Origin of the sequence: Phyllobacterium brassicacearum, from assembly GCF_003010955.1 — a bacterium.
Taxonomy (GTDB): domain Bacteria; phylum Pseudomonadota; class Alphaproteobacteria; order Rhizobiales; family Rhizobiaceae; genus Phyllobacterium; species Phyllobacterium brassicacearum.
The window spans coordinates 112,981-168,800 of record NZ_PGGO01000012.1; the positions used below are offsets into that span (position 1 = coordinate 112,981).

The 55,820-nt window shown below is 57.6% G+C and carries 56 protein-coding genes and 1 tRNA gene (1 of these 57 running past the window's edge); 25 read left to right on the top strand and 32 right to left on the bottom strand.

The features are described 5' to 3' along the window. From CU102_RS16750 to CU102_RS16765, 4 genes are all read right to left on the bottom strand, one after another. Window positions 1-586, bottom strand: partial view of an HlyD family secretion protein gene (locus tag CU102_RS16750; protein WP_106712235.1) — the 5' end (the start) only. The gene continues 641 nt to the left of window position 1, outside the view; 586 of the gene's 1,227 nt are visible here — the first part of the coding sequence; it begins with the start codon at window positions 584-586; its stop codon lies beyond the left edge, outside the window. A gap of 2 nt (window positions 587-588) precedes the next feature. After that, window positions 589-1,005: a hypothetical protein gene (locus tag CU102_RS16755; RefSeq protein WP_106712236.1), complete on the bottom strand. Its 417-nt coding sequence runs from the start codon at window positions 1,003-1,005 to the stop codon at window positions 589-591. A 111-nt stretch (window positions 1,006-1,116) separates the two neighbouring features. After that, window positions 1,117-2,526 carry an adenylate/guanylate cyclase domain-containing protein gene (locus tag CU102_RS16760; RefSeq protein WP_106712237.1) on the bottom strand — a complete coding sequence of 470 codons (1,410 nt, stop codon included), beginning with the start codon at window positions 2,524-2,526 and terminating at the stop codon, window positions 1,117-1,119. Between the two features lie 48 nt (window positions 2,527-2,574). Then, complete coding sequence (locus tag CU102_RS16765) at window positions 2,575-3,291, bottom strand: hypothetical protein (protein ID WP_106712238.1); 717 nt, start codon at window positions 3,289-3,291, stop codon at window positions 2,575-2,577. Between the two features lie 200 nt (window positions 3,292-3,491). On the opposite strand from CU102_RS16765, the gene ppk2 reads away from it, so the two are divergent. The 6 genes from ppk2 to CU102_RS16795 all read left to right on the top strand — a co-directional run bounded on the left by ppk2 (window position 3,492) and on the right by CU102_RS16795 (window position 9,551). After that, window positions 3,492-4,412: a polyphosphate kinase 2 gene (ppk2, locus tag CU102_RS16770; protein ID WP_106712239.1), complete on the top strand. Its 921-nt coding sequence runs from the start codon at window positions 3,492-3,494 to the stop codon at window positions 4,410-4,412. 152 nt (window positions 4,413-4,564) lie between these two features. Then, window positions 4,565-5,335 (top strand): exodeoxyribonuclease III, encoded by a 771-nt coding sequence (locus CU102_RS16775; protein WP_106712297.1) that lies wholly within the window; start codon window positions 4,565-4,567, stop codon window positions 5,333-5,335. Between the two features lie 27 nt (window positions 5,336-5,362). Continuing rightward, window positions 5,363-6,250, top strand: a complete 888-nt coding sequence (locus tag CU102_RS16780) for an arginase family protein (protein ID WP_106712240.1) — start codon at window positions 5,363-5,365, stop codon at window positions 6,248-6,250. 138 nt (window positions 6,251-6,388) lie between these two features. After that, entirely contained in the window at window positions 6,389-7,783 is a 1,395-nt protein-coding gene (locus tag CU102_RS16785; protein ID WP_106712241.1) for a selenium-binding family protein, read from the top strand. Between the two features lie 31 nt (window positions 7,784-7,814). Then, window positions 7,815-8,441 carry a hypothetical protein gene (locus tag CU102_RS16790; RefSeq protein ID WP_106712242.1) on the top strand — a complete coding sequence of 209 codons (627 nt, stop codon included), beginning with the start codon at window positions 7,815-7,817 and terminating at the stop codon, window positions 8,439-8,441. A 123-nt stretch (window positions 8,442-8,564) separates the two neighbouring features. After that, window positions 8,565-9,551, top strand: coding sequence for a FecR family protein (locus CU102_RS16795; RefSeq protein WP_106712243.1), 987 nt, complete (start codon window positions 8,565-8,567; stop codon window positions 9,549-9,551). 46 nt (window positions 9,552-9,597) lie between these two features. Here the strand turns inward: CU102_RS16795 and CU102_RS16800 are convergent, their stop codons facing one another. The 3 genes from CU102_RS16800 to CU102_RS16810 form a co-directional block, all read right to left on the bottom strand. Beyond that, complete coding sequence (locus tag CU102_RS16800) at window positions 9,598-11,769, bottom strand: CHASE2 domain-containing protein (protein WP_106712244.1); 2,172 nt, start codon at window positions 11,767-11,769, stop codon at window positions 9,598-9,600. Between the two features lie 223 nt (window positions 11,770-11,992). Further along, entirely contained in the window at window positions 11,993-12,649 is a 657-nt protein-coding gene (locus CU102_RS16805) for a pentapeptide repeat-containing protein (protein ID WP_106712298.1), read from the bottom strand. 272 nt (window positions 12,650-12,921) lie between these two features. After that, window positions 12,922-13,335: a cupin domain-containing protein gene (locus tag CU102_RS16810; protein ID WP_106712245.1), complete on the bottom strand. Its 414-nt coding sequence runs from the start codon at window positions 13,333-13,335 to the stop codon at window positions 12,922-12,924. Between the two features lie 215 nt (window positions 13,336-13,550). Between CU102_RS16810 and CU102_RS16815 the strand changes: the two genes are divergently transcribed. The 3 genes from CU102_RS16815 to CU102_RS16825 all read left to right on the top strand — a co-directional run bounded on the left by CU102_RS16815 (window position 13,551) and on the right by CU102_RS16825 (window position 15,404). Then, window positions 13,551-14,126, top strand: coding sequence for an HdeD family acid-resistance protein (locus tag CU102_RS16815; protein ID WP_106712246.1), 576 nt, complete (start codon window positions 13,551-13,553; stop codon window positions 14,124-14,126). A 154-nt stretch (window positions 14,127-14,280) separates the two neighbouring features. After that, entirely contained in the window at window positions 14,281-14,838 is a 558-nt protein-coding gene (locus CU102_RS16820; RefSeq protein WP_106712299.1) for an ankyrin repeat domain-containing protein, read from the top strand. A 44-nt stretch (window positions 14,839-14,882) separates the two neighbouring features. Next, entirely contained in the window at window positions 14,883-15,404 is a 522-nt protein-coding gene (locus CU102_RS16825) for a YHS domain-containing (seleno)protein (RefSeq protein WP_106712247.1), read from the top strand. A gap of 17 nt (window positions 15,405-15,421) precedes the next feature. Here CU102_RS16825 and CU102_RS16830 read toward each other — a convergent pair whose 3' ends face one another. From CU102_RS16830 to CU102_RS16840, 3 genes are all read right to left on the bottom strand, one after another. Then, entirely contained in the window at window positions 15,422-17,629 is a 2,208-nt protein-coding gene (locus CU102_RS16830) for an adenylate/guanylate cyclase domain-containing protein (RefSeq protein WP_106712248.1), read from the bottom strand. 70 nt (window positions 17,630-17,699) lie between these two features. Further along, entirely contained in the window at window positions 17,700-18,278 is a 579-nt protein-coding gene (locus CU102_RS16835; RefSeq protein WP_106712249.1) for a histidine phosphatase family protein, read from the bottom strand. A gap of 142 nt (window positions 18,279-18,420) precedes the next feature. Next, a complete protein-coding gene (locus tag CU102_RS16840) occupies window positions 18,421-18,876 on the bottom strand; it encodes a carboxymuconolactone decarboxylase family protein (protein WP_106712250.1) in 456 nt (151 codons plus the stop codon). 141 nt (window positions 18,877-19,017) lie between these two features. Here CU102_RS16840 and CU102_RS16845 point away from each other — a divergent pair, with 141 nt between their 5' ends. Then, window positions 19,018-19,887, top strand: a complete 870-nt coding sequence (locus CU102_RS16845; RefSeq protein ID WP_106712251.1) for a sigma-70 family RNA polymerase sigma factor — start codon at window positions 19,018-19,020, stop codon at window positions 19,885-19,887. A 77-nt stretch (window positions 19,888-19,964) separates the two neighbouring features. On the opposite strand, the gene CU102_RS16850 is transcribed toward CU102_RS16845, so the two are convergent. Then, complete coding sequence (locus CU102_RS16850; RefSeq protein WP_106712252.1) at window positions 19,965-20,618, bottom strand: hydrolase; 654 nt, start codon at window positions 20,616-20,618, stop codon at window positions 19,965-19,967. Window positions 20,619-20,773: 155 nt separating this feature from the next. On the opposite strand from CU102_RS16850, the gene CU102_RS16855 reads away from it, so the two are divergent. The 6 genes from CU102_RS16855 (at window position 20,774) to CU102_RS16880 (ending at window position 26,160) form a co-directional block, all read left to right on the top strand. Next, window positions 20,774-21,673 carry a LysR family transcriptional regulator gene (locus tag CU102_RS16855; RefSeq protein ID WP_166648475.1) on the top strand — a complete coding sequence of 300 codons (900 nt, stop codon included), beginning with the start codon at window positions 20,774-20,776 and terminating at the stop codon, window positions 21,671-21,673. 489 nt (window positions 21,674-22,162) lie between these two features. Then, window positions 22,163-22,627, top strand: a complete 465-nt coding sequence (rplM, locus tag CU102_RS16860) for a 50S ribosomal protein L13 (protein WP_106712254.1) — start codon at window positions 22,163-22,165, stop codon at window positions 22,625-22,627. A 2-nt stretch (window positions 22,628-22,629) separates the two neighbouring features. Beyond that, a complete protein-coding gene (rpsI, locus tag CU102_RS16865; protein WP_106712255.1) occupies window positions 22,630-23,106 on the top strand; it encodes a 30S ribosomal protein S9 in 477 nt (158 codons plus the stop codon). Window positions 23,107-23,222: 116 nt separating this feature from the next. Next, window positions 23,223-24,176, top strand: coding sequence for an agmatinase (gene speB / locus CU102_RS16870; protein WP_106712300.1), 954 nt, complete (start codon window positions 23,223-23,225; stop codon window positions 24,174-24,176). 60 nt (window positions 24,177-24,236) lie between these two features. Beyond that, complete coding sequence (argC, locus tag CU102_RS16875) at window positions 24,237-25,175, top strand: N-acetyl-gamma-glutamyl-phosphate reductase (RefSeq protein ID WP_106712256.1); 939 nt, start codon at window positions 24,237-24,239, stop codon at window positions 25,173-25,175. A gap of 130 nt (window positions 25,176-25,305) precedes the next feature. Beyond that, a complete protein-coding gene (locus CU102_RS16880; RefSeq protein ID WP_106712257.1) occupies window positions 25,306-26,160 on the top strand; it encodes an aminoglycoside phosphotransferase family protein in 855 nt (284 codons plus the stop codon). 7 nt (window positions 26,161-26,167) lie between these two features. Here the strand turns inward: CU102_RS16880 and CU102_RS16885 are convergent, their stop codons facing one another. Beyond that, complete coding sequence (locus CU102_RS16885) at window positions 26,168-27,265, bottom strand: COX15/CtaA family protein (RefSeq protein ID WP_106712258.1); 1,098 nt, start codon at window positions 27,263-27,265, stop codon at window positions 26,168-26,170. 168 nt (window positions 27,266-27,433) lie between these two features. Here CU102_RS16885 and CU102_RS16890 point away from each other — a divergent pair, with 168 nt between their 5' ends. Continuing rightward, complete coding sequence (locus CU102_RS16890) at window positions 27,434-27,652, top strand: DUF2842 domain-containing protein (RefSeq protein ID WP_106712259.1); 219 nt, start codon at window positions 27,434-27,436, stop codon at window positions 27,650-27,652. Between the two features lie 5 nt (window positions 27,653-27,657). On the opposite strand, the gene CU102_RS16895 is transcribed toward CU102_RS16890, so the two are convergent. Then, window positions 27,658-28,710 (bottom strand): polysaccharide deacetylase family protein, encoded by a 1,053-nt coding sequence (locus CU102_RS16895; RefSeq protein WP_166648476.1) that lies wholly within the window; start codon window positions 28,708-28,710, stop codon window positions 27,658-27,660. Between the two features lie 129 nt (window positions 28,711-28,839). Between CU102_RS16895 and CU102_RS16900 the strand changes: the two genes are divergently transcribed. Further along, entirely contained in the window at window positions 28,840-29,967 is a 1,128-nt protein-coding gene (locus CU102_RS16900; RefSeq protein WP_166648477.1) for a GNAT family N-acetyltransferase, read from the top strand. A 10-nt stretch (window positions 29,968-29,977) separates the two neighbouring features. Here CU102_RS16900 and CU102_RS16905 read toward each other — a convergent pair whose 3' ends face one another. Then, complete coding sequence (locus CU102_RS16905; RefSeq protein ID WP_106712261.1) at window positions 29,978-32,215, bottom strand: GumC family protein; 2,238 nt, start codon at window positions 32,213-32,215, stop codon at window positions 29,978-29,980. A gap of 215 nt (window positions 32,216-32,430) precedes the next feature. On the opposite strand from CU102_RS16905, the gene CU102_RS16910 reads away from it, so the two are divergent. The 5 genes from CU102_RS16910 to CU102_RS16930 all read left to right on the top strand — a co-directional run bounded on the left by CU102_RS16910 (window position 32,431) and on the right by CU102_RS16930 (window position 37,361). Continuing rightward, on the top strand, window positions 32,431-32,952 hold the full coding sequence (locus CU102_RS16910) for a polysaccharide biosynthesis/export family protein (protein WP_245425377.1): 522 nt from the start codon (window positions 32,431-32,433) through the stop codon (window positions 32,950-32,952). Between the two features lie 8 nt (window positions 32,953-32,960). Next, window positions 32,961-34,094: a glycosyltransferase family 4 protein gene (locus tag CU102_RS16915; protein ID WP_106712263.1), complete on the top strand. Its 1,134-nt coding sequence runs from the start codon at window positions 32,961-32,963 to the stop codon at window positions 34,092-34,094. 65 nt (window positions 34,095-34,159) lie between these two features. Then, a complete protein-coding gene (locus CU102_RS16920; RefSeq protein ID WP_106712264.1) occupies window positions 34,160-35,701 on the top strand; it encodes an undecaprenyl-phosphate glucose phosphotransferase in 1,542 nt (513 codons plus the stop codon). Next, window positions 35,698-36,942: an O-antigen ligase family protein gene (locus CU102_RS16925; protein WP_106712265.1), complete on the top strand. Its 1,245-nt coding sequence runs from the start codon at window positions 35,698-35,700 to the stop codon at window positions 36,940-36,942. Before CU102_RS16920 ends, CU102_RS16925 begins: the two co-directional genes overlap by 4 nt. Window positions 36,943-37,106: 164 nt before the next feature. Then, window positions 37,107-37,361 (top strand): hypothetical protein, encoded by a 255-nt coding sequence (locus CU102_RS16930; protein WP_106712266.1) that lies wholly within the window; start codon window positions 37,107-37,109, stop codon window positions 37,359-37,361. 23 nt (window positions 37,362-37,384) lie between these two features. Here CU102_RS16930 and CU102_RS16935 read toward each other — a convergent pair whose 3' ends face one another. The 10 genes from CU102_RS16935 to CU102_RS16980 all read right to left on the bottom strand — a co-directional run bounded on the left by CU102_RS16935 (window position 37,385) and on the right by CU102_RS16980 (window position 45,011). Then, on the bottom strand, window positions 37,385-37,822 hold the full coding sequence (locus CU102_RS16935) for a hypothetical protein (RefSeq protein ID WP_106712267.1): 438 nt from the start codon (window positions 37,820-37,822) through the stop codon (window positions 37,385-37,387). A gap of 635 nt (window positions 37,823-38,457) precedes the next feature. Continuing rightward, window positions 38,458-38,979 (bottom strand): hypothetical protein, encoded by a 522-nt coding sequence (locus tag CU102_RS16940; protein ID WP_133624596.1) that lies wholly within the window; start codon window positions 38,977-38,979, stop codon window positions 38,458-38,460. Window positions 38,980-39,196: 217 nt separating this feature from the next. Continuing rightward, window positions 39,197-39,273 (bottom strand) — tRNA-Pro (locus CU102_RS16945). Window positions 39,274-39,464: 191 nt separating this feature from the next. After that, window positions 39,465-40,265, bottom strand: coding sequence for a potassium channel family protein (locus CU102_RS16950; protein ID WP_106712302.1), 801 nt, complete (start codon window positions 40,263-40,265; stop codon window positions 39,465-39,467). 246 nt (window positions 40,266-40,511) lie between these two features. Continuing rightward, window positions 40,512-41,069, bottom strand: coding sequence for a MerR family transcriptional regulator (locus tag CU102_RS16955; RefSeq protein ID WP_106712269.1), 558 nt, complete (start codon window positions 41,067-41,069; stop codon window positions 40,512-40,514). 137 nt (window positions 41,070-41,206) lie between these two features. Then, window positions 41,207-41,527: an integration host factor subunit alpha gene (locus CU102_RS16960; RefSeq protein ID WP_008128366.1), complete on the bottom strand. Its 321-nt coding sequence runs from the start codon at window positions 41,525-41,527 to the stop codon at window positions 41,207-41,209. A gap of 122 nt (window positions 41,528-41,649) precedes the next feature. Then, window positions 41,650-42,621 (bottom strand): beta-ketoacyl-ACP synthase III, encoded by a 972-nt coding sequence (locus CU102_RS16965; protein WP_106712270.1) that lies wholly within the window; start codon window positions 42,619-42,621, stop codon window positions 41,650-41,652. An 8-nt stretch (window positions 42,622-42,629) separates the two neighbouring features. After that, complete coding sequence (gene plsX / locus CU102_RS16970) at window positions 42,630-43,715, bottom strand: phosphate acyltransferase PlsX (protein WP_106712271.1); 1,086 nt, start codon at window positions 43,713-43,715, stop codon at window positions 42,630-42,632. Window positions 43,716-43,893: 178 nt separating this feature from the next. Beyond that, complete coding sequence (locus tag CU102_RS16975) at window positions 43,894-44,457, bottom strand: YceD family protein (protein WP_106712272.1); 564 nt, start codon at window positions 44,455-44,457, stop codon at window positions 43,894-43,896. Next, complete coding sequence (locus CU102_RS16980) at window positions 44,457-45,011, bottom strand: ubiquinol-cytochrome C chaperone family protein (protein ID WP_106712273.1); 555 nt, start codon at window positions 45,009-45,011, stop codon at window positions 44,457-44,459. The genes CU102_RS16975 and CU102_RS16980 overlap by 1 nt, the downstream gene beginning before the upstream one ends. 126 nt (window positions 45,012-45,137) lie before the next feature. On the opposite strand from CU102_RS16980, the gene CU102_RS16985 reads away from it, so the two are divergent. Next, window positions 45,138-45,641 (top strand): outer membrane protein assembly factor BamE, encoded by a 504-nt coding sequence (locus CU102_RS16985; RefSeq protein ID WP_106712303.1) that lies wholly within the window; start codon window positions 45,138-45,140, stop codon window positions 45,639-45,641. Window positions 45,642-45,715: 74 nt separating this feature from the next. Here the strand turns inward: CU102_RS16985 and CU102_RS16990 are convergent, their stop codons facing one another. The 8 genes from CU102_RS16990 to CU102_RS17025 form a co-directional block, all read right to left on the bottom strand. After that, window positions 45,716-47,869: a sodium-translocating pyrophosphatase gene (locus CU102_RS16990; protein ID WP_106712274.1), complete on the bottom strand. Its 2,154-nt coding sequence runs from the start codon at window positions 47,867-47,869 to the stop codon at window positions 45,716-45,718. Window positions 47,870-48,411: 542 nt separating this feature from the next. Beyond that, window positions 48,412-48,918, bottom strand: a complete 507-nt coding sequence (gene nusB, locus CU102_RS16995) for a transcription antitermination factor NusB (protein WP_106712275.1) — start codon at window positions 48,916-48,918, stop codon at window positions 48,412-48,414. Between the two features lie 4 nt (window positions 48,919-48,922). Next, window positions 48,923-49,384 (bottom strand): 6,7-dimethyl-8-ribityllumazine synthase, encoded by a 462-nt coding sequence (gene ribH, locus CU102_RS17000; protein ID WP_106712276.1) that lies wholly within the window; start codon window positions 49,382-49,384, stop codon window positions 48,923-48,925. A gap of 46 nt (window positions 49,385-49,430) precedes the next feature. Beyond that, complete coding sequence (locus CU102_RS17005) at window positions 49,431-50,045, bottom strand: riboflavin synthase (RefSeq protein WP_106712277.1); 615 nt, start codon at window positions 50,043-50,045, stop codon at window positions 49,431-49,433. Between the two features lie 10 nt (window positions 50,046-50,055). After that, window positions 50,056-51,162 carry a bifunctional diaminohydroxyphosphoribosylaminopyrimidine deaminase/5-amino-6-(5-phosphoribosylamino)uracil reductase RibD gene (gene ribD / locus CU102_RS17010; RefSeq protein WP_106712278.1) on the bottom strand — a complete coding sequence of 369 codons (1,107 nt, stop codon included), beginning with the start codon at window positions 51,160-51,162 and terminating at the stop codon, window positions 50,056-50,058. Window positions 51,163-51,167: 5 nt separating this feature from the next. After that, a complete protein-coding gene (nrdR, locus tag CU102_RS17015; protein ID WP_106712279.1) occupies window positions 51,168-51,650 on the bottom strand; it encodes a transcriptional regulator NrdR in 483 nt (160 codons plus the stop codon). A 213-nt stretch (window positions 51,651-51,863) separates the two neighbouring features. Continuing rightward, window positions 51,864-53,171, bottom strand: a complete 1,308-nt coding sequence (gene glyA, locus CU102_RS17020) for a serine hydroxymethyltransferase (RefSeq protein ID WP_106712304.1) — start codon at window positions 53,169-53,171, stop codon at window positions 51,864-51,866. Between the two features lie 183 nt (window positions 53,172-53,354). Beyond that, window positions 53,355-54,635 carry a L,D-transpeptidase family protein gene (locus CU102_RS17025; RefSeq protein WP_106712305.1) on the bottom strand — a complete coding sequence of 427 codons (1,281 nt, stop codon included), beginning with the start codon at window positions 54,633-54,635 and terminating at the stop codon, window positions 53,355-53,357. Between the two features lie 340 nt (window positions 54,636-54,975). On the opposite strand from CU102_RS17025, the gene CU102_RS17030 reads away from it, so the two are divergent. Beyond that, window positions 54,976-55,266: a hypothetical protein gene (locus tag CU102_RS17030; protein WP_106712280.1), complete on the top strand. Its 291-nt coding sequence runs from the start codon at window positions 54,976-54,978 to the stop codon at window positions 55,264-55,266. Window positions 55,267-55,820: the final 554 nt, after the last annotated feature.

Consider the following 55,820-nt stretch of genomic DNA (forward strand, 5'->3'; position numbering starts at 1 on the left):
TCTGTTTGTTCGCGATGGCAGCATCGAGCGCACCTTTCCGGCCATCGGCCGAGATTTGCAAGCGCTCAACTTCTCGTACCGAAACTGTGTTTGTGCGGAGGAGCTCCTGTTTGGTCGCCAGTTCGTCGAGCGCCTGCTGGTATGCCCCTTGCGCTTGCTGGATGATCCCGTCCGCGGCAACCAGTTCCGTCTGCGCCACCGTGGACTCGGCGATGGTTTCGGCTATGGTCCGCTGCGCAATCTCCTTTGCGGCCTCCTGTTGGGAACTGTCGAGCCGGAAGAGCGGTTGGCCCGCCTTCACCTTGGAATTGATGTCGACGAATACCTCGGCAACGCGGCCAGTCGATTCAGGCAGGATGGTGACAGTCCGAAATATGGCCGTGACGTTGCTTGTCGAAGGGTGGAAATAAAAGATCAAGGTGATCAGTGAAACAGTCAGCAGCAGGCAGGCCGTGATGCCCCAGCGCAACTCGTACCACACTGTATAAAGGTTGATCTCGCGCCCGATGCGCTTGTCCTGAACATAACGGCGGAACAGATAGTCCGGAAGCACTGTAACCATTGAACACAGCATAAGCTCGAGCATATTCAGATACCCCCACCCGCATCAGCTTTTGTCTCTGGCTCCTCCGTCCCGGCCATCTCGGCAAGCTCCTTGGCCGGGTCGCGTCCGGACAGTTTTTCGAGCGAGCGCGCAATTGAAGCCATCGGCGAGGAGAAATCCGGCAGATCGATCAGTGCCAGCAACAGGCCGGCGATCCAGAACAGATGGTTGTGGGTAAAAAGAGAAATCAGGGCAAGTACCGCCACGATTTCCATTTGCACCTTTTTCCCGTGCGCCATTTGCTCCGGCAGGGCATGCAGACGGAAATAGAAAGTGCCGATGAGCAGGATTGCTACCAAAAGAAAGATGAGGACCGCGGAGAAAAGCCAATCCGTTTGCCCCGGGGCTATGACAAAGACCGGCAGATGCTCGATCGCCAGCGGATGCATCGTATCGTCCATTTCTTGCTGTATTCCCCTTTGTTATTGCCCCCAAACATGCATGTCGTTCGAATTGGAAGGAAGTACGTAACAGTAACTAGGCCGCGTGGACATGGCTGCGGCGGTCATTGTTCACGGAATGGTAAAGATGCTGATCTCGTCCGAAATGCCTCGGAGCGTGACGTTGTGCGACATCGGCGTCAGCCCGCGCTGCGACAGAAGGTCGGAGGCACGCGGATCTCCGAGAACGGAACCTGTGGCAAAGATCTCGCGCGCAGTTGCGAGGTGCTGCACACGCGAAGCAATGTTCACAGTCTGTCCGAAATAATCCTGCCGTTCGTTCAGATTTACGGCGATGCAAGGGCCTTCGTGAATACCGATCTTCAGCAGAAGGTCTTCGCTGCCGCGTTCGTGGTTGAGCTCGCGCATGGCTTCGCGCATCCGCATCGCCGCGACAACAGCCCGATCGGGCGTCGGGAAGGTGGCCATCACCGCATCGCCGATCGTTTTCACGACAGCACCTGCCTCGGTTCCCACGATCTCGTGGAGGATACGGAAATGGGTTCTCACGAGGTCGAACGCTGCAAGGTCCCCTACCCGTTCATAAAGTGCCGTCGAGCCCCGAAGGTCGGTGAACAGGAAGGTGAGGCTTGTGATCTTCAACCGCTGGTCCACGTCGATCGTGTCGGTGTGGTAAAGATCCCGGAACGTCTGGTTGGATAGCAGGCGCTTGGCCGTCAGGAATGGCCGGCGGCGGCCGAGCAGCTCGTGCAGCGCGTCATTAGCCAGGCACACAGACGGCAATGTACGCACCTCGGCATGGTTTTCCACCTGAATGCGCAGCGGACCCGGACGCAAATTGACGGTCTCGCTATGCCGATGCGAACGATCAAACACGAGCGAAAGATTCTGACGCTCCTTGGTCGGTTCACCCTTCACGTCCAAAAATTGCGCTGCATGCGTTACCGGTTCAAAGACGATGACGAATGCCTCCGGCAGTTGCAGCGATATGACGGCCTTCTCCCCGGGTGGCAGTTCCAGGGCTTCCATGACGAACTCGTCGACCTTCGCCTCGAAATTCTCTTCCGGAAGCTCGATGCCCGATCCCCAGTACATCTGGCGGAAATATTCGAGCGGCGGCAGCTGATGCGGATTATGAGCCTCGATATGACGTATGCGCGGGTTCACCGTGAACGTCACCTCGACCATCTCATCGAGGGTCGGCTCATAGCCCGCGGCGCAGAGCGCACAGGTGTATTCGTCGCTCTGTACCGTCTTCAATGAGGTGTTGGCGTCCAGCACCCCGCCGCAACCGGGACAGAGGACGTTCCACGACAAATCGAACAGGCCAAGGCGCGATGCATGCAGGAAGGCGCTGATGGTCTGTTCTTCGTCGAGACCTTCACTGGCGGCAAAGGCCAGTGCATTGACACGACTGAGCTTACGGTCTGGCGCGTCCCGGACGAGCCGTTCAAGGGCATCGACGACGTTTGCCGGTGCCGACTGGAGGAGGATGGCGAATAAAGGCTGGGCTTCACTCATGCACGTATTTTACACTGAATCCCGCTCACGGACAGCGGATTCATCGGCCTAGAAGGTAACCCGTGTGACTATCTTCGCGCGACGCTGTGGTGCAACCGCGGGGGTCGTCTCCGGAGGGAGGCGGAAACTGCGTCTGGCAATCTGGCGCGAGGAGCCAGGGATCGCCGCTTCGGCGGCCGCAACATCATCAGGTTTGACAACCAGTGCCTTGCAGGCGCCGCGCTCATCCCAGAGCCGCTTGGCGATGGCGCTATCAACAGCGGTGGTGATGGCGCTGCCCGCAAGATCGTTGGGCTGCACACGTTCGTCCGCGATCAGCCCTTGAATCGCCTCCCCTAAAATCTCGGCAGAATCCTTGAATGTCACGTCACGCACCTGATCGAACCGAGTGTTGGTTTCGCCATCGACGATGCAGTGCCGCGCGGTGAATATCCAGTCATGAATCATGTAGGCCGGTGCATATCCCCACGGCGACAATCCCTTGAACACCTGCGCGATCTTGGGAATGGAACCGCCATCCGTGTACATCAGGCCCGGTCGGATGACAGCGCCTGGGTTACCAGGGTTGGAACGCCGGAATATCAGCGGATCTTCCGGGTCTGGTACAAACAGGAAATTGCCATCGCCGCTCGGTCCGCCTTCATCGACCCACATGACGAACAGGCTGCCGCTGAAGGTTCCGGGAGGAAGTTTGGAATAGTCGACGGATGCGCAAGCGCTCAGCGCCATGCACAGTCCCAGCCAGACAATGAGCCGAATGACCATAGGCTGCCCCTGTTCCCCGCAACTTCAGCCGTTCTCACGTAACCAGATGATCATCGGCTTTTCAACGGGAATGATTTACCGGGTTTTGCCGGCTAGATTTCAACTTCAAATTTCTTTCATGCGGTTATGGCATAAGCGGTCTGTGAGTAGCATGATGCGGCAGCCCAGGGGGCGTGACGCGCGGATGTCGGAGGGACGATATGCACAATTCAGAAGACAAGGTCGAAAGGCCTGACTGGCTTGAGGCCGAACTGGCCGATACGCTGGATGAAGACTACGAACTCGAACTCTCCGAGCCAGCGCTTTCCGAGGAGATCCGCAAGATCTATCGCAAGTCCCATCCGCCTTCAATTCCGCGGATAGACTACTTCCGCGCGCTGCTTGCGCTGCAGGCCGAACTGATCAAGCTGCAGGACTGGGTCGCCTACCAAAAGGAGAAGGTCGTCGTGATCTTCGAAGGACGCGACTCTGCGGGCAAGGGCGGCGTGATCAAGCGCATTACCCAGCGGCTGAACCCGCGTATCGCGCGCGTGGTGGCACTCCCTGCCCCTTCGGATCGCGAGAAGACGCAGTGGTACTTCCAGCGCTATGTGCCGCATCTGCCGGCGGGTGGTGAGATCGTGCTCTTCGACCGTTCCTGGTACAACCGCTCCGGTGTCGAGCGCGTCATGGGCTTCGCTACGGAAGACCAGGTGAAGCAATTCTTCCACGACGTCCCAGAATTCGAACGCATGCTCGTGCGCTCCGGTGTCCGGCTGGTCAAGTACTGGTTCTCGATCACCGACGAGGAACAGCAGATGCGGTTCCTCATGCGCATCCATGATCCGTTGAAGCAGTGGAAGCTGTCGCCGATGGACCTGCAATCGCGCGTACGCTGGGAGAACTACACCAAGGCCAAGGAAGAGACGTTTGCCCGCACGAACATTCCCGAAGCGCCGTGGTATATTGTCGAGGGCAATGACAAGAAGCGAGCCCGCCTCAATTGCATCGATCATCTGCTGACGCAGATACCGTATGAGGATGTGCCGCACGAGGAAATCACCCTGCCCGACCGGGTGTTCAATCCCGACTACGAGCGCAAGGTTCTGCCTCCGGAACTCTACGTGCCATCGAAATACTGACGGGCGCTTAAGGTTGCGCCTAGCTAGCTGCGACGGCGATGCAGGGCGATCACCTGCATCGCAAGCTCAAAAAATTGCCTGCCGGAACCGAGCCGGAATGCTATCGTTTTGTCTCGTCCAGAGCATCTCGACCGGCCGAAAAGGGGCTGCTGGTGAAAATAGCGACCTACAACATCAACAACATCAACAAGCGCCTTGAGAATTTGCTGCACTGGCTCGAAGCCACGGAACCCGATGTCGTCTGCCTGCAGGAGCTTAAATGTACCGACGCGATGTTTCCTTCGCGGGAATTGCGCTCGATCGGCTACGAAGCGGTCTGGAAGGGTCAGAAATCGTGGAATGGCGTGGCCATCCTCGCCAGGGAACGGGAGCCAGTGCTGACGCGCGACAGTCTGCCCGGCGATCCCGATGACAGCCAAAGCCGCTATATCGAGGCTGCGGTCAACGGCGTGCTCATTGCCTCGATTTATCTGCCCAACGGCAATCCGCAGCCGGGTCCGAAGTTCGATTACAAGCTCGACTGGTTCAAGCGGCTGGCGGTACACGCGGCCGATCTGTGGAGCATGGACGTCCCTGTCGTGCTCGCGGGCGATCTGAATGTCGTTCCGACCGATTTCGACATCTACAATACACGCTCATGGATGGATAATGCGTTGCTCCAACCGGAGAGCCGGGCGACATTTCGGCAGCTCTTGCAGCAGGGCTGGACCGATGCGGTGCGCGAGCTGCACCCGGAAGAGCCAATGTTCTCGTTCTGGCACTATATGAGAAACGCTTGGGAAAGGGATGCGGGATTGCGGCTCGATGTTCTTCTTCTCAGCAAGTCCGTCTCGAAACGATTGCGGGCCGCGGGTGTCGACCGGACCGAGCGCGCGCGCCCGAACGCAAGCGACCACGCGCCGACATGGGTGGAATTGAAGTAGGCCGCACCGGATACGGAGGCAATACGCATGGCCAAATCTCGTTTCACGATCATCGAAGCTCCGTCGGTGCTGGGTCTTTTCCCGAAAGGCGTCGAGACGCTCCCCGACGCGTTGCTCGGCGCTGGCCTTGCCGAACATCTGAATGCACTGCGTGCCGGACGTCTGGAACCGCCGCCCAATGATGGGCATCGCGATCCGGAGACGCTGGTGCTCAATCCACTGGGTATACGCGACCATTCCATCAGACTTGCAGATGAAGTCGGACGGGTGCTCGATGCCGGCGAATTTCCGATTGTGCTCGGCGGCGACTGTTCCATCATGCTTGGCTGCTTGCTCGCGCTCCGGCGCCGCGAACGCCACTGCTTGCTGTTCCTCGATGGTCATGCCGACTTCTATCAGCCCGAGGCCGAACCGAATGGCGAGGTGGCATCGATGGAGCTCGCGCTCGCCACGGGACGCGGACCCGCTGTGCTGACCGACCTCGAGGGAAAGCGGCCGCTGGTACGAGACGAGGATGTCGTGGCATTTGGGCGCCGCGACACCGAGGAGGCGGAAGAGCACGGCAGCCGGAGGATCGAGGATACAACAATCGAAATGATCGATCTCGCGGCCGTGCGCAGACATGGTGCGATCGACACGGCCAACCGGGCGATCGCCCACCTGACCCGGCCTGGCATCGCGGGTTTTTGGATTCATCTCGATGCCGATGTGCTTGATGACGCCATCATGCCGGCGGTGGATTACCGCATGCCGGATGGCCTGTCATGGGACGAATTGGCGATGGTGCTTCGAACAGCGATTGCGTCGGGCGAGGTCGCCGGCCTTGACGTCACGATCTTCAATCCGAAACTTGATGCCGACGGTTCGATCGCCCGGGCGTTCGCCGACACGCTGGTTGCGGGGTTGCGGGCATAAGATCAAGGCGTAAACACCTTGCCATTCTCCGTCAAATGACTTGATTGGACAGCGGCAAGCCGAGGTGCGAAGATCGCCTGCAACAGCATTTGGGGACCACTGCACATACACTCCGTTACCAATCAACAGGAGAGTTTCATGGCAACCTGGCAACCTGATCCATCATTCTATCCATCGCCGAGAATGGCCGCCAAGGCGCCGGAAGAAAAGCTGGCCTACGTGGCCGCCTTCGACCCGGACCGCAAAAAACCCGATGCCATCGCAGTGGTCGATGTCGACCCCAAATCCTCAACCTATTCCCGCATCGTTAGCCAGGTCGATATGCCAAATGTGGGCGACGAGCTGCACCATTTTGGCTGGAACGCATGTTCGTCATGCCTTTGCCCCAACGCACCCCATCCGCACATGGAGCGGCGCTATCTTGTCGTACCTGGGCTGCGGTCATCACGGCTGCACATCATCGATACGAAGCCGGACCCGAGAAATCCGCAAATCGTGAAGGTCATCGAGCCGGAGGAGATCGCCGAAAAGGCCGGTTATTCTCGTTTGCACACCATCCATTGCGGCCCTGAGGGCATATATGTGAACGCGCTCGGTAACACCGAAGGCAAGGCGCCGGGCGGCATATTCCTGCTTGATGCGCAAAGCTTCAATGTGCTCGGTCAATGGGAGATGGATCGCGGCCCGCAGAAGCTCGCCTATGATTTCTGGTGGCATCTAGGCCACGACACCATGGTGACGAGCGAGTGGGGCACCCCCGACACGTTCGAGAATGGGCTCGTTCCGGAGATTTTGCTGGGGAGCAAATACGGACGCAGGCTGCACTTCTGGGATCTCCACAAGCGCAAGCACCTGCAGGAGATCGACTTTGGTGAAGAGCATCAACTCGTGTTCGAGTTGCGGCCCGCACATAATCCGACCAAGGCCTATGGCTTCGTCGGCTGTGTCATCAGCCTCAAGGATCTGTCGTCATCGATCTGGACCTGGTATCGCGACGGCAATAAATGGGCAGTGAAAAAGGTCATCGAGATTCCGGCCGAACCAGCCGATCCAGGCCTCTTACCGCCGGTGCTCCAAGGCTTCAAGGCGGTTGCGCCGCTTGTCACCGACATCGACCTGTCGATGGATGACCGGTTCCTCTACGTTTCCTGCTGGGGCACCGGCGACATGATCCAATATGATGTGTCCGACCCCTTCAGTCCCAAGGAAACCGGCAGAGTGCGCATTGGCGGCATTGTATCCCGGGCAACGCATCCCAAGGCGGCCAATGGCGCGCTCAATGGCGGTCCGCAAATGGTCGAAATCAGCCGGGACGGCAAGCGGGTTTACTTCACCAACTCGCTCTACGGTCCGATCGACCCGCAATTCTATCCCGAGGGTATCGATGGCTGGATGGTGAAGCTGGATGTCGGTGCGAACGGCGGCATCACGTTCGACGAGAATTTCTTCGTCGACTGGCCAAAGGGTCACCGCCCGCATCAGGTGCGTCTGGAGGGAGGCGATTGTTCGTCCGATTCCTACTGCTATCCATGATGACCGTATCCACATTGAATAACCCGGCAGGATGAATCTCATGTCTCCCTGGCTGGTCCTTGCTGGCCTTGGCGCATTTCACGGCCTCAATCCCGCTATGGGCTGGCTATTTGCGGTTGCGCTGGGTCTGCATCGAAACAGTCAAAGGACCGTCGTGCTCTCCCTGATCCCCATCGCCCTCGGGCACGCGGTCTCGATTGCGGTCATTGCCCTCGCCGTCGTATTGCTCGGACTGGTTGTCGATCAACGCATCCTCGAAATCGCCGCCGGTATCATACTCCTGGGGTGGGCCGCCTACTACGCCGCCTATGGCCATCGTCACCGCGTCCGGATAGGCATGACGACAGGCATGTTGGGGCTCGGATTCTGGTCGTTCCTGATGGCGACGGCGCATGGCGCGGGGCTCATGCTGGTGCCGGTCGTGATACCCCTCTGCCTTGCGGCAAGTCCGGCGAATGAGTTGACGGCGGCGGGTTCGCTGCCGATAGCGCTGGCAGCGATCGGGACGCACATGGCCGCCATGCTTGCTGTGATCCTGGTGATTGCGGTCTCGGTCTATGGGTGGCTGGGGCTTGGGTACCTGCGGCGAGGATGGATCAATTTCGATCTCATCTGGATCATAGCGCTCATAATCACCGGCGTAGTGCTGATTGCCTGACACCAAACTGTTGGCTCGCAAGCACCTTAAAGCCCTCATGAAAACGGCTGGTTCTACTAACCAATTTGTATGAAGGGACCATTGCGCCACCACGTGATAAAGTGCACGGTTTAGGAGGGTGTCATGTGGGGTTTGCGTAGCGCCGTTGTGGCGGCGCTGAGTATCACAGTTTGCAATCCAATGCCAACGATGGCGGCCGAGCCGGTCGGCGAAGCCCTGCTGATCAAGACCGAAGTCAGGGGTGACAGAGGTCCGCTCGCGGTCAAGGACAAGGTTCATGCCGACGAGCGCATCAAAACATCCCAATCGGGATTAGGTCAGTTCATCTTTCGGGATGGCACCAAGCTTGCGGTGGGATGGGGTTCATCCGTGACCATCGACAAGTTCGTTTACGATGACAACTCGTCGATAAAGCGGCTCTCGATCAAGGCGGCAAAGGGAACGTTTCGCTGGATCAGCGGAAACTCGAAGTCCAGTGCCTATGAGATACTGACACCGGCGGGAACGATCGGCGTGCGCGGCACTGCATTTGATGTTTCAATCAGACCAGACGGGACTACTGCCGTGGTGCTGTTGAGCGGCAGAGTATCGTTCTGCGGCGCGGGTGGTTGCAAGCAACTGACGCGGAGATGCGACTGTGTGGTAGCAAAACCAGGCGGCGCCGTATCGGATCCGCGAAAGGTCAGTCGAGATATTCTCAGGACGCTCGGCAGCCAGCGGTCGCTGCCGTTTCTCTCCGGCACCCAACAACTTTCGGGAGGATTGGGGAATGTCGGCGTCGGAGGCTGCGGCCTCGCATCTGTCGAAATCCAGAAGGATCGACCTCCCCAGCGCGCCGCCCCGCCAGAACGTGCTGCTCCTCCAGCTCCACCGGACCGGCCAGCACCGACGGACCGGCCAGCACCGCCGGACCAGCCTGCACCACAGGCTGCGCCACAGGCCGCACGCACCCCGCAGGCGGCACCTACCCCGCAGGCGGCACCTCCGGAGAAGCCGCAAAAGCCGCATAAGGATAACAGCCGGCACCATAGGGGGCACTGGGACACGGACCATGGCCGTCACGACACGGACCGCCATGACCGGGGACGCCACACCGGGGGTGACAAATGATGAGAAGCTTTTCCTCGTCGCGATGACCGATAAAAAACCCGGTTGGTTATCCGGCAGAGCGATCGCGCCTTCCTGTTGGCTCATCGAGAAAATGATCGGATCGACGGGAAATCCGGCGATAGAATTCCGGAAGTCCGGCCGCCAGACCGGCAGCCTTGAGCTTGGCAGTATTCACAATCCTGCGGCTGGCCGGCGACCGCGAACGCAACGCGTCGATAAGTTCACCGTGAACCATCTGCAGTTCGGCAAATTCAGCAGTGGCCGCGAGCCGCTGATCACCAACTACCGCGAACAGCCTGGTCCGCATGCTCTTCCCCTTCAAACCCAGTGCACCCGCCTCGAGCAAGGCCCAGTCCGGCAGCAGGTTTGCCGTACTCTCGGACACGAGGATATCGAAGCTGATCTCCTTGCACGAGGACTCAATCCGAGCCGCGATGTTGACGGCATCGCCAACCGCCGAATAATTGAAGCGGGTTTCTGCCCCCATATTACCGACGCAGGCAAGGCCTGTGTGGATGCCAATGCCGATACCGACTTTCTGCTCCGGTCCAAAGCCAAATGCGTCATTGGCATTGAGGCGGACAAGCGTTTCGCGCATGGCCAGCGCGGCGTGAACAGCTTTCTCGGCGTGACTGGCAACGTCAACCGGAGCGTTCCAGAACGCCATGATCGAGTCACCGATGAACTTGTCGAGCGTGCCTTCGTTGGCGATGACATGATGGCTCAGAGCATCAAGGAGCGTGTTGAGAAATCCAACGACTTCGGCAGGTGTCAGCCGTTCACTGATCTGCGTGAAATTTCGCACGTCGACGAACATCACCGTCAGTTCGCGGTCATCGCCGCCGAGGCGTAACGCGTTTTTCGTGTGCTCGATACGATACAAGAGCGAAGGAGACAGATAATGGCCGAAGGCGCGCCTGACCTCGCGCCGCTCCCGGTCGATCACCAGGAAGCGGAATGCCGTCGCTCCGAAATGCGTGATCGATCCGGCAACGATTGGCGCCAATGGATCGAAAAGCAGCCCGCCATAGAAAAAGGCAAGCCACGACGCGACGAGCGCCAATGAGGTTATCAGGAGGCCGCATGCCAAGGCGACCGCCGGGCTGACGAAAGTCGTCACCAGCACAAGAAAGCTGCCCGCTACGGCGATAGACAGGATTTCAAACCCGTCAGCCCAGTCCGGCCGTGCGAGAAAACGGCCCGATAATACCTGTTCGACGGTCTGGGCGTGTATCGAGACGCCTGGCACGTTCTGCCCGAGCGCCGTCGTGCGAATATCCTGCAGCCCCGCAGCCGATGTCCCTATGAACACGATGCTGCCTTCGATGGCGGCTGCCGTTTCAGGCGAAGGGCCATCAGCCGCGAGCACGTGCCTGGCGGAAACGTATCTTTCGGCATTATCGAGGCTGACATAGAGCCACAGCTCGCCGGACGCTGTTACGGGAATGACGAACTCGCCGATTTTGACGTGCGTCATGGTGTCCGGCACGTTCGTTGCGCCGGCAATCACATAAGTGGACGCGCCCTGCGCAACACGCAGCGCCTCGAGCGCGAGGTTGGGATAGAGCTGCTTGCCATCGCTCAGAAAAAGCGGAACCGCGCGGACCACGGTTGAGGCAGCGCCCGGATTGAGGCTGATGTGGCCGATGCCGGCGGCATTGGCTTCAAGCTGCGGCCGCAGCGGCGTGGCAGCTTTCATGCGCGGCGGCGCATTGGCGGGATCCTCACCCGTGAAAGCGAACCCGGCTTTTACTGGCGGCCGGTAATTTCCTTCGTTGGACAGACCAAAACCCAGGACCACGGGCTTTCCCACAATCGACTCAGCGAAAATCTCGTCATTATCGGGCAACTGACCAAGCAGCTCGGGATCGATTCCAGGAACGTCGCGAATAACAGAGCGCGGCGACAAGCGATCAGGCTCAGCGAAAAGAATATCGAATGCAATTGCTGACGCTCCCATCTCGGAGAGTCTGTTTACCAGTGTCGCAATTCGATCGCGCGGCCACGGCCACTGGCCTAGCTCCAGCAGCGATGCTTCATCAATGTCAACCACGCGGACAGGCAGGTTCTCGAACGTCCGCGGAGCGACGCGCTGATATTCGTCGAACGTCACGTCGCGGGCTTGCCTCAGCAGTTGCGGGTCACTTGCTCGCAGGATTGTGAGCGCAGCCACAATCGCCAGGCCGATAAGTACGCCAACTTGCTGCGCGCGTGTCATGATCGCATATCAGACCCTCTGCATGTGAGCCCAACGATAAAAAAGCCAATCCGGGGAGAATTCGTCCGGCCCCTTGGCCCTACAGCGGCGATACCCTGTTTCGCAGCAGCAAGGATAAGACGCAGCGTACCTTACAAACCAGGATGTTGCGAGACGTCAGCGCGATTTCGCCACGCAGAGATTGAATGTGCGGCTGCTTTGCCTTGAATGTGTCCGGCGACGATCAATCGGACGCACAAGGCCAGCCGTCCGGGGCAGACAATCCCGCCGGTAATTTCGTCTGCGCATTTCCACAGGCGAGATCAACCTGCTCCTGTTCCAGCCCTTGTGCAGCCGACAGGTCCAACCCCTCAATTCTAGTCAAGAACATGAAGGCGCGGTCAAGCACGATCGGGCCTTCAAAGGTAGCGGTGCTGAGGTCGGCGCGCGAAAGATTGGCCAGCGAGAAAGTGGCCCCGGTCAATACAGCCTTGTCGAAATTGGCGCGCCCGAGTTCGGCTTTCTCGAAATTGCCACCCGTGAGCCTGGCTCCGGTGAAATCGGCGCGCTGCAGTTCGGCAGCGGTGAAGGATGCGCCTTCGGCAGACATGCCCGCAAAATTCGCCCGATAAGCCTCAATTCTGGCGAAGTTGGCTTTTTCAGCCTTTGCCCCGGCAAGCGATGCCCGCATCAAGGTTGCTTTCTCGAGATTTGCGGCTGTCAGATTGGAACCGCTAAGATCGGTCATGGTAAAATCAGTGCTGAAGAGGTCTGCGCCCTGGAGATCACTGCCGGGAATGACAATGCTCCGCTTGCTGCAGTCGCGCCAGTCAAGGCCGGCTGCAGGAGAACTGCCGCAATCCGCTGCCGCCGCGGGGCGAACCGAAGTAACCGCGAGCATTGCCAGAAGAGCGGCCAATACAGAAAATGCAAGGGGTTGACGACGCTGTGCTGCCGTTGCGAAAGGTGCCACCTCACCTGGCCCAGTCAGCTTCTCGACGATGGTGCCCATCTTGCCGCTCCTATCCCTGCTGTAAACCGAGCCCATCTCGCGTGAAACCGACTCTCCAGCAGCCATTATACAGCCTAGATTGTTATAATGTGGAGGGTCGCTGACGCCAATCAATCGGGCAGCCAAAAAATTTTGTCTGCCAGAGGGTTAGGGTCCTGATCCTAACCCGGTACCAAACCATCCAATTCAGGCAGCAGCACAACGCTCTCCTGTTCGTTCGGGTCGGTGCGGGCGATAATGGCGGTGCACGGGGTGTTGCTGAGATTGGCCGGCAGATGCGGAACGCCGGCCGGAATATAGAAAAGCTCGCCGGCATGCACCACGACATGCTCCTGAAGCCGTTCGCCGTACCAAGTATGTGCCTCGCCAGACAGCATGTAGATCGCCGTCTCGTGCGCCTCATGCAGATGCGCCTTGGCACGCATACCGGGTGGAATTGTCAGGATGTGCATGCAGATGCCCGTCGAACCAACCGTCTCTGCGGCGATGCCCTCGAAATAGTCGAGCCCCTGTTTGCCGGCATAAGTGTGATGCGGTTTTACGATGTGGCATGTGGGCTTTGATTTTCCGTCCATCGCTTACCTCCAACGACACAGGACAGCGTCGTCGCCCCGCACTTCTATCAAGGTTACCAAGAGAATAGCACGCAACGTAGCAGCCCTGTCTTGCAAAAACACGACGAGGTAGGGCTGGCATTGCTTCTCGTGAGTGGTTGTTACCGTTACGTACTTGCACGTTTTGGGTGCAAGTAATCATGGTTGCTTCAACGGTAAGCAAGTGGAGAAGTCTCATGGCTATGTCGTTGGATACTGCCGCGGAAGTCTTCCGCCAGGCGATGCGGGAAACGGTCAAGAAGTACTCGTTGTGGTACCTAATCCAAGGGATCATACTCGTGGTGGCGGGGATCCTGGCGATCATTTATCCTTTTCTGTCGTCGGTGGCAGTCATCATTCTCCTGGGCTGGCTGCTGATTATCAGCGGCCTTGCGCAGGGTATCAGCCTCCTGGGCGCCCGGCATGTGCCTCACTTCTGGCTCCAGCTCGTTTCCGTTATCCTCGCCCTGCTCATTGGCTTCCTCTTCCTGCGCGATCCGGCGCAAGGTCTGCTGACGGTCACCCTGCTCCTGATCGTCTTCTTCATGATCGAAGGCATTTCAAAAGTCGTCTTCTCCCTGACTATCCGGCCGTTTCCCAATTGGGGCTGGCTGCTGGCGAGCGGACTGGTCGGGATTCTGCTTTCTCTCATACTTTGGGCAAGCCTTCCGGTGACTGCACTCTGGCTCGTGGGGCTGTTGCTCGGGATCCAGTTGATCAGCGTCGGCGCGGCGCTGACGCAACTCGCATGGCAGGTGCGCAAGAACCCTTAGCCGCGTCGAAGTGCGAACCCGATCCGGGCCAAGGCGCACCTTTTCTTGTTCGCGCCTCGCGTCTGTGTTAGCTTTCCTGTGTTCCGCTCAAGAGAAACCGAGATAGAGCGGAGGATGTGCAGTGAAGTTTTTTTTCACATTCATTGTCGGCATCATGCTCGGGATTTCGGTCGTATCGGCCGGTCCTTTGCATGACGCGGCGAAGAACGGAGATGTCGAACGCGTTAAACAGTTGCTGGATCAAGGCGCTAACGTGGCTGAGCCCGATAGCTCCGGTGAACCCGCATTGCTTGTTGCGTCCCTGGCGGGGCATACCAGCGTTGTCGCTGTTCTCCTTGAGCGCGGCACCGATATCGAGATCCGCAACAAGGGCGGACTGACTGCTCTGCACGCAGCCGCCTATGGCGGAAGCCTCGAGATCGTCAAGCTGCTCGTCGAAAACGGCGCGGCGGTCAATGATACCAATAACTTCTACAAGATGGCACCGCTGCACGCGGCTGCCGAAGAAGGCCATGCAGACGTGGTCGCATATCTTTTGGTCAACAAAGCGGACATCGAAGCAAAGGAAAGGAACGGCTATTCGCCGCTGACTCAAGCCGGATGGCGCGAGCATTGGGATGCAGCAAGCTTGCTGATGAAAGCGGGCGCGGTTTGCCAGCCAGCCGATCTTGTCGGCCAATGGCTCTTCACCGAATGCACCAAGCGAAAATGAGCGCCGGTTGCAATCACAGCGTGCCTGGAAAACGGAGGAATAGAATGTCTGATCATAAAGTGAAACGCGGCCTGCGGATCGCAGCAGCCATAGGCGCCACTGCATTCCTTGTCTCGTTCGTTCAGCCTGCTATCGCCGAAGAAATGGTCAATACCGGCTATTTCGGCGACGTGGCAATCAAGGGCTATGACCCCGTGGCCTACTTCACCCAAAACCAGGCCGTGGAAGGAAGCGCGAAGTACTCGTATCATTGGCTGGGCGCGACATGGCACTTTGCCAGCGCGGAAAACCGAGAGCTGTTCAAGGCGGAACCGGCGAAATATGCGCCACAATACGGCGGCTACTGCGCCGATGGCGTGTCTCTCGGTACGGTCACCACCAATGTAGACCCCAAGGCATGGCGGATTATCGATGGCAAACTCTACATAAGCTACGATCCGGGGGCTGCGGACGGCTTTGAGAAGAACCCGACGAAACTTACCGATTCCAAGAAGCACTGGTCCGAAGTTCAACAGACTCTCGTATCCGAGAAAATCGGAAAGGATTGGCAGGCCCCGGCCAATTGACGTCTGAAGCGTTGGGATCATCCGGGTGAAAAGAACATGACCGCTAACGGCGTGACGTGGACAAATTGCCGGTCGCGCTGTTCTTCACCTGTATTGCGGTAGACTCGGCCACACACCATCCGATCAAGGAAATAACCGCCAAATCGCTCACAAAGCTCGTTGCCCCGAATCTCGGCATTGCCGGTGATACTGGTGTTGGCGCTGCGATAGGCGGTGTTTCCGGCCTTGTCGAAATATTGGATGAACACGGAGCCGTTCTTGTGCTGGCCTTTCCATGTCATGTTGTTGACCAGATTGCGCAGCTCCGCCTCACCGAGCAGGTCTGCGTCTTTTCCTTCAAAGCCGAAGGGCCATTGCGGGATGCCCGCCGCCTTTAGACCAGCCAGATGGTATTGGAGATCTTCGTCGCGCCAGTAATCGTAGAGATAGCTGTAGTAGGTCAGGTTGGCGTCAGGAAACAGCTCGATCAATTTTGCCTTTTCCTGCGTTGCGCGCGTCTGATCGCCCTGATTGACATACGCGGCCGTCAAATATTCCCGTGCGGGTTCGGCCTTGGGCAGGGCGTCACGCGCCGCCAGCATCAGTGGTATTGCCCGCTCGTTCTCGCGCGCGGTGTAGAAAACAATGCCGGCCTGAAGCTGAAAGCTTGGCGGCGGCGTCGGATCCAGCCGCAATGCCTTATCCATTTCAGTAACCGCCTGGCCACGGCTGCCGGTCTGGGCCAGGATCAGCGCCAGGTTGCCGACGGCTTCCGCATCGTTCGGCTGCTCGGCGACTGCCCGGCTGGCAGATTCCCTCGCCTCGACCTCGCGGCCGTCGACCAGCTGCAGCAGGGCGAGTACCGTGTGCGCCCGGGCATTGTTGGGGTCCAGCTTCAAGGCCTGACCCGCCGCGTCATAGGCGATTTTTCGTGCCACAGCGGCGGACCAGAGGAAATTGTAGTCGTTGCGCCAGACGTCGACGGCCACGCGCGCAATCCCCGCATGCGCATTGGCAAAATTCGGATCGATATCGATTGCCTTCTGGTAATAGGCCAGGGTCCGCCTGTAGGTATCGACATCGCTATAGAGGAAGCCTTCCTGCTCCGCACGCATATAGTAGTCGTAGGCTTCGAGGTTGTCGGTGGGTATTCGCGCCAGCTGGTCGCGTTCGCCTTCGCTCAACTTCACTTCCAGAGCGGAAATGATCTTGCCGATGACGTCATCCTGAACCGCAAAAAGGTCGGTATACTCGCGATCATAACGCTCTGCCCAAAGCGAGAGCCCCGTGACCGCATCGATCAACTTGACGTTAATCCGAAGCCGCGTATCCGCCCGCTGCAGCGTGCCCTCCAGGACGTAATGGACGCCGAGTTCGGCAGCCACGTCCTGAATTTTACCGGAGCTATCCCGAATTGCGAAAACGGAATGACGTGCGATCACAAACAGCCCGGACACCTTGGAAAGCTCGGTGATGAGATCGTCCGTCAGCCCTTCGGCAAGGTGGTCCTGCTCCGTGTTGCCGGTTACATTGATGAAGGGAAGCACGGCGACGGAAGGCTTGTCCGGCAGCGGATAGGCAAACCGCTCGACCGGCGTGGGCCACAGCAAGGTCCAAGGCTGCCACCAGAGAGCGGCACCCGCCAACAGGAGCGCAACCGCTGCGGCAACTGCCGGGATGCGCCAGCGGCGCAGATTACCTGGAACGCCCGTCGTTGTACCGGCTGCCGACGGATCGAGCAGGACACGATAGACCCGGATCGGTTCCGCAATGCTCTTGACCTTCTGCTCGCCGAGCGAGACATAACCAAGTTGAAGCTTCGATTTCACCTGATCGTAGGCCGAGCCGGAAATGGCGATACCTCCCGGCGCGGCCAACGCCTGTATCCGGTCCGCGATGTTGACGCCATCGCCGTGGATGTCCTCACCCTCGACAATGATATCGCCCAGATTGATGCCGATGCGGAAGTCGAACTTTTCTTGAGTTGGCGCAGCAGCAGTCTGTCTCGCCTTCTGGCGCTGCACGTGTACTGCGCAGCGCAGTGCATCGACCACACTATGGAACTCGACCAGCAGGCCGTCGCCCATGGTTTTGACCAGCCGGCCGTGATGGTCGACGATGCTCGGCTCAACGATGCCCGACAAGTCGGCCTGAAAACGGGCGCGCGTTCCCTCCTCGTCGATTTGGCTCAAGCGGCTGTAACCGACGACATCAGCGATCAGAACGGCTGCAAGCCGACGCTCCATACCCTCAATCCTGGGGTGCGATTCAGACCGACAGCTTACAGCAGGTCTTTCGCGGATACCATTGCGGCGGCTATTTCTGGTTCCATCTGCGGATAACCGGCTCAGTCAGATCATGCTCGTAGCCGAGGACGCTTATGCTCGCCGTATCGAGCACGAAATGCGCCCCATGCTCCGCCGGCGAACCAAGCCAGCGTGCCGCCAGAACCCTCAGGAAATGGGAGCTGGAGAAGATCAGAACTGTATTATTGGCACTGCGGAGCTGGCCGATGATGATGTCTGCTCTCAGGCCGACATCCAATGCCGCCTCGCCGTTCGGACAACCGTCCCTGAAAAGCTGCCATACCGGACGTTCGGCCAGGATCTGCTTGGTGGTGATCCCTTCATAGGCGCCGTAATCCCATTCCGCCAATTCGGCTTTCTTCTCGGTGGCCGGGCCAAAGCCTGCCAGGACGGCCGTATTCGCCGCCCGTTGGGAAGGACTGGACCAGACCGCCGAATAGGCGATCCCATCAAGGCGGCCAGCCAGTTTGCGGGCTGCCTCCTCCCCGGCGGCGGTGAGCGGTATGTCGGTTCGGCCGGTATGCTTGCCGGATGCGCTCCATTCAGTTTCGCCATGCCGAACCAGATAGATTTCAGGAAACGCGCTCATCTGCCCACCTTCCAACGCCGGAGATCGATCACCCATACCCGGCGTAGGAACAGTATGCACGGAGAGAATAATCTGACCAGCAGACCGGCTGATGCCGCACCAGATTATTCTGACGCCGCGGAGGAGCCGACGTTCCGCCGCCTCAGCTCCAGTCGGCGCCGGCCACCTGCTTGACGGTAACGTTGAGGCGGTTCCAGACATTGATCAACGCAATCGACAGGATCAGGGCAGCGAGCTCCTGCTCGTCGTAATGGCGGGTTGCTTCCTGCCAGACGTCATCCGGAACGGGATCTGCACGGTCGCTGAGACGGGTGACCGCCTCGGTGAGCGCCAGCGCAGCCCGTTCGGCTTCCGTGAAGAATGGCGCATCCCGCCAGGCGCCAATGGCGAAGAGACGCTGGTCTGTCTCGCCTGCCTTCCTGGCAAGCTTGGGATGCATGTCGACACAGACGCTGCAGCCATTGATCTGGCTGGCGCGCAGGTGGCAGAGTTCGCGGGTTCTTACTGGAATGCTCTTTTCGGTAACTGCGCCCAACGCGTGCAGGGCTCGCAATGCTTCTGGGAGGATGATCGCCGGGTTGCCCATTCTTGCTTGCATAATTAGTCTCCTTTTGGGGACTCAGCCTGCATGGCTGAATCGGGATGCTTTCGAATTTGACGCCGCGGACCAAGCCGATGTCACACCGGCTCGGTTTCGTTCGTCATTGCATTGACGGAACGCGGCGAAGGAATGTGAACGATGGACGAAAAAAAATTCTTGGCCGAAAAATTCTGGGCTAGCAGGAGCCACCTCCAGCGCGTTGCCTACCGCATGCTCGGCTCGTCCAACGAGGCGGAAGATGCGGTCCAGGAGGCGTGGCTCCGGCTCAGCCGCGCAGACACGAGCGAGGTGGAAAACCTGAGCGGCTGGCTGACAACGGTCGTTTCGCGCGTGTGCCTGGACATGTTGCGATCGCGCAAGTCGCGGCGCGAGGATCCGCTGGATGTTCAAGGACCCGAGCCAGTTGCCAGTCTGGACCAGAGCCCCGAGCACGAAAAGCTGTTGGCTGACGAGGTTGGCCTGGCACTACTCGTCGTCCTTGAGACCCTCGCGCCAGCCGAACGCATCGCCTTCGTCCTGCATGACATGTTCGATCTGCCGTTCGACGAGATAGCCCCGATTGTGGGACGATCGCCAATCGCGACGCGGCAGTTGGCAAGCCGCGCCCGCCGGCGCGTGCAGGGAGCAAATGCGGTCGCGGAAACGAACCGGACCCGCCAGCGCCACATTGTCGATGCCTTTCTCGCCGCCTCGCGTGGCGGCAACTTCGAAGCTTTGCTTGCGGTCCTCGATCCGGACGTCGTGTTCCGGGCCGATCCAACGGCTGTCACCATGGGTGCATCGGCGGAAATTCGCGGTGCCGCGGCTGTTGCCGGCGCTTTCTCAGGCCGCGCCCAAGCCGCCCAACCGGCGCTCATCGATGGAGCCATGGGGCTCGCTGTGGCAATCGATGGTCAGTTGCGCGTCGTATTGAACCTGACGATCGCTGGCGGGCAAATCACCGGAATCGAGGCGATCGCGGATCACCAACGGATTCGCACGCTCAACCTCGAATTGCTCGACAGCTGAGAGGGGGTGGCGAGCTTCGAGAAGCAATCCGCTTTTTCGCACCGCGTCGATCGAAAACCTCGGCACCCCCGCTCAGATCATCCTGCGTTGCTAGGCACCGGAGTGTTGAGCAGCTGCTGCTCCCACAGGAACGCGATGCCGCTACCAGCGGCATGCTGCTTGAGCACGTCCGTCAACTCTGCGGCGTGCTCGGTCCGGGCCCAGTCGCGCTGCCATTCCGACGCCAACGCCAGCCAGGTCATCATGTTCGCGCCAGCCGCGATCATGCGCTGGATGGCGACCTCGTGGGCCTCGACCGAAGTCCCTCCCGAGGCGTCGGTGATGACCGTCACATCCCAGCCTTCGCCGAGCGCCTGGATCACCGGCATCGCGACGCATATTTCGGTCCACAGGCCCGCGATGATCAGCTGCTTGCGGCCCGTCGCCTTGACCGCGTCCACCACCTTCTGATCCTCCCAGGTGTTGATGAACGTCCGGTCGATCACCTCCTGGCCGGGGAACACATCGGTGATTTGCGGAAAGAGGAGACCGCCCCGATCGGCGATTACGCTCGTCAGGATGGTGGGAACACCGAAGGCCTTGGCGGCCTTCGCCAGGGCGGTCGAATTGTTGACCACCGCCTGCGGATCGTGGCTGTTCAGGTTTGCGAGTTGGTAAGGCTGGTGGTCGATCAGAACGAGTACCGAGTCTTCGGGACGTAGAAGAGAATCAAGGCCGTTACGAAACGTCATTATTACATCCTATGTTGCCGTTGTAAGTGAGGTTGGTTTGCGGGAAGACATGCGCACCAGCGGCGACGCTGCCTAAAAGGGACATTGCCGTTCCCAAGCGCGATACGGTAGTGTCCATTTGTGGCAAGCTGTGTCGCGAAATGGGGAACGCTGAATTGGATATTGAAGAGTTGCAGACATTCGTAGAAGTTGCTGATGCAGGCGGCGTCTCTCCCGCTGCGCTCCGGCTCGGCGTCTCCAAGTCGATCGTCAGTCGTCGGCTCTTCCGGCTTGAAGCGGAACTTGGCGTCCAGCTTCTTGCACGAACGACCCGCGGGGCTGCTCTCACAGAAGCCGGGGCCACGTTCCGAGACTATGCAGCAAGAGTCTGCGCCGAGATCGACGTGGCCAAGGAAACGATCCTACCCGCTGGTGACCTTCGTGGCCGATTGCGAGTTGCTGTGCCGCTTTCTTTCGGACAGACCTACTTCGCTCCCATCCTCGCGGAAATGGCGCGACGCCATCCCCAGCTCCAAATCCACACCTGCTACAGTGATCGCTTCGTCGATCTCATCACAGAGGGTTACGATTGTGCGATACGGGTAGGCTATCTTCAGGACTCCAACCTGATCGCAAGACGCGTCGGTCCGATCTACGGGAAGCTCGTCGCGAGCCCGGACTATATCAAGGCGCATGGGTCGCCCGAAACGCCGGAGGAGCTCGTCGCTCATGAGGCCCTCATGCAGGGCACCGAAGCCTGGCAACTCACGGATGGCGACAAGATCATCACGGTTCGTCCCCAGGGGCGCTTTAAGGCTGACAACGGCACAGCTCTAGTTGCCGCCGCGGCAGCAGGACTCGGGATCGGTTACCTGCCCGATTGCCTTACCCATGAATATATAGCGTCCGGCGCGCTTGTGCCGGTCATGACGCGTTATCCACCACCCCCGGCAGGTGCATATGTCATCCGCCCGCCAGGTCAGCATCCCGCACGGAAAATACGGGTCCTCACCGAATTGCTGATTGAGTATTGCGAACCTGCTCCGCACCTCGCGGGAGCTGCCCCTGTCTCGTGAAACACCCGCTGAACCGGTTTTAGATTTTGATTAACCAAGAATTGACAAAGACGCGGATGGGATCCTCGAGGCGGCAATGGAGTGCTGAAGGGGAATCAAAAGACCGTCGTGTTCGTAAGGAATCATGTTCGTCGAAGGTAGGATTCGGCTTAGCTTGTGGAAAATGAGGCTTGAGTCAGCTTTCTCGCCACCCTGCAAACGAGTCAGACCTCTGCTAGTCCCTACATTTGCTCGTGCGATTCACGAAAACACGACCGAATTATTGTGGTAATATAATACCTTTTTCGCAATCCATTGTATTTGCTGGATTATTTGTAATATTGTCCGAAAATCATCACTTGACGTGACCGGGATGCGTCTTTATTGAAATCCTCGACTGCGGTGGGAATTCCCGCCGCTTTTCATTGTTATGCAATTTTCATTGATCTGCATAACCCAAGCAACAAGAAAAGCCTTCCTTTGTGAAGGATGATCTCAAGGACGAACACAATGGCTACCTTCTCTCAGAAGCCGGCAGACGTGACGAAAAAGTGGATCCTGATTGACGCCGAAGGTCTCGTCGTCGGTCGCCTCGCTTCGATCGTCGCCAACATCCTGCGCGGCAAGCACAAAGCAACCTTTACCCCGCACGTCGACGATGGCGACAATGTCATCATCATCAATGCCGACAAGGTTGCATTCACCGGTAAGAAACTTACCGACAAGGTTTACTACTGGCACACCGGCCATCCCGGCGGCATCAAGGAACGCACTGCCCGTCAGCTGCTCGAAGGCCGTTTCCCGGAACGCGTCGTTGAAAAGGCTGTTGAGCGCATGGTTCCCCGTGGTCCGCTCGGCCGTCGCCAGATGAAGAACCTGCGCGTATATGCCGGTTCCAACCATCCGCATGAAGCTCAGTCCCCCGAAGTCCTCGACGTCGGCGCGCTGAATGCCAAGAACAAAAGGAGCGCATAAGAATGGCTGAGCTCAACTCGCTCGCAGATCTCGGCACCGTTGCCGCAAGCACACAGGCTGCTGCACCTGTCCACGTCCAGAAGCTGGACGCCAAGGGCCGTGCCTACGCAACCGGCAAGCGCAAGGATGCAGTTGCCCGCGTCTGGATCAAGCCAGGTTCCGGCAAGATCGTCATCAACGAAAAGGAATACGGCAAGTATTTCGCTCGTCCGGTTCTGCAGATGATCCTGCAGCAGCCGATCGTTGCTGCCAACCGCGCCGGCCAGTACGACATCATCGCTACCGTTGCCGGTGGTGGTCTGTCCGGTCAGGCTGGTGCCGTTCGTCACGGTATCTCCAAGGCCCTCACCTACTTCGAACCAGCCCTGCGCGGCGTTCTGAAGAAGGGCGGCTTCCTGACACGCGACAGCCGCGTTGTCGAACGCAAGAAGTACGGCAAGGCTAAGGCCCGTCGTTCCTTCCAGTTCTCGAAGCGCTAGTATCAGCGTTTCAATTGAACAAGAACAGAAAGCGGGCCTTCGGGTCCGCTTTTTTGTTGCGCTGAGACACGCGAATGAGCAAAACGCATATCGGATTGCAGGAACGGGAGCAGCAGATGCCATCGAAGTCCATCGACCATGCCTTTACAGCGCGCAATTTGACCAGCGCCGCCACCGATCCGACCCATGCGGGCGCCCTCTCCTTCATGCGCAGGCGCTATACGAAGAACCTGAACGGTGCCGAAGCCGTGGTCTGGGGTATTCCGTTCGATGCTGCCGTGTCTAATCGGCCGGGCGCACGGTTCGGTCCGCAGGCGATACGGCGGGCATCGGCGATTTTCGACAATGACCCGCAATATCCGTTCCAGCGCGACCTGTTTGCCGACCTGGCGGTGGTGGATTATGGCGACTGCCTGCTTGATTATGGCAATCACCAGAAGACCCCGGCGACGATTGAACGGGAAGCTGCAAAGATCATCAAGGCCGGTGCGTTCCTCCTGTCGCTCGGCGGCGACCATTTCGTCACCTGGCCGATTTTGAAGGCGCATGCGGCAAAGCATGGTCCGGTGGCGCTGGTGCAGTTCGATGCACATCAGGATACCTGGTATGATGACGGTAAGCGCATCGATCATGGCTCCTTTGTCGGCCGGGCAGCGCACGATGGGGTCATCGATCCTGCTCATTCGATCCAGGTCGGCATTCGCACCCATGCTCCCGACGATTGCGGGTTGAAGATCGTCTATGGCTACGAGGTCGAGGAAATGTCCGCAGCGGACATTGCGAAACAGATCATTGCCCGGACTGCGGGCAAAAAGGTGTATCTCACCTTCGACATCGATTGTCTCGATCCAGCCTTCGCGCCGGGTACGGGGACGCCGGTCGCAGGCGGGCCGTCTTCGGCAAAGATCCTCTCCGTGCTGCGGCATCTGACGAAATTGAACATTGTCGGCGCGGACGTGGTTGAAGTTGCGCCCGCCTATGACCACGCCGATGTGACAGCGATCGCAGGTGCCACAATCGCGATGTATTACCTTGGTATTCTTGCAGAAAAGAAGGCTCGACGAAGCTGAGATATTGAATCGGGTTCTCGCGCTAACTATCTGAATTTCAAGCTTCCCAAGGACATTTTCATGAAACCTAAAATCTTCATCGACGGCGAACACGGCACCACCGGCCTGCAGATCCGCACGCGGCTGGCGGGCCGTGACGATCTCGAGGTTCTTTCGATCCCGGAAGCTGAGCGGCGCAACAGGGAAATGCGCGCCGATTTCCTGAAGGAGGCGGATGTCGCGATCCTCTGCCTGCCCGACGATGCTTCGAAGGAAGCCGTATCGATCCTCGAAGGCCACAACTCGACAAAGATCATCGATACGTCGACTGCGCACCGGGTGCATCCGGACTGGGCTTATGGCTTTGCCGAGCTCGATCGCGCCCAGCGGCAGAAGATCGAAGGTGCAAGGCTCGTCGCCAATCCCGGCTGCTATCCGACAGGCGCAATCTCGCTGGTACGGCCCTTGCGTGATGCCGGTATCCTGCCCGGAGACTATCCGGTCAGCGTCAATGCGGTTTCGGGCTATACCGGCGGCGGCAAGCAGATGATCGCGCAAATGGAAAATCCGGATGCGCCTGATCATATCGCGGCAAACCACTTCCTCTATGCGATGCCGCTCAAACACAAGCATGTGCCGGAGCTGCAGACGCATGGCCGTTTGGAGCGCAAGCCGATCTTTAGCCCGAGCGTCGGGCGCTTCCCGCAGGGCATGATCGTGCAGGTACCGCTATTCACCGACGATCTTAACGGCAACGCTTCGATGCAGGATATCCACGCGGCACTCTCCGCCCATTATGAGGGCCAGGATATCGTTCAGGTCGTGACTTTGGCCGAAAGCGCGATGCTGTCGCGGCTCGATCCGGAAGAACTGCACGATACGGATATCATGAAGCTCTACGTCTTCGGCACCGAGGGCCAAGGCCAGGTCAATCTGGTCGCCCTGCTAGACAATCTCGGCAAGGGTGCGTCGGGGGCGGCCGTGCAGAATCTGGACTTGATGCTGGGAAACCATCGATAACTTCACCCCGATGGACATCTGATGCAATTTTCTACGCTTCCGGTGCTCATGGACGAAAATGTCCACTGCGCTCCGGGTCTCGAAAATCACACCATCTGCCTCATCAGGCTGAGTTCTCCAAGGTTTCCCCATGGCTGATGTGCTTTTGGAGAGTTTCCCGCCCGAATGGAAAGTCTCCTCGCCCACGCTATTCACCGAAACGCCGACCAGCCGGATCATCATGGTGCGGCTCGAAAACGGCGAACAAGCGGTGGTCAAACAGCTGACCCCTATTGGCATGCAGGAAGAATTACGCGGCGCGCATTATCTCGATTGGCACGACGGCAATGGTAGCGTGCGTCTGTTGGCGCAACAGGACAACAACCTGCTCCTCGAATATGGCGGGAAGCGCACATTGCTCGATCATCTCAACGAGTATGGCGACGGTGCGGCGACTTCGATCTACGTGGATGTATTGAGCCGGCTGATCGCCAAGCCATACGAGGCCGCAGAAAACCCGCACGAATTCGTGCCATTGCGCGAACAATATTCCAGTCTTTTCAAAAAAGCCAAGGCAGACGCCAACAAAGGGCTGAACAGCCTGTCCGTCGAGGTCGCGCCCATCGCGGACAGACCGCTGAGCGATCACAGCCATATTCAGTTGCTGCACGGTGATATTCATCACGAGAATATCCTGCATGGCAAACGCGGCTGGCTGGTCATCGATCCCAAGGGGCTGATCGGCGATCCGATGTATGACACCGCCAATATGTTCTATAACCCGCTCGATCGCGACGATCTGCGCCAAAGCGAAAGCCGCATCGGGATGATGGCGCAGACATTCTCGCAAGCTTTCAACCGCGATATACGAACCATTCTGGGCTTTGGTATGACTCATGCGTGCCTGTCGGCGTCCTGGCATGACGAGGACGGCAACTACGACGAGTCAAACCGCAGTCTTGGCGTCGCCGCGGCAATCCAGCGGGTTCTGGTATCGGCTGGATGAGCCGATATCAGCGGCCGGCGACAACTTCTGTTTCAAGCGGATAGGCTCCCTTCGTGGCACGCCAGTGCGCAACAGCGAACCCAAGGATGAGGATCGCGAAGCCCTGATGCAACAGGCCGAGGCTGATGGGTACCTGCATCAGCAATGTGGTGATGCCGATCGCTGCCTGCAGCGCAACCAGAACAGCGAGAAGCACGGCACGCCGCGCGTGGGTGGTGCCCGGTGCCTGACGCATGGTCGCTATCGCCTGCCAGATCGCCACGGCAAATACAAAATAAGCAAAGAACCGGTGCACGAATTGCACAGTCTTCGGGTTTTCGAAGAAGTTGTGCCAGATGGGCTGGATGGGGAAAAGATCGCCCGGGATAACCGCGCCGTCCATGAGCGGCCACGTATTGTAGGAGAGTCCTGCATCAAGGCCGGCGACGAGCGCGCCAAGATAGATCTGGATGAAGACCAGAAGCACGAACCAGCCGGCAAAACGCTGAATCTGGCGATTGGCAGGCGCTTCGGAATAAACGGCGAGACCACGCGCCACATACATGACAGCAGCGAAGATGATGCAGGCAAGGGTCAGATGCGTTGCGAGCCGGTATTGACTGACATCGACGCGATCAACAAGCCCTGAAGCAACCATCCACCAGCCGACTGCGCCCTGCAGACCGCCTAATGCCAGAATGCCGACCATGCGCGGCTTCAGGCGGCGCTCAAGACGGCCGGTCAGCCAGAAGAAGGCAAGCGGCAATGCGACGAGAAAGCCAACGCCCCGCGCCAGAAAGCGGTGCGCCCATTCCCACCAGAAAATCTGCTTGAATTCCGCCAGGCTCATCCCCTTGTTCAGCTTCTCGTATTGCGGAATCTGCCGGTATTTATCGAACTCTTCCATCCACTGAACCTGGCCGATCGGCGGGATGATGCCATGGATAGGCTTCCACTCGGTAATCGACAGGCCGGAGCCTGTCATGCGCGTCGCGCCGCCAACAATCACGATGGTCGCAAGCACGATCAGCGCGAGATAGAGCCAGATACGGATATACTGACGGTTCCTCGCTTCGCGGTTCTGGACCAAAGCAATGCTGCCTTCGGAAATTGTCTGGGCGGCCATGCAGAATACTCCTGTGGGTCCGGGATAGGTGCAGGAAATGGCAGCGTCTGACAAGGAGAGCCCGCGCGACACGCCGTCGCGTTTATAACGCAAACCGGACTTTTTTGCTTTTCGCTGGAAACGTTAACGAGTACAGGGTGGCACTAAAGGTAATAAATGGATGGCGCGATGCCCGTAAGGCTGAAGAAACTCATCGGAACATTTCTGCTCGTAGCACTTGTCTGCATCTATGCGATCGTCGCGACAATATTTGCCGTGGCCTTGCTCGGAAATGCCAGCCCGTGGATCCATCTGCTCTATTTCTTTGGCACCGGCATTCTCTGGGTCGTCCCGGCCATGTTCATCATCAGCTGGATGGAAAAGGCGCCCAAGAAGAAGGCGCAATAAGCTCTTCAGGCTTGCACAACCCTCCGGCCGGCATTGGCTATCGGAGTGGTGGCGCCGCTCATCATGGTCTGTGCATATACCAGCTTCTGGAAGCGGCCATTGATCGATATGCGTGGCAGCGCGTGGAGATTGGCCCGATGCTCTGGGTGAATGGTACCGTGACGGGTCGTTACGGCAGAGAGAAATCCCTCCTCGGCGGCAATTTCTGCTTCCCGCCTTCCGGCAGCCTTGGCCGAGCCGTAGGGATAGGCGAAATGCGCCGGGCGTTTGCCGAGATTGTCTTCGAGCATATCGGCGGAAAGACGCATCTCCTGCGCTACCATTTCCGCGGTCAACTTCTTCAGATTGTAGTGATGCACCGTATGGGCGCCGATGGTGCACAGCGGATCGCTGGCGATCTGACGCAATTCCTTCCAGGTCATCACGTCCTGATCCGCTGACACGCCGCAGATCATGCCTTCGGCAGCGCACATTTCGCGCAGTACCGGCAGTTGTTCCAGTTCGGTTAGCGTGTAGGAGAAATAGCGCATCAACGTGTGGAATGCCGACCGTTTCTGGAAGAGCGTGCCGCAGCGCCATTCCGGGCCACCCGGAATCCTGATGACGGATGCCTTGGCGACGAGCTTTTCGACCACTTCCCACCAAAGGACCGCCGCGCCCTCGATGAGCCCCGGCGCCCCATAGACCGTGAAAGGCACGTTGTGCTTCTGGAAGACCGGGTAAGCATGGTTGAGATTGTCATTGTAGCCGTCATCAAGCGTCACCGCAGCAAAACGACGGCCGTCCTGCGACCCGGATTTCATGCGCTCGATCATTTCATCCATCGACACGAGCTCTGTGCCTTCGGACTTCAGAGAGACAAGGATCTGATCGAGAAAACGCGGGGTGATTGACAGTGAGCGGGTTACACCGAGCGGGCTAATGCAATCCGGGCGGACGCGATGCAGCATGATGATCGAGCCCAGGCCACCGAAGCGGTCGCGCGTGCGCGACGCGAAACCGCTGTGCCAAGCCAGTCGCATCACGGCCTTTCGCATCAAGTCAGCCGCGTGGACCATTCCTTCACCAATTTGCATTATTCAACGATAATCGGAGGTTTGTTGATCAAGTCATGCAACGTAAATGTTTATATATGGTTGATCAACGAGTCCTCGCCGCATTTCCGCCCCCCACACTGGAACCAGAAGATGTCGCTTCCTCCACTCAAGGCAAAGATCATCAGCGGGCCAGAGGGCGGGGCAGCATGGAATGGTCTGGGCGATGATTCCCTATCCGGGCCGTCGCAGACCGCAGACTGGTTCTCTCACTGGCACTCGAATGCCAATGCCGACTGTCTTGTCGCGGCGCTTTACGCAGTCGACAAGCCGGTATTCATTCTGCCGCTGGAGGTCGTCAAGAAAGGCCCCGTCCGCGTCGCTATTTATGCCGGCGGTCCGCATGCCAATTGCAATTTCCCGGCACTCTCGCGCACCCAGAAGTTCGGCCGCAACGAGCTCGCCAATCTCTTCGATGATTTGCACAAGGTCAGGCCGGACATTGATCTTGTATGGCTGTCGCGACAGCTGGACGAGCTTGGTGGTGCAAAGAACCCCCTCCTCCAGCTTCCAGCCAGGGAAAACGCCAATGTAAGCCTGGCGATTACGCTGGATCGGAATTTCGACACGGTGCTTGGCCGCAACAATGCCAAGCGGAAGAGGAAGAACCACCGGCAGCATACGCGCCGCTTCGAGGAAGCAGGCGGCTATCGTATCGTCACGGCGACCACTGTGTCCGAAACCGAAGCTATGCTGTCCAACTACTTCGTCTGGAAAGCGGATCGCGTGGCCAAGGCCGGGATCAAGAACACCTACGAACCTGCGGGGATCAAGGGCTTCTTTCATCAGTTGTTTGCGGCTGAAACACACGCGGCAGCGCCGCGATTCCAGTTGAAGGCGCTTGAGGTGGCTGGCACATACCGGGCAGTCCTTGGAAAATCCCATGCCAAGGGCCAGACCTTCATCGACTTCATCGGTATCGCCGACGATGAGCTAGCGAGCGCCAGCCCCGGCGAGTTCCTGTTTTTCGAGGATATTCAGGACAGCTGCAACACCGACCTTTCCATCTATAGTTTCGGTATTGGCGACGAGCCGTACAAGCGCAGCTGGTGCGATATCGAGATACCCACGTATGACACCAACATCAGCTTGACCACCAAGGGCAGGATGTATGCCGGCTATCTGGCCGGACGAGAACGCCTGGTACAGAAGGTCAAGCAGAATGATGTGGTCTGGGCCCGCGTGAAGAAAGTCCGCTCGCGATTGTTCGGAAAGGCCTGAGGGCGCACGCTCAGGCGCCCGCCATGGCCTTGGAGCGAATAATTCTGCCGCTGTCCACCCGCAGAAGGTTCGGGCGGAATGGTGTCAACAATTCCGGCTCGATCAATCTCGCTTCAAACACCGATTTGGCCGTTGCAGCGACATCCCGGTCGTCGGGGTCCACCAGTGCGAGCACAAGTTCTGTCCCGTCGGCAAGGAGCGGTTTCAATTCTGTAGCCGTCGCCGGCCCACTGTCGATCACCACGAGATCATAGGCGGATTGCAGCGCATTGAGGATCATCGGCAGGCGGCCAACCGATTGCATCGCCTTGACGGGATCGTGATTGCCAAGGGGTATGACTTCGGCTTCCGAATAATGATCGGGATGGATCACGTCACTGAAGTGCTTGTCGGATACGAGGAGGTTGGTAATTCCGGCGAGCTCCTTGCCGTCGAGCATCGACCGGCCGATTTCACCGGAGCCAGTCATGTCGATGAGAATGACCCGTACGCCGCGGTCGGCAAGTTCACGCACCAGCAGAATTGTCAATGCGGACGCCTCGTCGCCTTCCGGCGAGACCACGACGGCCCTGGCCGCTCCGCTCGCCATCAATCGATCGGCAACATTTGCGATTCCGGAGTGGTCAGGATGGATGAGCGGTGCTTCGACCTGATCGTCAACAGCTGGGTCATCATCCACAGCTGAGGCAACATCCATGTCGGGCGTTGCTTCTTCCGGTCGGACGGGCTCCTCGATGAACGTTTGCTTCTCCGGGACCTCTGGTGCGACCGGAATAACCGCCGCCTGGACGGGCAGCACCTCTTTCACTTCATCGAGCTTATCGACCGGCGGCGTTTGTGTATATGCCGGGCGCAGCGCCCGGCCGCTGAACAGGGCGCTCAAAAGGGTGCCGATGCTCAACAAGAGGAGCGATGCAACAAAGGCCGCGATCGTCATCGGGATTATCTTCGGGAAGTAAGGTTCGATCGGCTTGTCAGCGCGGGAGAAAATACGGGCGTCAGCGGGTAGATAGCCGCGATCGGTGCGCGAGGATGCTTCGCGATAGCGGGTCAAATAGGACTCAAGCAACTGACGCTGCGCCGTTGCCTCGCGTTCGAGCGCACGCAATTCAACTTCCTCTTCACCCGCCTTGGATGATTGCGCCTTCAATTGATTGAGAGAGCGCGTCAATTCAGCCTCGCGGAGACGTGCGGTCTGTGCCTCGTTTTCCAGACTGCCGAGAACCTTGCGCGCCTCAAGCCTGACCTGCTGGTTGAGGTCGGCGAGCTGCGAGCGCAGAGCCCGGATGCGCGGATGTCCACTCAGCAAGGCAGCGGATTGATCAGCGATATCGTTATTTAGCTGAACCTGGCGTTCACGTAGGCGTTGGATCAGGGGAGACGCTATGACATCCGGCAGCGTTTCCACTGCAGCGCCCTTGGCCAGTGCCGAACGGACGCTTTCTGCCTTGGCCTCGCTTGCCGCCTTGTTTGCCCGCACTCGCGACAATTCTGACGACAGTTCCGAAAGCTGTTGTGTTGCAAGGACCGCATTGTTCTGCCCGATCAGCAGATCCGACGAACTGCGATAGGCGGCAACTTTTGCCTCTGCATCCTTCACGCGCTTGCTCAGGTCGGCAATCTCGGGCTGCAGCCAATCGGTGGCGTCGGCATCTGACTGGGATTTCGACGCCTGCTGGGTGGCGATGTACTCATCGGCGATGGCATTGGGCACCGCCGCGGATAGAGCTGGATCCTTGGACGAAAACTGAATGACGATAACGCGGGAGTTCTGCACGCTGTAGACGAGCAGCCGCTCGCGCAAAGCCTGGAGGATATAATCATCCCTCGTCGCTGCATCCATGCCCTTGCCAAGCCCGACGGTGCCGAACAGCTGCGATATGAGAGATGGCTGCGTTTCTGCAGCGAGCTCTTCATTCTTGCCAAGATCAAGCTTAGTGATCACCCGTTTCAGGAGGTCCGAGGATCCGATGAGCTCGACCTGACTCTTGATGCCCTCCGGATCGAGGATGGGCCGCTCGTCACCCTGCTGCTGGTTTGCAGGGCGGGTGAAAACAGACTCCCGCGTCTCGATCAGGATGCGGGTCTCAGCACGATATTTTGGCGACACGAGCGACAAGACCAGAAATGCCAGGAGCGCCAGACCCAGTGAGCCAAGAATGATCCGCACCTTGTTTTGCCATAGACTGGCAAACAGGGCGCCGACATCGATGTCCACATCGTTACCGACAGAATTGGCCCGTGGCATTCATTCACTCCAGTACGAACGGCGTCATGGTAAACACGCATGGTAACCAGCCGGTTAAAGATCCCGGTATGCGATCGCAAACTGCCGAATTTCCCGATACTTTACCAGCCATTAACCCTAATGAACTGATAATCCAGATCAGAATCGAGAGACAACTTAGGGTTCAAGACGTGTTCAGCAAGCAGATCCTTCTGGTGACCATCAGCGTCGTGTCGATGACGCTTGGCGGCTGCGCCAGTTACCGGCCCGCTCCGGCAGCGTTCAACGAAGCCATCAACAAGCCCTACATGCTGGATGCTGGCGATCGCATTCGCCTGACCGTCTTCGAGCAGGAAGGTATCACCAATACCTACAGCGTTGACCAGGCGGGCTATATCTCGGTTCCGCTGATCGGAAGCGTTCCTGCCCGCGGCAAGACCATCCAGCAGATCGAAGCGGACGTGGCCGCCAGGTTGCGCAAGGGTTATCTGCGGGATCCGGATGTGGCAGTGGAGATCGACCGCTACCGGCCGGTGTTCGTCATGGGTGAAGTCGGCGCTGCCGGGCAATACTCTTATGTCCCCGGCATGACCGCACAGAAGGCGATTGCCGCCGCAGGCGGATTTACGCCGCGCGCCAATCAGGGCGACGTCGACATCACGCGGCAATTCAATGGCGAGAGCCTGACCGGCCGCGTTATCATTTCCGATCAGGTGCTGCCCGGCGACACAATTTATGTGCGCGAACGCTTCTTCTGATCCGCGAGATGGTCTCAAAGCAAACTCTCCGGATCGTTCACTGCTTTCGCGCTCCGGTTGGCGGAATCTTTCGCCATGTGCGCGATCTCATCGAAGCGCAGGTGAAGGCCGGCCATCAAGTCGGCATTATTTGCGATGCGTCGACTGGCGGGGCGTTGGAAGAAGCCCTGCTCGCCGATTTGCGCGGCAAGCTGGCACTCGGCCTTGAGCGGATTGCCATGCAGCGGCAAATCGGACCCGGCGATGCGATGGCGGCGCTACGGACATACAAGATCATCAAGAAATTGCAGCCGGACATCCTGCACGGGCATGGCGCCAAAGGCGGAATCTATGCACGGCTTTTCGGCTCGGTGTTGCGGGTGTTTGGGTCTCGCGTAGCCCGCTTTTACTCGCCGCATGGCGGCAGCCTGCATTTTGATCCGGCCAAGCTTCAGGGACGGATCATTTTTAGGGTCGAGCGAACGATGGAACGGATGACCGACCGTATCATTTTCGTTTCTGCGTTCGAGCAAGGTATCTACGTCCGCAAGGTGGGTGAGCCGCGCTGTGCGTCCGAACTCATCTACAACGGATTGGCGGACGGTGACTTTGAGCCGGTTGCGACCGACGACGACTCCGCAGACTTTCTGTTTATCGGCGAGATGCGCGCACTCAAGGGACCGGATATTTTCATCAACGCCCTCGCGCGGGCGAGTGCAGCATGTGGACGCCAACTGACAGGTGTGATGGTTGGAGACGGCAAGGACCGCGCCAGACTGATCGAGCAGAGCGCCAAGGTGCAAACGGACAGGAGCATCCGCTTTCTGATGCCCATGAAGGCGCGGCAGGCTTTCCGGCTCGCCAAGGTCGTGGTCATACCCTCCCGGGCCGAAGCCCTGCCCTACGTCGTCCTTGAGGCGCTTGCCGCAGGACAGCCGGTTATCGCCAGTCGCGTCGGCGGAATACCTGAAATTCTCGGCGACTCCTCGCCAGCACTTGTGGAGCCGGAAGCCGGCGACCTCGCCGCCAAAATGGCGATCGCGATCGATGACGTGGCGGCCTACAGGCAAACACTTCCAAGCGTGGAAGAGCTGAAGCACAAGTTCAGCATCGAAACCATGGCAGCTCGCCTGGAGGCCGAATATTTCGCTGCGCTTGGGTAATCGTTTCTCTAAGCCTTTTTTAGCGCATATGTGATATTGACGACTCAGGGTCGTCAGGGTTCATCATGAAAGATAGAGAAGCGGAATCGAAGCTTTCGCGTGACGTTGTTCGCAACCTCGCGCCGGACGCCATGCATGCGTCCAGCGGAAAGACGACGCTCAGCCCCGTTGCTCAAACGATCGCCTCGCAATATGCCAGGGACACGAATTCCCCGGTGATGATCAGCGGTATCATGCGGATTATCGAATTCCTGATCGTGGCATTCGCTGGCGTTGCCGTGTTTGCGGTCTATGTCGGGTTTTCGGCGGGCGCCATCCTGCACTACGCCCTGGCCATCCTGGCCACGGCGACAGTCACGGTGCTTCTGCTTGAACTGACCGACAGTTATCAGCTCGCCGTGATGCGCGATCCATTCAGCAAGCTTGGCAAGCTGCTGCTGATCTGGTCCGGATGCTTCGCGCTTATGTCGCTTGCGGCCTTCTTCCTGAAGATCTCGGAAGACTATTCGCGCGTCTGGTTTGGCGCCTGGTACATATCAGGGGTGATACTTTTCATCGCCTTTCGCGTGATCATGTCACGCCTCATCCGGCGCTGGGCGCGCAATGGCAAGATGGAGCGGCGCGCCGTGATCGTCGGCGGCGGCAAGCCGGCGGAAGACCTTATCCGGTCGATCGAACAGCAGCCCTATAACGACATCCGCATTTGCGGCGTCTTTGATGACCGGGATGCCAAGCGGTCGCCGCCCATCGTCGCGGGATATCCGAAACTCGGTAATATATCTGAACTGATCGAGTTTGCGCGTATCGCCCACATCGACATGCTGATCGTATCGCTGCCGATCACCGCGGAAGAGCGCGTGCTGTCGCTGCTGAAAAAGCTCTGGGTACTGCCAGTGGACATCCGGCTTTCTGCCCACAACAACCATCTGCAGTTCCGTCCGCGCGCCTACTCCTATATCGGCTCCATTGCCATGATCGACCTGTTCGACAAGCCGATCAATGATTGGGATTCTGTGGCCAAGCGCGCCTTCGATATCGTTTTCAGCCTGTTCGGCATCCTTGTCTTCAGCCCGATCATGATCGCGACAGCCATTGCCATCAAGCTCGAGAGCAAGGGACCGGTGATCTTCAAGCAACAGCGGCACGGTTTCAACAACGAGATCATCGAAGTGTGGAAATTCCGCTCCATGTATACGGAGATGTGTGATCCCACCGCACGCAATGCCGTCGTCAAGAACGATCCGCGCGTGACGCGAGTGGGACGGATCATCCGCAAGACATCGATCGACGAACTGCCGCAGTTCTTCAATTCCCTGATGGGAACGCTTTCGCTCATCGGTCCGCGTCCGCACGCGATTGCCGCTCACACCCGCAACCTTCTCTACAACGAAGTCGTTGACGGTTACTTCGCCCGGCACCGGGTCAAGCCCGGCGTGACAGGATGGGCGCAGATCAATGGCTGGCGCGGGGAGATTGACTCGGACGACAAGATCAAGATGCGCACGGAGTTCGATCTCTACTACATCGAGAATTGGTCGCTGTGGTTCGACCTGAAGATCCTGTTCCTGACGCCAGTGCGCCTTCTTAACACGGACAATGCCTATTGAGTGTTTCGACCGATCAAAGCCCCAGCGCAAGCGTTGATCGCGCCGCGAAGAACCGTGCGCTCATCCGGCTGATCTCGACCTTCGCCATCGGATTCGGCGTTTTTCTCAGCGGCTTTGTGATCGATGAACCGGCACCCTATGAAATTTATATGGCAGGTCTGATTGTCGTCTGGGCGCTTTTCGGCCTGAGGTTGTCGCGCTCCGTGGCGATCCTTCTTGCAATACTGGTCATTTTCAACCTTGGCGGTCTCCTGTCCATGGGCCAAATGGCGGACCTGAAGACGGCGCCAATGTACATCGCTGTCTCGCTATTCCTCGCCATCACTTCGGTGTTCTTCGCAGCGGTGATCGACAACGACCAGCGTATTTTGCCGGTGATTTTCAACGCCTATATCCTCGCCGCAATTTGTACGGCGCTCCTCGGGATCCTCGGCTATTTCGATGCTTTTCCCGGCGCAGACCTGTTCACGCGCTATGGCCGGGCGATGGGCGCTTTCCAGGACCCCAACGTCTTTGGCCCCTTCCTGATGCTGCCGCTGGCCTGGCTGGTGCATGGTGTCCTGGTCGGCGACTTGCGCGCGCTCCCGGTTCGTCTCGTTCCAATCCTCATTCTGACACTTGGGATCTTCCTGTCGTTCTCGCGCGCCGCGTGGGGAATGGCGGTGCTGATCATCGCAGGCCTTGCCCTGCTATTGTTTATCAGGAACCCCAACCGGCTATTCCGCCTGAGAATTATGCTCCTCGCAGGTCTCGCCATTGTCGTGGTGCTGCTCGCTGTCATTGTTGCCTTGCAAATTCCAAGCGTGGCCGAACTGTTCTTCGCGCGTGCCCAACTTGTGCAGGATTATGACGACGCACAATTCGGCCGCTTTGCGCGTCATTGGTATGGCATGCTGCTGTCCATCGATCACCCGCTTGGCATCGGTCCGCTGGAGTTTGGCCCGATTTATGGCGAAGACACGCACAATGTCTGGCTGAAGGCCGCGCTTGATTATGGTTGGCTCGGATTTGTCAGCTATCTGACCTTGACTATGCTGACGCTGGGCGTCGCCCTGCGCATTCTGTTTCGCGAGCGGCCATGGCAGCCGTTTCTGCTCTGCGCCTATCTCGTTTATGTGGCACATGTCGCGATCGGAAATGTGATCGACACCGATCACTGGCGGCATTTCTATCTGCTGGTCGGCATCATCTGGGGATGCGTTGCTCTGGAACTGCGCTATAAATCTAGCCGCGCCTCATAGCGAAATAACTATTAAGTTGAAATCACGCATTGTTATGCAACTTGCGCGTGTCATTTGATATCGACTGCAGATAAGCCAAACATTACCGTGTGCAATAAATCATTTTGGATTATAATCTAAGTTTAAGCGTTTGACGAAATCAACGCGTCACACTGGATCGTTGGATGCCCTCATTGACATTTCTGGATGATAATAATCCAAATTATTCCAAAACGGATGGCGAACTCATGCAGCGGGCGCTGGAAGATGCCGCCGCAGAGCTGAGCATTACCGACGAAGCAGACCCGGAACACGGGGCGCTTGCGCGATTTGTTCGTGCCGCCTTCATCATCGGTAACCGCAATTCGGAGGCGATGGCAAAATTTGCGGTGAATGCCGTGCTTGCCCGACGGGCGCGCAAAGCCGAGACCCCAGCCTGACGTCTATGGCCCGTCGCTGATCACTATCTGTCGAGTATGTCCCGCAGCCAGGCGAGCAATCCCTTGTGCCTCCCGGCAATGGCCTTTCGGACATTGTAGGCGGCCATCCCTGCGCTCACTTCCGCACCGAAGTGACAGTAGCAAACCACCCGGTGGAGCTGGAGGTCGCTCAGTTCAAAGAACCGGCGCGCTTCGCCATACGTGTCATTTTTCAGGCCAGTTGCCCGAAGAACCGGGTCCTCGAATGCGACCGAGATCGGCGAGCCTTCGCTACGCATGGCAGCACGCTGCCGGGCCGGCTGGTACTCCGACTGGTACAGCGTCGAAAGGCGCCTATCCGGATCTCGTTCGAGGACCATTGCCCACCGTTCAAGACGTTCGCTGCGCAGCATGGTCTGACGGGGATAATCTTGATCGATCTGAGAGACAATTTGCAGTTGCTCGAGTGCATGATGCTTCATCTTGGCCTCCTATTCGAACGATAGTTGGTCCGCCCATTCCCAGCATTCACCCCCGACAAACCTGACTCCAGCAGCCCGCGAAGTCCAATCACGATGCTGCCCGGGGGTTCCCGTTCACGAAAACGTGCATGCTCGTCTGGCACAACATCAATGCCCGGCGCTCAACGGCCAAATAACACCTCTACCCGTTGTTTTTTCAGGAACTTATCTAACGCGCGGACGTTGATGCTTCCTCAACCCGGGAAAGGCCGTATTCAAACAACCGAGAGGAATTATGTCAGATCGAGACAATGAAAGGGCTCGCAGCCCGCAATACACTATCCGACGTAGCGGCAACTCATGGGTCGTCAGCAAAGACGATGAGCTGTCCACCAGTGAAGAGGATGAGAACGAAGTCGCTCCCTCCGGGGATGGCGAAATCGAAAAGACACCGTAAGGTATGCCCAGCGTTTGGAGCGGAAGGTATTATACGGACAACCGTTTTGACACGAAACTGAACATTATGTCTGCAACCGGGGAGGAATGTCTGCGTCCGATCTGCAACCTGTACAACATCACAACTACACATGAAGCGATGCGACAGACTGTGCACCCCAACAGGTGCACGTCATAACGAATACTCTATGGAATGAGATTCAAGCCAGCAGCGCGAGCGATTGGTAAAATTCTTTGGTGGTTTCTTTCCACGCCTTCCAAAGTCTCCTCCCATCCATGCAGCACATCGGCCCCTGAACCAATACCTTGGGCGGTGAGACGCTGATGTCGATCACATCGGACAAGAGGACATGTGGGCCATCATCCCCGACCGTGTTGCGCCTCGTAAAGAGCAGCCTGCCATCGGCAGATATGAGGATATCGTGTCCCTGATGAAAGCCGTTGTAAGACAGTGAAGGACCAATCCCGCGAACCTTCTTCCAGATCAGCCCGAACGTATTGCTGCTCTCATAAAGGTCGTATCCTTGGTCGTACCAAGGCCTGTCCAGCAGGGCATACATCTTGCCGGTGGTTCGGGATATGGCTGGCTGGCCGTAGGATGGTGCAAAAGCCACCCCATAGTTGCCTCCCTGCAGCAAACTTGAATTGGCAAAGCAAGCGACAGGCAGTACCACAAGTGCCAAGACCATGAATTTCCAAATAAATCGAAAAATGGGTTTCACCAAATTGCTTCCCGCCGATTTGCGTCATGCGCAAACATGCTGCAAACGCCTTGAGGATGGCTTAATGCCTGCCCGCAGCCGATTTGGGTCCATGCCACGACAAGCCAGCCCGACATCTTGTCCACGACGTTGGACCCAGAATGGATCCAATTCTCCCAAAACAGAAAAAGGCCCTTGCGGGCCCATTTCCTAAGCTATTGTTTGCATTCAGAGAAAATGGTCGGAGTGGCCGGATTCGAACCGACGACCCCTTGACCCCCAGTCAAGTGCGCTACCGGGCTGCGCTACACTCCGACATCTTCTGTTCAAGCTGAACTTAACCGCCTGGATATTGCGAACCCGAAATCCGTCGACCAAGGGCTACGCTATACCGGGGAAAGCCCTAAATTACTCGGGTTTTTTGTGCAAGGGTAAAAACCGTAAAAACAACATACTCTACACAAATCCACGTGCATCCGCTGGTAACGGCCAGCTATCACCGGTCATTACGATCCTTCGTCAGGGATATTGAGAAGGTGGCCGCATGCCTTGCAATGGACCGCGTCGGCCTCGTGCCTCTGCAGGCCGCACTGAGGACAAGGAAAGGTTACCTTGTGCGGTCTGACCACAGCTTGCGCGAGACGCACGAAAAGCGAAATTCCAACGATCATGGTCACGACCGAAGTCAGCTTACCAAGGGTACCCGGAAGCGTTATATCGCCAAAGCCCGTGGTGGTAACTGTTGCCACAGTGAAATAGAGCGCATCCACGAAGCCCTCTCCTCCTTCGAGCCGGTAGAAGAAGCTCGTGTAGACGAAGCCCGTAATGATGAAGAGGAAAACGATGAGGTTGATGCAGGCCCGTACGACGTCGAGAAGGTGACTGCAGCGACAGAAGCGCAACAATTCCTTCAGGAAAGTACTCTGCCCGATCGCCCAGATCCGCATTGCACGCAGGAAGGCGAAATTGTACAGCAGGTTCGGAAAAAGCAGCGTGGCGAGAATGAAGAGGTCCACCCAGGTCATCGGGCGGAGAATCCAGGATTTCAAGTTCTTCGCCAGCAGTACCCCGGTCATCAATTCGAAGCCGATCCAGACCGCGATCAAATAATCAACGATCAGATAGGAAGGGCCTGAACGCAGATACGGCCCCATGATGAAGAATGCCAGAATTGCAATGTCAATGAAGAAGAAGGCACCCTGGAACCACAGTGATCGCCTGTCACGGCCACTTTGAAGGCGCCTTAGAGCGCGTCTCAGCTTCTCGATTTGCGACCCGCCGCGGTTCGTGGCAACTCTGTCCTGCATTTCACTGCTATAGCCCATTGGAGCGAAGTTTCAAGTTGAGTGCCGCAAGGTGCCGACGGTCGCCCAAGCTCGGCAGGTACTACAAAAATATTCTGTATTTGTTGGAACCAAACTTCGGTGGTAGAATTATAGGAGTACTGGTCCCCAACCAGTTAGGCTGAACCCCACAGCCAACCCCTAAGTCCCAGCTTTCATTTTACATGGAAGCTGGGCTTTTTCTTTCAGAGCACTGTGGCGCTCCGCCGATCAGCGAACCTGATCAAGCAGGCGCTTGCATTCGAGCAGGTCGAACAGCGTTTCCTGAAGCAGGGCTCGGTTGTCTTTTGAGAGCCGCTTGCCGTCGGCAGCAACCGGTCCTTCATCGTCGCCCTTGATCAGGCCGAAAAGGCGCCTGCCCTGGGGGACCGATTTGGGTGTTCCCATAACCGCGGCTTCCTCATCGGCCTCGGCGCGGCTCTGCTCGGCCGCAAGCGCCTCTTCCTGGCGCGCTGTCGCCTGCTTCTGCTGGCTGATGGCCTCGGCTGCTGCCGTATCGCCACTGCCCAGCGCAATGATGAATTGAGTGCCATTCTCCCGCAGGAGGCGCTGGACACCCTTGATCGTATAGCCCTGGTCGTAAAGGAGATGCCGAATGCCCTTCAGCAGATCGACGTCGAGCGGACGATAATAACGCCGGCCGCCACCGCGCTTCATTGGCTTGATGTGAGTGAACCGTGTCTCCCAGAACCGCAGGACATGCTGAGGCAGATCAAGGTCTTCTGCGACTTCGCTGATGGTTCTAAATGCGTCGGGACTCTTGTCCATGATTTCACCCTTTCAGGAGAAATTCTGATTCGACGTCTATTTCAGCGGTTTATGGGATATTTTTCAAGCGCAGCGCGAGACTACCCCACAGTAATCTCGCTAGTTCAGCTGACAAAGACGCGAATTCGTCTTTTGTACTACGCAGATTTCTTCTTGCGCGTCTGGTGCGAGCGCAAAATGCGCTGTTTGAGCACATTGGATGCTTTGAACGTCATGACGCGGCGCGGCAGAATGGGCACTTCCTCCCCCGTCTTCGGATTCCGGCCGATCCGTTCATTCTTATCTCTTACCTGGAACGTGGCGAACGATGACAGTTTGACTGTCTCGCCACGAACGATTGCATCACACACTTCATCGAGAATTGTCTCGACCAGTGAAGCTGACTCCGTTCGCGAAAGCCCTACCTTGCGATAGACTGCTTCAGCCAGATCAGCGCGCGTAATGGTCTTACCCCCCATACGATCTCAAAGCTCTCGTTTGTTGCAAAACTAGCAGGTGTAGCGGAAGTTACAGAATGAAAACCGATCGGGCAAGCAGGTTGAAAAAGTTCGTGAACTAATCTGCCGACCCAACCGACTTGCTACCACCGTAGCAGAACTGCACCCCACGTAAAGCCCCCACCCATGGCTTCAAGGAGCACCAAATCGCCTTGTTTGATCCGGCCGTCCGCGACAGCGGTCGCAAGAGCTAAGGGTACTGAAGCGGCTGATGTATTTCCGTGTTGGTCGACTGTGATTACGACCTTTTCTTCTGCCAGATGGAGCTTCTTCGCCGAGGCGTCGATGATGCGCTTGTTGGCCTGGTGCGGGACGAACCAATCGATGTCTTCGGCGGTAATTCCGGCCTCTGAAAACGACGCTTCAATGACATCGGTGATCATGCCGACAGCGTGCTTGAAGACCTCACGACCCTCCATCCGGAGATGGCCGACAGTCTGCGTCGAGGATGGACCGCCATCTACATATAGTTTCTCTTTGTGCGAACCGTCCGACCGCAGGTTGGCGGTCAGAACGCCGCGATCGGAGGTCAGGCCGCGTCCCTCACTGGCTTCGAGGATCAATGCACCGGCGCCATCGCCGAAGAGCACGCAGGTCGTACGGTCATTCCAGTCGAGGATGCGGGAAAACGTTTCCGCACCTATCACCAGCACCCGCTTGGCCATGCCGCCACGAATGTAGAGATCAGCGGTGGTGACAGCGTAGACAAAACCCGAGCACACCGCCTGCATGTCGAATGCAAAGCCGTGCGTCATGCCGAGACGTGCCTGGATATCGACTGCAGACGCAGGAAATGTGTTGTCAGGTGTCGAAGTAGCAAGAATGATCAGGTCGATGTCATCGGGCGTGAGGCCCGCATTGTCGAGCGCTGCCCGCGCCGCAGCTTCGCCAAGGGACGCCGTTGTCTCGCCCTCGCCGGCAATGTAGCGCTGCCGAATACCCGTCCGCTGAACGATCCATTCATCCGAAGTCTCGACAATGCCTTCAAGATCAGCATTCTTCACAACGCGCGCCGGCTTGGCTGCGCCTATACCTTTTACAACGGACCGGATCATTTAAAGCTCTACTTTTCCTGTTGTTCTATTTCGGCTTCTGCGTCGCTCTCGGTTTCCTCTTTGAAGGCCACGCCGACGGGGCTTTTGTGGAAATGGGTAAGATCGGCAGCGATCTTGTCCAAGAGCTTGTTGTGCGCCATGTCGTAGCCCACATCGATGGCAGAAGCAAAGCCCAAAGCATCGGTGCCACCGTGGCTCTTGATGACGACACCATTCAAGCCGAGAAATACACCGCCATTGGTCTTGCGGGGATCCATCTTTTCGCGCAGGCGATCAAAGGCGCCCTTGGCAAAAATATAGCCAATCTTGGCCATCAACGTGCGGCTCATCGCTTCGCGCAAATATTGAGCGAACTGTTTCGCGGTACCTTCCGCGGCCTTGAGCGCTATGTTTCCGGCAAATCCTTCGGTCACGACGACGTCGACCGTGCCTTTGCCGATATCATTGCCTTCGACAAAACCGTAATATTCAAGGCTCGGCAATGGAATCTCGCGCAGGATACGCGCTGCATCCTTGACGTCGTCCTGTCCCTTGATCTCCTCGACGCCAACATTGAGCAGGCCAATGGTCGGCCGCTCGATCTCGAACAGCGCGCGGGCCATGGCAGCGCCCATAACCGCGTAATCAACGAGCTGCTGCGCATCGGCACCGATCGTTGCGCCAATATCGAGGACAATGCTTTCGCCGCGCAATGTCGGCCAAATACCAGCAATGGCAGGCCGTTCGACATTTGCCATGGTGCGCAGGCAGAATTTTGACATCGCCATGAGTGCGCCCGTGTTACCGGCAGATACGCAGGCATCGGCTTCGCCGGTCTTCACCGCTTCAATGGCCCGCCACATGGACGACTTCCATCGGCCGCTGCGCAGCGCCTGGCTCGGCTTCTCATCCATGCGCACGGCCACATCGCAGTGGTGAAACGTCGAGGCGTCGACCAGGGCGGGATAGCGGACAAGCACAGGCTTGACCTCTTCTTCGCGCCCGAAAATCACAAACCTGATATCAGGATGGCGCTCCAGCGCCGTTGCCATGCCCGGAATTACGATCTCAGGACCGAAATCACCGCCCATGGCATCAATGGAAATTCTGATCACTCTCGATTGTCCTGTCCTGTTCAGTGCTTGCGAGTAAGGTACGTTGAAAAGACTCGGCGAAAATAGTCATTTTGTATAAGCGCACAACTGATTTCTGCCAGCTGCGGGCTCGTCGAGCTGAATTGTCTTGAGAACCGCCCCCTTCTGGACCATTTCCCTGCATCTAGAGCCTCGCCGATCAAGGCTTCTGTTTCCAATCCTTCAAAGCGACGAAAGGGTTTGCCGGTTCCTCGACAGCGTCATCGCCATATTGTACGACGACCGGCGGAACACTCTCTACGCCTTCCTTGCGCGGATATGGATCGATGGCGAGCTCGAAAAACTCCTCGGCGATCGCACCGGCATCAAGCGTATCTCCCGAGAATGTCTCCGGTATGTCGGGTCCTTCCGCGCTGATGATCAGCTCGCCGTTCTCATCGAGGGGCAGACGCGCAAGGCGGGAATTCTCCGGAACGAAGATCGTGTCAATCTCGGCGTCGACTTTTGCATCAATGGGCTCCAGCGTTACAATACAGGACTGGACGATCTCGGCATGGACCTCGCCGCGAACGCGGACGCCATCCTTTTTCCAGGGAACGATTTGCAGATCGGCCTTGAAGAATTTGACATCCAGCAACTCGTGGAAGTCACGCAATGCCTCAAGCTCACGGGCATTTGCCTCGATTTTTATATTGAGGCCCTTCTGTGGGAGCCGCCCTACCGAAACCGGAAAGCTCAGCGCTCCATCCAAATTGTTTGTCATCACGCCTCCTCCAATGCAGGTCCGGCATCGGGAAATGTAACCTTGCCACCTGCAATCATATCATCTGTCTGATCTTCGAGGTGCCGGGTTGCCAGCAGGACATATTTGCCAAGAGAATCCGCGCCTGGCCAGCTTTCATGGCCAGGACGCACATTGCGGGCAAGCGCGGCGACCAGCGCAACATAATCATTGTTCTCCAGGGCCTTATCGTAGGATTCGATCCGCCCGTAGAACATGCGCGCCAACTTCTTCATACGCTTCGGAACGCCTGAGTCCCCGATGCCGAGCTCCCGGAGCGAATGATCGACATCACGGAAGAACTCGTCAGTGACCTCCTGGCCGATCGATTTCAACGCCGGTGTCCGGCCCTTGATGCGGCGCATGAACAGGAAAACGTGCAGCGACAGCATTTCATAGCGACCCAACGGCGAATCCGGTACATCGAGGTCAGAATAAAAGTACGGTTGCCGCGCCGCTGCCACGATCGCGTCGTAGAGGGCAATCGTAATGGCCTCATTTGCCTTGGCCTTGCGGCTAAAAAGACTGAGAATCATAGAGTTGTGCTTTCCCTTGGGTCTTTGCACGCAACACATGTCGCGTGTTGCATCGGACTTCAAGGTGGTTTACCGAAGTTCTGCGGGCGGCGAAAGACTTGCGCCCAATTTGAAATGGAGATGTCGTTGCTACAGCGGATTTTCAAGACCGATCGTTTCCGGGAATTCCTTCTCGCCGGAACCCTTCTTTTGGCCGCAGGACTTGCTGGCTGTAACACCGCCGACCTCAATCCATCGGAGACTTTGACCCAAGGTTATGTCCTTGACGAGAAGGCGCTTGAGTTCGTCCCGGTAGGCTCCAGCCGCGAGCAGGTCCAGCTGTCGCTTGGCAGTCCGTCGACGACCGCCACCTTCGACAACGAAGTTTACTACTACATTTCGCAGAAGCGCCACCGCACCGTCGCGTTTATGAATCCAAGGGTCACGGAGCGGCGAATTCTGGCCGTGTATTTTGACAAGGACGGCAAGGTCGCCAGCATTTCCAATTATGGACTGCAGGACGGAAAGGTGTTCGACTTCATCTCGCGCACCACACCGACAGGCGGCAAGGACTTGTCGTTCCTCGGACAGATGCTGGCTGGTGTCGGCAAGGCGCCCTCCCTGGGTGCCGGCGGACCACCATCGCAATAACGGCTTCTCCGGACCGCAAAACAAAAACCCACGAAACATGTTTCGTGGGTTTTTTTGTGCATTATTTGTTTTGTTCAGTGCGCAAGCACGGCAAGCAGAAGCAAGGCCACAATGTTGGTGATCTTGATCGCCGGATTGACGGCAGGGCCGGCCGTATCCTTGTAGGGATCGCCAACAGTATCACCGGTGACTGACGCCTTGTGCGCCTCCGAGCCCTTCAGGTGACGTGTACCATCTTTGCCTACGAAGCCGTCTTCAAAAGACTTTTTGGCATTGTCCCACGCGCCGCCGCCCGACGTCATCGAGATGGCAACGAAAATGCCGTTGATGATGACACCCAGCAACGAAGCCCCAAGCGCCGCAAAGGCCGAAGCTTTGGACCCCGAAATCAGAAGAACACCAAAATACACCACGATGGGGGCCAGAACCGGCAACAGCGACGGGACAACCATTTCCTTGATCGCCGCACGGGTCAGGATATCAACCGCCCGGGCATAATCCGGCCGTTCAGTGCCCAACATGATCCCAGGCTTTTCGCGGAACTGCCGGCGCACCTCTTCAACGACAGAGCCGGCCGCGCGACCAACTGCCGTCATCGCAATGCCTCCGAAGAGATAAGGGATGAGTCCGCCGAAGATGAGGCCTGCGACGACATATGGATTGGACAATTCGAAGGAAACGGCGCCGATCCCCTTGAAATAAGAGAATGCGGTGGCTCCTTCTTTGTTGGCTTCGCTGATGAAGAACTGCAGATCATTGGCATAAGCAGCGAACAGCACCAGCGCACCAAGACCGGCGGAGCCAATCGCGTAGCCCTTTGTAACCGCCTTGGTCGTGTTACCAACTGCATCGAGCGCATCCGTGGACTTGCGGACCTCCGGATCGAGACCCGACATTTCGGCAATACCACCGGCGTTGTCCGTCACTGGCCCGAATGCATCAAGAGCTACGATCATGCCGGCAATACCCAGCATGGCCGTAACGGCGATACCTGTGCCGAAGAGGCCGGCAAGCTGGTAGGTCGAGATGATGCCGCCAACAATGACCAGCGCCGGAAGCGCTGTCGATTCGAGCGAAATCGCCAGCCCCTGGATCACATTGGTGCCGTGTCCGGTAATCGATGCCTGGGCAATTGAATTCACCGGACGCTTGTTCGTTCCGGTATAATATTCGGTGATCACTACGATCAAACCCGTCACAACGAGGCCGATGAGACCGCAGATAAAGAGGTTGGTCCCGGTAACCACCTGGCCGGCAACAGTACCGATTTCGCCCCAGCCGATGGTCAGCGAGGTGGCAGCGCCGAGACCCAGGATTGACAGAAGTCCTGTGACGATCAGCCCTTTGTAGAGGGCGCCCATGATGGAATTGTTGGCGCCGAGCTTGACGAAGAAAGTGCCCGCGATCGACGTGATGATGCAGGCGCCACAGATCGCCAGCGGATAAAGCATGATAGTGGCAAGCATCGGCGTAGCGGCGAAGAAGATTGCGGCCAGCACCATGGTCGCAACGATGGTCACCGCATAGGTTTCGAACAGGTCCGCAGCCATGCCGGCGCAATCGCCGACATTATCGCCGACATTATCCGCGATCGTCGCAGGATTGCGGGGATCGTCCTCGGGAATTCCGGCTTCGACCTTGCCGACAAGGTCGCCGCCAACGTCGGCACCCTTGGTGAAGATACCGCCGCCAAGGCGAGCAAAGATCGAAATGAGGGAAGCGCCAAATCCGAGGGAAACGAGGGCGTCGATCACGGTGCGATCAGCAGGCCCATAAGCCATGGGACCGGTCAGGACCCAATAGTAGACAGACACACCAAGCAGTGCGAGGCCCGCGACGAGCATGCCGGTGATGGCGCCAGACTTGAACGCGATTTCAAGACCGGCGGCCAGACTGCGCGAAGCGGCCTGCGCTGTGCGCACATTGGCCCGGACTGAAACATGCATGCCGATGAATCCTGCGAGCCCGGACAGAACTGCTCCGATCAGAAAGCCGATCGCGGCCGTGCCCGTCAGGAGAAACCAGACGGCGATAAAGACAACGACACCAACCATGGCGATCGTCGTGTACTGACGTGTGAGATAGGCCTGTGCGCCCTCGCGGATTGCACCGGCGATTTCTTGCATGCGCGCATTGCCCTGGTCCGCAGCGAGCACCGATTTGGTTGCCCATATTGCGTAGACGATAGACAGCAGACCGCAGGCAATGACCAGAAATAGTATTGTCATGCCACTCCCTCAGATTTTGACCGGAAAACCCCTCCCCGGGTCAGGTTCGGTACGGCACACACTGAGATCCGCCAGGCCGGCAGAAATGCGACCGCATGTGTAAGGAGTAACGAAGCAAATGCGAGAACGTCAAGGTCTTTCGCAAAACGCTGAAATCAGCGACGAAAGTAGGGGTTGATTGGGCCGGAGTAGCTCCGCATTGTGAGATCGTTCGAGAACGAGAGGTAGCGCGTGGACTTGATTATAACGAGCGGATCAAATTGCTCGCTTCATTCATCATTAGCATCGGTATCGCGATTTAAATGGACCTTTCGGTCCAACGAAGCCATTGTTGTTCATCAGCACCCTTGGTTTTCTAGGTGCATTTGTACCACATTTTACTGCGAGCCGTTTTCTGAGAAGGATGAGACAATGACTACGTTACAGATCATTTCTCTTCTATATATGCCTGTCATGGGCTTCATCATTGCTGGCGCCGTTTTGCTGTACGACTGGAAATTTCCCCCTACACATCAGCGCCCCCGCGACCCAAAATAAAATGGCTAACGTCGTGGACCCTTGACGCCCTTGCTTTCGCCGCGAATTTCAAACGCCAATCGATCCAGGACGGCATTCACGAGCTTGGGCTCCTCGTCGGTATAAAAGGCCTTGGCGATATCGACATATTCCGAAACGATGACAGCGGTTGGCACGTCAACGCGATCCTTCAGTTCCCAAATTCCTGCCCGCAGGATGGCGCGCAGTGTCGAATCGAGACGCGACAACGGCCAATCTTCCATCAAGGCCTGGCGGATCATCGGATCAAGGGATGTCTGGTCAGCAACAACGCCGGAAACAATAGCGCGAAACCACTGCGGGTCAGCGTCCAGGTATTGTGTTCCGTCGACCTCCTTGCCGAGGCGATGGGCTTCATATTCCGCCACAACCTCGAGAACGCCCGTACCTGCGACATCCATTTGATAAAGGGCCTGAACTGCGGCCAGACGTGCGACGCCGCGCTTGTTGGCAGTTTTCACAGCTGGGCTTTGCCCGTCTTTCGCGGAAGGCATTCGTTCAGGCTCCAAGTTTTTCCTTGAGGGCAATCATCGTCAATGCAGCACGTGCCGCAAAGCCACCCTTGTCCCCATCTTCCCGGCGCGCACGCACCCACGCCTGGTCTTCATTCTCGACGGTCAGGATGCCGTTGCCGATCGCAATACTCTCGTTGACGGCAAGGTCCATGAGAGCGCGGCAGGACTCATTGGCGACGATATCGAAATGATATGTCTCGCCGCGAATGACGGTACCAAGCGCCACATAACCATCATATTCCTTTCCGCCTTCCACTGCAGCATCAAGTGCAAAGGAAATGACAGCAGGAACCTCCAGAGCGCCTGGAACTGTGACGACATCATAGGTGGTGTTGGCTTCATCGAGCGCCAGTTTGGCGCCATTCAGCAGGGCGTCAGCGAGATCGTCATAGAATCGTGCTTCCACGATCAACAGATGTGGCGCCCGCGCCTTGTTTTTTGACATGATAGCTCCGAGGGAATGGGGTGGCGTCGCCACCGCTGTTCTGGTCCTAGGCCGATTTCGGATATTCTGCAAGCCGCGCAGCATATCTTGCCATCTGATCGATTTCGATATTCACCTTGTCGCCGACCTTTCGATCGCCCCATGTCGTCACCTCGAGCGAATGACGAATAAGCAGAACATCAAATTCGTTACCGGTGACACGATTGACGGTCAAGGAAGTACCATCCAGTGCTACCGAACCCTTCTGTGCGATAAACCGCGCAAGATGTTCCGGCACGCGCAAGGTAAACCGTACGGCATCGCCCTCGTCTTCACGTTTGACAATCTCCGCCATGGCATCGATGTGACCAGAGACAAGGTGGCCACCCATCTCATCGCCAAGCTTCAATGAGCGCTCCAGGTTGATCCGCGTTCCGGATTTCCAGCCTGCAATCGAGGTCAGGCGTAGCGCTTCTTCCCAGGCTTCGACTTCGAACCAGCGGGCATTCGATCCTTTTTCAGGAAGGGTCGTAACGGTCAGGCAGACACCGGAACAGGAGATGGACGCGCCGATCTCGATCGTTTCCGGATCGTAATTGGTTTCGACGCGCAGCAGCACGCCTTCATTGAGCGGTTTCACCTGACCGACCTTGCCAATGTCCGTGACAATTCCTGTAAACATCCGTGTTCCCTTAGAGAGGCCTGACATATTCGCTGTACCGGTCGTCACCGAAGCGATATTCGCGCAACAAATGAAATTCACGAGCGATATGGGAGTGGAGTTCAGGCACCGCAACCCCGCTGCTACTACCAATCGCAACGGAACCCTGGAAAAGCGCTATGCGATCAACCAGGCCTTCTTGCAAAAAGGAACTTGCAACCGTTGCGCCGCCTTCCACCATCACTGTGGTAATGCCTTGTGCCGCAAGGTCATCGAGCAATTCGGGCAATGCCGTCGCGCCGCAATCGGTCTCGGTCGCGAGGATACGACAACCAGCCGCCACAAGAGCTTGCCGCCTTGCTGGTTCGGCGGCGGCGCTTGCAGCCACCCAGACCGGAACAGTGCTTGCACTATTGACCAATGCGCTGTTCATGGGCAGACGAAGCCGGCTGTCGAGAACGACGCGGATTGGCGAGCGGTTCTCCAACCCCGGCAAACGGCATGTCAACTGCGGATCATCGGCAAGCACGGTCCCTATGCCAACGAGGATGGCGTCGGATTCTGCACGCATCATATGAACCTGCGACCGTGAGACCGATCCTGTGATCGAGACCTGTCCCTCACCCTCCCTGCCGATGTAACCATCGCTGGAAAGCGCAAGTTTCAGAGTAACTTCCGGCCGTTTCTTCGCAGAGCGAATCAAATAGCCTGCGAGGTTGTCGGCAGCCTCGGCACCAAGCACATGCGCCTCGACATCGATGCCGCCATCATGCAAGATGGCGTAGCCTTTGCCGGAAACACGATCATCGGGATCATTGGCAGCGGAAACGACGCGGGTGACCCCGGCCGTAACCAGAGCATCCGCACAGGGCGGCGTCCGTCCATGGTGGGCGCAGGGCTCGAGCGTCACATAGGCCGTCGCGCCTTTTGCCTTTTCGCCAGCTTCCATCAGGGCTTGCGTTTCGGCGTGCGGGCGACCGCCAATTGCCGTAACACCCCGCCCAACAATGACACCGCCCCTGACTATGAGCGTGGCAACGGATGGATTTGTCCCGGTCAACCCTTGGTGGGTGCGAGACAGGCGAATAGCCGCGGCCATGAAGCGCCGATCAAGCGCATTCTGCTCCGATCCCGTCATCTGTCTTACTCGTTCTCGACAGGATCGGAAGTGACATCACCCGAGGTAATCTCGTCAATGACGTCGTGAAAATCCTTGGCTTCGCGGAAATTGCGGTAGACCGAGGCAAAGCGGATGTAAGCAATGTCGTCAATGCCCTTCAAGGCATCCATGACCAGCCTGCCAATTTCATCGGATGAAACCTCGGGCTCGCCAGAGCTTTCCAACTGGCGGACAATGCCCGAGACGGCACGTTCCACCCGCTCCGGATCCACCTGGCGTTTGCGCAATGCGATTTCAACCGAACGCATGAGCTTGTCGCGATCGAATGCTACTTTGCGGCCGCTCTTCTTGATCACCAGCAGATCGCGCAATTGGACCCGCTCGAAAGTGGTAAAGCGTCCGCCGCAGTCCGGGCAGACGCGCCGCCTCCGAATGACCGCTCCATCCTCGGCGGGGCGAGAATCTTTCACCTGAGTGTCTTCGGACTGGCAGTAGGGACAACGCATTGAACGGCTTTCTGTACGCAATCAAACCTGGGGTCAGGACCTATTCAGACGCCATTTCGATCACATTAGTAGGTTCTGAGCCTGACTGAAGATAGTGTGTTTCTTAACGATATAAAAGCGGTCAGGCGGAGAGGATTGTGAACGGATCGTTCGATCCACCGCAATCTTCTCCGCCCGACCAGACTCGAGCCATGTCAAATCAATGTCTATATTCTATCCGAGATACGGATAGAGCGGGAAACGATCCGTCAAATTGATGACCTTCTGCTGGACAGCCCTTTCGACCGCCGCATTGCCTTCATCGGAATTCGCAACCTTCAAACCGTCCAGAACTTCGGAAATCAGGTTGCCGATCTCGGTGAATTCTGCTGCGCCGAAACCGCGCGTTGTGCCAGCGGGCGTACCAAGGCGAACACCGGAGGTCACGAACGGCTTCTCGGGGTCGAAGGGAATACCGTTCTTGTTGCAGGTGATGTTTGCACGGCCGAGCGCGGCTTCAGCGCGCTTGCCGGTTGCATTCTTCGGACGAAGATCTACCAGCATCAAATGGTTGTCGGTTCCGCCGGACACGATGTCGAGACCGTTCTTCTTCAGAGCGTCAGCCAGCGTTTTCGCGTTAGCGGCGACGTTCTGGGCGTAGGTCTTGAACTCGGGTTTCAATGCTTCGCCAAAGGCAACGGCCTTTGCCGCGATGACATGCATCAAAGGGCCACCCTGCAAACCTGGGAAAACGGCCGAATTCATCTTTTTGGCGATCTCGGCATCATTGGTGAGGATCATGCCGCCACGCGGACCGCGCAGCGACTTGTGGGTGGTCGTGGTAACGACATGTGCATGCGGAAGTGGCGATGGGTGCACACCGGCAGCAACGAGCCCGGCGATGTGCGCCATGTCAACCATGAGATACGCGCCAACAGCGTCAGCGATCTGGCGGAAGCGCTCGAAATCCCAAATGCGCGAATAGGCTGTACCGCCGGCGATGATGAGCTTTGGCTTGTGCTGATGGGCCTGCCGCTCGATTTCGTTCATGTCGAGCAGGTGATCGTCCTGACGCACGCCGTAGGAAACCACGTTGAACCATTTGCCGGACATGTTAACCGGCGATCCGTGAGTCAAGTGTCCGCCGGAATTGAGATCAAGGCCCATGAACGTATCGCCGGGCTGCAACAGAGCCAGGAACACGGCCTGGTTCATCTGGCTGCCGGAATTCGGCTGAACATTGGCAAACTCACAACCGAACAGTTGCTTGGCGCGCTCGATGGCCAATTCCTCAGCAATATCGACAAACTCGCAGCCGCCATAATAGCGCTTGCCTGGATAACCTTCGGCATATTTGTTGGTCATGATCGAACCCTGCGCTTCAAGCACGGCGCGAGACACGATGTTTTCCGATGCGATCAGCTCGATTTCATGACGCTGGCGGCCCAGCTCCTTGCGGATTGCGCCGAAGATATCTGGATCGATTTCCTCGAGTGATGCGTTGAAAAAGGTATCTGCAACAGAAGCGCTTGCATTCGACATGGTGTCTGGACCCTCATTTGCCGGTGGGTAATTCATGGGTAATTGCGGCGCATTATCATACTTAAACCGGCAAGGCCAATGGCCGGTGGACGAAAAGCTTTAGCTCGAAACCGTCATCTCGGATCCAAATGCAAAAAGACCGCCCGGAGGCGGTCTTCCTGATTCATGGTTTTCTGGAAGCAATCAAGTGTTCGTGCCGATCGACAGGGCAGCCTGACCATCCATCTCGTAAATGTCGTCGCGCAGGTGGACGACGCCATCTCCCGTCGACCATGCAGTCACATAGACGAAGTGCAGCGGTACGGGATTGGTGACCTGGATCGGCGTGTTGACACCAGTCTTGATCGTTGCCTCCATGGTCTGGCGGTCCCAGCCCGGCGTGTCACGCAAGAGCCAGACGTTCAGATCGCGGACATTCTGGATGCGGACGCAGCCCGAAGATTCGAAGCGCATCAACTTGTTGAACACGCCCTGCTGCGGCGTGTCATGCATGTAGACCGCATAGGGATTGGGGAAATTGATCTTGGTCGATGACATGGCGTTGATCTTGCCCGGATCCTGCCGGAACATGAGCTTGACCGCATCATCGGTGTTCCAGTCGACCGTCTCCGGAGCGATCTCTTCGCGTGTGCGCTCGTCGAACAGGCGGATCTTGTTGCGCGAAAGGTAAGTCGGATCCTTGCGCATCAGCGGGATGATGTCTTTCTGAATGATCGACTTCGGTGCAGTCCAGTAGGGGTTTAGGATCACTTCCTGGATGTTTGAATCGAGGATCGGTGTCTGACGATCGATCTTGCCAACGATTGCGGTGTGGCGCTGAGCGACGCGTCCAGCTTCCACCGCCTCGATCTGAGCGGCCGGAATATTGACCATCACATAGCGTGGGCCCTGGTCGGTTGAAGCGAGTGTACGAACACGCTCGAGATTTGTCTGCAGCTGGCCGAGGCGAACATCTGCCGACACATTCATTGCGGCGAGCGAGAACTCACCCATGACACCATCGGCCGGAAGGCCATGGCGCGCCTGGAAGCGCTTTACCGCTGCATCAACATAGGTATCGAACGAATTCGACAGGCCGGCACTTTCGGAGAGGTCACCGGCGATCATCAGGCGCTTGCGGATCGCGGCCACCGAGGGATCAATGACGCCGAGTTTCAGTTTGACGGTTGCTGGCACGGTCGGCCAGCCGCCATTGGCGACGATCTGGCTGTAGGTATTGATGGCGCTTTCAATAAAGGAAACGGTCTCGGGACTCGCTATCGGCTGGAAGCTCGCAACCTTGCCTTTGCTGGTCGAACGGGCATCGAACTGGTCATCCCAGTTGCCGCGACGGGGAGCGGCGAGAATATCACCGATATCAGACTGCTGCGCGAAGGCGGTTGACGTTGCTGCAGCGAAACCAGCCGTTGCTACGCCCCGCAGAAATGCGCGGCGGTCGATTGCTGATGATCCGAATTTCTTCATATCTTGTCCAACCCTTGGAAGTTCTGCAGCCATTGCCTTCTGCAAGCCAGAACGGCGATCATGGTTGCCAAAATTATCAGGAACACCCTTAACAAACAGCAACTTTCAATCTGATCGAGCGAATGTGATGGTCTGACGCCGATCAGCCCTCACCGAGCTGTTCTGGTGCTGCACTGAACTGAAATATCCGCTGCCGCATTTCCACGGCAATATGGCGGATTAATGACTGGCTGACTTGGGCGTCGATAACTTGAAAAACTTGGCAGAATACAACCAAAGGCTAATTGACGGGGCGTAACTTGCAATAGGAATATGATCCTTTAATTAAGGGATTTTATTCATGAATACTGTTGATACACCAGAATACGCAATCCTTCGTCTGAAAGATCAAATAGCAGGCAATAAGGCTGTCCTTGCCGCATATCGGCTGGGGCGTCCATCAGAGCGCAGCCTTCGTGTCTACCGCCATGTGGAGATGGAACAGGCCCAACTGGAAGAAGACCTCCGCTTGTTGGAACTGTCCACACTCGACACAAGTATGATCCCAATCAGCCACGCGTTCCGGCTGGAAATTCTGATGGAGGTCAGTGGACTGATGCTGGTGGGTCAGGAGCAAACATTGATCCGATAAAAACCGGCGCAACTGCAGCTACTACTAATCAAAGAACAGGACCCTGGCTTCGCGACGCCGGGCGTCTGGCTGGTCAGGGTATTCGCATGAACCCGGCCATGCGATCAGCCGCAGCGCTGTATGAGTCCCTCAAGAGTCCCGATCGAATATCCCCTCCATCAGGCTGTCTAACAATATAACGCCATTGCCGCGACGGATGACCCTTATACGATTCCGATTATATCAGCACGCGCGCGAGCCTTTGCCAAAGGCGATACAGATGGGAAGATTTGGGCGAGTGTGCGTGAGACTGATATAGATGAGGTCAGCAAAATGTGCCCGCATTACCTCACGGTGCAGACACAGACTGACATGGCCGCATTCGCGGCGGGTATGGTCTCCGATTATAAAAATCCTGGCGCGCACGGCACAGGCGTTCACAAAATACTAGAGCGGATCATTGCTTGTCGGAATCGCACCGGGATTCCCAAATCAGTTGATATGTGATTCATCATGGATGCTGGGATTGGAGGCCAGCATCCATGACGCGACCCTATTCCAATGATCTTCGTGAG

Coding starts and splice junctions, on each gene's coding strand:
- CU102_RS16755 (WP_106712236.1), bottom strand. CDS start 1,005: ATGGACGATACGATGCATCCGCTGGCGATCGAGCATCTGCCGGTCTTT.
- CU102_RS16760 (WP_106712237.1), bottom strand. CDS start 2,526: ATGAGTGAAGCCCAGCCTTTATTCGCCATCCTCCTCCAGTCGGCACCG.
- CU102_RS16765 (WP_106712238.1), bottom strand. CDS start 3,291: ATGGTCATTCGGCTCATTGTCTGGCTGGGACTGTGCATGGCGCTGAGC.
- ppk2 (WP_106712239.1), top strand. CDS start 3,492: ATGCACAATTCAGAAGACAAGGTCGAAAGGCCTGACTGGCTTGAGGCC.
- CU102_RS16780 (WP_106712240.1), top strand. CDS start 5,363: ATGGCCAAATCTCGTTTCACGATCATCGAAGCTCCGTCGGTGCTGGGT.
- CU102_RS16785 (WP_106712241.1), top strand. CDS start 6,389: ATGGCAACCTGGCAACCTGATCCATCATTCTATCCATCGCCGAGAATG.
- CU102_RS16790 (WP_106712242.1), top strand. CDS start 7,815: ATGAATCTCATGTCTCCCTGGCTGGTCCTTGCTGGCCTTGGCGCATTT.
- CU102_RS16795 (WP_106712243.1), top strand. CDS start 8,565: ATGTGGGGTTTGCGTAGCGCCGTTGTGGCGGCGCTGAGTATCACAGTT.
- CU102_RS16800 (WP_106712244.1), bottom strand. CDS start 11,769: ATGACACGCGCGCAGCAAGTTGGCGTACTTATCGGCCTGGCGATTGTG.
- CU102_RS16805 (WP_106712298.1), bottom strand. CDS start 12,649: ATGCTCGCGGTTACTTCGGTTCGCCCCGCGGCGGCAGCGGATTGCGGC.
- CU102_RS16810 (WP_106712245.1), bottom strand. CDS start 13,335: ATGGACGGAAAATCAAAGCCCACATGCCACATCGTAAAACCGCATCAC.
- CU102_RS16815 (WP_106712246.1), top strand. CDS start 13,551: ATGGCTATGTCGTTGGATACTGCCGCGGAAGTCTTCCGCCAGGCGATG.
- CU102_RS16820 (WP_106712299.1), top strand. CDS start 14,281: ATGCTCGGGATTTCGGTCGTATCGGCCGGTCCTTTGCATGACGCGGCG.
- CU102_RS16825 (WP_106712247.1), top strand. CDS start 14,883: ATGTCTGATCATAAAGTGAAACGCGGCCTGCGGATCGCAGCAGCCATA.
- CU102_RS16830 (WP_106712248.1), bottom strand. CDS start 17,629: ATGGAGCGTCGGCTTGCAGCCGTTCTGATCGCTGATGTCGTCGGTTAC.
- CU102_RS16835 (WP_106712249.1), bottom strand. CDS start 18,278: ATGAGCGCGTTTCCTGAAATCTATCTGGTTCGGCATGGCGAAACTGAA.
- CU102_RS16840 (WP_106712250.1), bottom strand. CDS start 18,876: ATGCAAGCAAGAATGGGCAACCCGGCGATCATCCTCCCAGAAGCATTG.
- CU102_RS16845 (WP_106712251.1), top strand. CDS start 19,018: ATGGACGAAAAAAAATTCTTGGCCGAAAAATTCTGGGCTAGCAGGAGC.
- CU102_RS16850 (WP_106712252.1), bottom strand. CDS start 20,618: ATGACGTTTCGTAACGGCCTTGATTCTCTTCTACGTCCCGAAGACTCG.
- rplM (WP_106712254.1), top strand. CDS start 22,163: ATGGCTACCTTCTCTCAGAAGCCGGCAGACGTGACGAAAAAGTGGATC.
- rpsI (WP_106712255.1), top strand. CDS start 22,630: ATGGCTGAGCTCAACTCGCTCGCAGATCTCGGCACCGTTGCCGCAAGC.
- speB (WP_106712300.1), top strand. CDS start 23,223: ATGCCATCGAAGTCCATCGACCATGCCTTTACAGCGCGCAATTTGACC.
- argC (WP_106712256.1), top strand. CDS start 24,237: ATGAAACCTAAAATCTTCATCGACGGCGAACACGGCACCACCGGCCTG.
- CU102_RS16880 (WP_106712257.1), top strand. CDS start 25,306: ATGGCTGATGTGCTTTTGGAGAGTTTCCCGCCCGAATGGAAAGTCTCC.
- CU102_RS16885 (WP_106712258.1), bottom strand. CDS start 27,265: ATGGCCGCCCAGACAATTTCCGAAGGCAGCATTGCTTTGGTCCAGAAC.
- CU102_RS16890 (WP_106712259.1), top strand. CDS start 27,434: ATGCCCGTAAGGCTGAAGAAACTCATCGGAACATTTCTGCTCGTAGCA.
- CU102_RS16895 (WP_166648476.1), bottom strand. CDS start 28,710: ATGGTCCACGCGGCTGACTTGATGCGAAAGGCCGTGATGCGACTGGCT.
- CU102_RS16900 (WP_166648477.1), top strand. CDS start 28,840: ATGTCGCTTCCTCCACTCAAGGCAAAGATCATCAGCGGGCCAGAGGGC.
- CU102_RS16905 (WP_106712261.1), bottom strand. CDS start 32,215: ATGCCACGGGCCAATTCTGTCGGTAACGATGTGGACATCGATGTCGGC.
- CU102_RS16910 (WP_245425377.1), top strand. CDS start 32,431: ATGACGCTTGGCGGCTGCGCCAGTTACCGGCCCGCTCCGGCAGCGTTC.
- CU102_RS16915 (WP_106712263.1), top strand. CDS start 32,961: ATGGTCTCAAAGCAAACTCTCCGGATCGTTCACTGCTTTCGCGCTCCG.
- CU102_RS16920 (WP_106712264.1), top strand. CDS start 34,160: ATGAAAGATAGAGAAGCGGAATCGAAGCTTTCGCGTGACGTTGTTCGC.
- CU102_RS16930 (WP_106712266.1), top strand. CDS start 37,107: ATGCCCTCATTGACATTTCTGGATGATAATAATCCAAATTATTCCAAA.
- CU102_RS16935 (WP_106712267.1), bottom strand. CDS start 37,822: ATGAAGCATCATGCACTCGAGCAACTGCAAATTGTCTCTCAGATCGAT.
- CU102_RS16950 (WP_106712302.1), bottom strand. CDS start 40,265: ATGCAGGACAGAGTTGCCACGAACCGCGGCGGGTCGCAAATCGAGAAG.
- CU102_RS16955 (WP_106712269.1), bottom strand. CDS start 41,069: ATGGACAAGAGTCCCGACGCATTTAGAACCATCAGCGAAGTCGCAGAA.
- CU102_RS16960 (WP_008128366.1), bottom strand. CDS start 41,527: ATGGGGGGTAAGACCATTACGCGCGCTGATCTGGCTGAAGCAGTCTAT.
- CU102_RS16965 (WP_106712270.1), bottom strand. CDS start 42,621: ATGATCCGGTCCGTTGTAAAAGGTATAGGCGCAGCCAAGCCGGCGCGC.
- CU102_RS16975 (WP_106712272.1), bottom strand. CDS start 44,457: ATGACAAACAATTTGGATGGAGCGCTGAGCTTTCCGGTTTCGGTAGGG.
- CU102_RS16980 (WP_106712273.1), bottom strand. CDS start 45,011: ATGATTCTCAGTCTTTTTAGCCGCAAGGCCAAGGCAAATGAGGCCATT.
- CU102_RS16990 (WP_106712274.1), bottom strand. CDS start 47,869: ATGACAATACTATTTCTGGTCATTGCCTGCGGTCTGCTGTCTATCGTC.
- nusB (WP_106712275.1), bottom strand. CDS start 48,918: ATGCCTTCCGCGAAAGACGGGCAAAGCCCAGCTGTGAAAACTGCCAAC.
- ribH (WP_106712276.1), bottom strand. CDS start 49,384: ATGTCAAAAAACAAGGCGCGGGCGCCACATCTGTTGATCGTGGAAGCA.
- CU102_RS17005 (WP_106712277.1), bottom strand. CDS start 50,045: ATGTTTACAGGAATTGTCACGGACATTGGCAAGGTCGGTCAGGTGAAA.
- ribD (WP_106712278.1), bottom strand. CDS start 51,162: ATGACGGGATCGGAGCAGAATGCGCTTGATCGGCGCTTCATGGCCGCG.
- nrdR (WP_106712279.1), bottom strand. CDS start 51,650: ATGCGTTGTCCCTACTGCCAGTCCGAAGACACTCAGGTGAAAGATTCT.
- glyA (WP_106712304.1), bottom strand. CDS start 53,171: ATGTCGAATGCAAGCGCTTCTGTTGCAGATACCTTTTTCAACGCATCA.
- CU102_RS17025 (WP_106712305.1), bottom strand. CDS start 54,635: ATGAAGAAATTCGGATCATCAGCAATCGACCGCCGCGCATTTCTGCGG.
- CU102_RS17030 (WP_106712280.1), top strand. CDS start 54,976: ATGAATACTGTTGATACACCAGAATACGCAATCCTTCGTCTGAAAGAT.